Annotated in this window: 72 protein-coding genes and 1 pseudogene (1 of these 73 cut by a window edge); 71 read left to right on the top strand and 2 right to left on the bottom strand. The window is 38.4% G+C overall.

Annotated features, from left to right (window positions below):
• From T541_RS0109405 to T541_RS0109320, 17 genes are all read left to right on the top strand, one after another.
• Positions 1–40, top strand: partial view of a plasmid recombination protein gene (locus T541_RS0109405; protein ID WP_026652497.1) — the end only. 1,040 nt of this gene lie to the left of the window's left edge; 40 of the gene's 1,080 nt are visible here — the last part of the coding sequence; its start codon lies beyond the left edge, outside the window; its stop codon occupies positions 38–40.
• 113 nt (positions 41–153) lie between these two features.
• Positions 154–1,083 carry an acyltransferase family protein gene (locus T541_RS0109400; RefSeq protein WP_026652495.1) on the top strand — a complete coding sequence of 310 codons (930 nt, stop codon included), beginning with the start codon at positions 154–156 and terminating at the stop codon, positions 1,081–1,083.
• A 205-nt stretch (positions 1,084–1,288) separates the two neighbouring features.
• Entirely contained in the window at positions 1,289–2,659 is a 1,371-nt protein-coding gene (locus T541_RS0109395) for an ATP-binding protein (RefSeq protein ID WP_026652494.1), read from the top strand.
• Between the two features lie 27 nt (positions 2,660–2,686).
• A complete protein-coding gene (locus T541_RS0109390) occupies positions 2,687–3,190 on the top strand; it encodes a DUF6680 family protein (protein ID WP_026652493.1) in 504 nt (167 codons plus the stop codon).
• Positions 3,191–3,615: 425 nt separating this feature from the next.
• A complete protein-coding gene (locus T541_RS19305) occupies positions 3,616–3,987 on the top strand; it encodes a helix-turn-helix domain-containing protein (protein ID WP_029232844.1) in 372 nt (123 codons plus the stop codon).
• A complete protein-coding gene (locus tag T541_RS0109380) occupies positions 3,988–4,536 on the top strand; it encodes a hypothetical protein (RefSeq protein ID WP_026652490.1) in 549 nt (182 codons plus the stop codon).
• 315 nt (positions 4,537–4,851) lie between these two features.
• Complete coding sequence (locus tag T541_RS0109375; protein ID WP_026652489.1) at positions 4,852–5,337, top strand: EndoU domain-containing protein; 486 nt, start codon at positions 4,852–4,854, stop codon at positions 5,335–5,337.
• Positions 5,337–5,687 (top strand): hypothetical protein, encoded by a 351-nt coding sequence (locus tag T541_RS0109370; protein ID WP_026652487.1) that lies wholly within the window; start codon positions 5,337–5,339, stop codon positions 5,685–5,687. Before T541_RS0109375 ends, T541_RS0109370 begins: the two co-directional genes overlap by 1 nt.
• On the top strand, positions 5,668–6,342 hold the full coding sequence (locus tag T541_RS0109365) for a DUF4417 domain-containing protein (RefSeq protein WP_026652486.1): 675 nt from the start codon (positions 5,668–5,670) through the stop codon (positions 6,340–6,342). Before T541_RS0109370 ends, T541_RS0109365 begins: the two co-directional genes overlap by 20 nt.
• A 468-nt stretch (positions 6,343–6,810) precedes the next feature.
• A complete protein-coding gene (locus T541_RS19300; protein ID WP_034466650.1) occupies positions 6,811–7,224 on the top strand; it encodes a hypothetical protein in 414 nt (137 codons plus the stop codon).
• Positions 7,225–7,396: 172 nt separating this feature from the next.
• Positions 7,397–7,576 (top strand): hypothetical protein, encoded by a 180-nt coding sequence (locus tag T541_RS0109350; RefSeq protein WP_026652483.1) that lies wholly within the window; start codon positions 7,397–7,399, stop codon positions 7,574–7,576.
• Positions 7,577–7,832: 256 nt separating this feature from the next.
• A complete protein-coding gene (locus T541_RS21865) occupies positions 7,833–8,150 on the top strand; it encodes a helix-turn-helix domain-containing protein (RefSeq protein ID WP_026652482.1) in 318 nt (105 codons plus the stop codon).
• The gene (locus T541_RS0109340; RefSeq protein ID WP_026652481.1) at positions 8,143–8,742 is read left to right on the top strand and encodes a hypothetical protein; all 600 of its coding nucleotides are present in this window, start codon (positions 8,143–8,145) and stop codon (positions 8,740–8,742) included. Before T541_RS21865 ends, T541_RS0109340 begins: the two co-directional genes overlap by 8 nt.
• A gap of 145 nt (positions 8,743–8,887) precedes the next feature.
• The gene (locus tag T541_RS0109335; RefSeq protein WP_051538181.1) at positions 8,888–9,562 is read left to right on the top strand and encodes a DUF4417 domain-containing protein; all 675 of its coding nucleotides are present in this window, start codon (positions 8,888–8,890) and stop codon (positions 9,560–9,562) included.
• Positions 9,555–9,932, top strand: a complete 378-nt coding sequence (locus tag T541_RS0109330) for a hypothetical protein (RefSeq protein ID WP_026652479.1) — start codon at positions 9,555–9,557, stop codon at positions 9,930–9,932. Before T541_RS0109335 ends, T541_RS0109330 begins: the two co-directional genes overlap by 8 nt.
• On the top strand, positions 9,929–10,276 hold the full coding sequence (locus T541_RS0109325) for a hypothetical protein (RefSeq protein WP_026652477.1): 348 nt from the start codon (positions 9,929–9,931) through the stop codon (positions 10,274–10,276). Before T541_RS0109330 ends, T541_RS0109325 begins: the two co-directional genes overlap by 4 nt.
• Positions 10,277–10,287: 11 nt before the next feature.
• Positions 10,288–10,677 (top strand): hypothetical protein, encoded by a 390-nt coding sequence (locus T541_RS0109320; RefSeq protein ID WP_026652476.1) that lies wholly within the window; start codon positions 10,288–10,290, stop codon positions 10,675–10,677.
• A 505-nt stretch (positions 10,678–11,182) separates the two neighbouring features.
• Here T541_RS0109320 and T541_RS0109310 read toward each other — a convergent pair.
• Positions 11,183–11,527 carry a winged helix-turn-helix transcriptional regulator gene (locus T541_RS0109310; protein WP_026652473.1) on the bottom strand — a complete coding sequence of 115 codons (345 nt, stop codon included), beginning with the start codon at positions 11,525–11,527 and terminating at the stop codon, positions 11,183–11,185.
• Positions 11,528–11,676: 149 nt separating this feature from the next.
• Here T541_RS0109310 and trxA point away from each other — a divergent pair, with 149 nt between their 5' ends.
• The 17 genes and pseudogenes from trxA to T541_RS0109225 all read left to right on the top strand — a co-directional run bounded on the left by trxA (position 11,677) and on the right by T541_RS0109225 (position 20,735).
• The gene (gene trxA, locus T541_RS0109305) at positions 11,677–11,994 is read left to right on the top strand and encodes a thioredoxin (RefSeq protein ID WP_022780149.1); all 318 of its coding nucleotides are present in this window, start codon (positions 11,677–11,679) and stop codon (positions 11,992–11,994) included.
• 39 nt (positions 11,995–12,033) lie between these two features.
• The gene (locus tag T541_RS0109300; protein ID WP_026652472.1) at positions 12,034–12,234 is read left to right on the top strand and encodes a 4Fe-4S binding protein; all 201 of its coding nucleotides are present in this window, start codon (positions 12,034–12,036) and stop codon (positions 12,232–12,234) included.
• Positions 12,221–12,838 (top strand): 4Fe-4S binding protein, encoded by a 618-nt coding sequence (locus T541_RS0109295; RefSeq protein ID WP_026652471.1) that lies wholly within the window; start codon positions 12,221–12,223, stop codon positions 12,836–12,838. Before T541_RS0109300 ends, T541_RS0109295 begins: the two co-directional genes overlap by 14 nt.
• On the top strand, positions 12,816–13,205 hold the full coding sequence (locus T541_RS0109290) for a C-GCAxxG-C-C family protein (RefSeq protein WP_026652470.1): 390 nt from the start codon (positions 12,816–12,818) through the stop codon (positions 13,203–13,205). Before T541_RS0109295 ends, T541_RS0109290 begins: the two co-directional genes overlap by 23 nt.
• A gap of 550 nt (positions 13,206–13,755) precedes the next feature.
• Positions 13,756–13,965, top strand: a complete 210-nt coding sequence (locus tag T541_RS0109285; protein ID WP_026652467.1) for a helix-turn-helix domain-containing protein — start codon at positions 13,756–13,758, stop codon at positions 13,963–13,965.
• Positions 13,955–14,896 carry a RhuM family protein gene (gene rhuM / locus T541_RS0109280; protein WP_155839492.1) on the top strand — a complete coding sequence of 314 codons (942 nt, stop codon included), beginning with the start codon at positions 13,955–13,957 and terminating at the stop codon, positions 14,894–14,896. Before T541_RS0109285 ends, rhuM begins: the two co-directional genes overlap by 11 nt.
• A 196-nt stretch (positions 14,897–15,092) precedes the next feature.
• Positions 15,093–15,356 carry a CD3324 family protein gene (locus tag T541_RS0109275; protein WP_026652464.1) on the top strand — a complete coding sequence of 88 codons (264 nt, stop codon included), beginning with the start codon at positions 15,093–15,095 and terminating at the stop codon, positions 15,354–15,356.
• Positions 15,357–15,375: 19 nt separating this feature from the next.
• On the top strand, positions 15,376–15,927 hold the full coding sequence (locus T541_RS0109270) for a DUF2441 domain-containing protein (RefSeq protein WP_026652463.1): 552 nt from the start codon (positions 15,376–15,378) through the stop codon (positions 15,925–15,927).
• A gap of 80 nt (positions 15,928–16,007) precedes the next feature.
• Positions 16,008–16,481: an NUDIX hydrolase gene (locus T541_RS0109265; RefSeq protein ID WP_034466646.1), complete on the top strand. Its 474-nt coding sequence runs from the start codon at positions 16,008–16,010 to the stop codon at positions 16,479–16,481.
• 29 nt (positions 16,482–16,510) lie between these two features.
• A complete protein-coding gene (locus T541_RS0109260) occupies positions 16,511–17,065 on the top strand; it encodes a GNAT family N-acetyltransferase (protein ID WP_026652461.1) in 555 nt (184 codons plus the stop codon).
• Positions 17,066–17,336: 271 nt separating this feature from the next.
• Positions 17,337–18,146 carry a methyltransferase domain-containing protein gene (locus T541_RS0109255; protein ID WP_034466643.1) on the top strand — a complete coding sequence of 270 codons (810 nt, stop codon included), beginning with the start codon at positions 17,337–17,339 and terminating at the stop codon, positions 18,144–18,146.
• A gap of 442 nt (positions 18,147–18,588) precedes the next feature.
• Entirely contained in the window at positions 18,589–18,747 is a 159-nt protein-coding gene (locus T541_RS21740; protein WP_207640290.1) for a hypothetical protein, read from the top strand.
• Positions 18,744–19,229 (top strand): flavodoxin, encoded by a 486-nt coding sequence (locus tag T541_RS0109240; protein ID WP_026652457.1) that lies wholly within the window; start codon positions 18,744–18,746, stop codon positions 19,227–19,229. The genes T541_RS21740 and T541_RS0109240 overlap by 4 nt, the downstream gene beginning before the upstream one ends.
• A 78-nt stretch (positions 19,230–19,307) precedes the next feature.
• Positions 19,308–19,637: a putative quinol monooxygenase gene (locus T541_RS0109235; protein ID WP_026652456.1), complete on the top strand. Its 330-nt coding sequence runs from the start codon at positions 19,308–19,310 to the stop codon at positions 19,635–19,637.
• A 13-nt stretch (positions 19,638–19,650) separates the two neighbouring features.
• Positions 19,651–19,806: a hypothetical protein gene (locus T541_RS21385; protein WP_155839491.1), complete on the top strand. Its 156-nt coding sequence runs from the start codon at positions 19,651–19,653 to the stop codon at positions 19,804–19,806.
• Between the two features lie 46 nt (positions 19,807–19,852).
• Positions 19,853–20,170 (top strand): annotated as a pseudogene (locus T541_RS0109230) (carboxymuconolactone decarboxylase family protein); the annotation flags it as partial.
• 88 nt (positions 20,171–20,258) lie between these two features.
• A complete protein-coding gene (locus T541_RS0109225; RefSeq protein ID WP_026652454.1) occupies positions 20,259–20,735 on the top strand; it encodes a pyridoxamine 5'-phosphate oxidase family protein in 477 nt (158 codons plus the stop codon).
• A gap of 310 nt (positions 20,736–21,045) precedes the next feature.
• Here T541_RS0109225 and T541_RS0109220 read toward each other — a convergent pair whose 3' ends face one another.
• Positions 21,046–22,098, bottom strand: coding sequence for a LacI family DNA-binding transcriptional regulator (locus T541_RS0109220; RefSeq protein WP_026652452.1), 1,053 nt, complete (start codon positions 22,096–22,098; stop codon positions 21,046–21,048).
• A 239-nt stretch (positions 22,099–22,337) separates the two neighbouring features.
• Here T541_RS0109220 and T541_RS0109215 point away from each other — a divergent pair, with 239 nt between their 5' ends.
• From T541_RS0109215 to sfsA, 37 genes are all read left to right on the top strand, one after another.
• Positions 22,338–23,258: an ABC transporter permease gene (locus T541_RS0109215; protein ID WP_026652451.1), complete on the top strand. Its 921-nt coding sequence runs from the start codon at positions 22,338–22,340 to the stop codon at positions 23,256–23,258.
• A 13-nt stretch (positions 23,259–23,271) separates the two neighbouring features.
• Positions 23,272–24,186, top strand: a complete 915-nt coding sequence (locus T541_RS0109210) for a carbohydrate ABC transporter permease (protein ID WP_034466638.1) — start codon at positions 23,272–23,274, stop codon at positions 24,184–24,186.
• 58 nt (positions 24,187–24,244) lie between these two features.
• A complete protein-coding gene (locus T541_RS0109205; RefSeq protein ID WP_197025165.1) occupies positions 24,245–25,897 on the top strand; it encodes an ABC transporter substrate-binding protein in 1,653 nt (550 codons plus the stop codon).
• A gap of 501 nt (positions 25,898–26,398) precedes the next feature.
• Complete coding sequence (locus tag T541_RS21650) at positions 26,399–27,055, top strand: hypothetical protein (protein WP_197025164.1); 657 nt, start codon at positions 26,399–26,401, stop codon at positions 27,053–27,055.
• An 8-nt stretch (positions 27,056–27,063) separates the two neighbouring features.
• Complete coding sequence (locus tag T541_RS0109190) at positions 27,064–28,545, top strand: glycoside hydrolase family 32 protein (RefSeq protein WP_026652446.1); 1,482 nt, start codon at positions 27,064–27,066, stop codon at positions 28,543–28,545.
• Between the two features lie 3 nt (positions 28,546–28,548).
• Entirely contained in the window at positions 28,549–29,514 is a 966-nt protein-coding gene (locus T541_RS0109185; protein ID WP_026652445.1) for a carbohydrate kinase family protein, read from the top strand.
• A 199-nt stretch (positions 29,515–29,713) separates the two neighbouring features.
• A complete protein-coding gene (locus tag T541_RS0109180; protein WP_026652444.1) occupies positions 29,714–30,193 on the top strand; it encodes a hypothetical protein in 480 nt (159 codons plus the stop codon).
• Complete coding sequence (locus T541_RS19295; protein ID WP_022778132.1) at positions 30,186–30,422, top strand: helix-turn-helix transcriptional regulator; 237 nt, start codon at positions 30,186–30,188, stop codon at positions 30,420–30,422. The genes T541_RS0109180 and T541_RS19295 overlap by 8 nt, the downstream gene beginning before the upstream one ends.
• Positions 30,423–30,427: 5 nt before the next feature.
• Entirely contained in the window at positions 30,428–31,117 is a 690-nt protein-coding gene (locus tag T541_RS0109170) for a hypothetical protein (protein WP_026652443.1), read from the top strand.
• Between the two features lie 28 nt (positions 31,118–31,145).
• Complete coding sequence (locus T541_RS0109165) at positions 31,146–31,775, top strand: methylated-DNA--[protein]-cysteine S-methyltransferase (protein ID WP_022778134.1); 630 nt, start codon at positions 31,146–31,148, stop codon at positions 31,773–31,775.
• Positions 31,776–31,860: 85 nt separating this feature from the next.
• Positions 31,861–32,094 carry an Rrf2 family transcriptional regulator gene (locus T541_RS21120; protein WP_330375722.1) on the top strand — a complete coding sequence of 78 codons (234 nt, stop codon included), beginning with the start codon at positions 31,861–31,863 and terminating at the stop codon, positions 32,092–32,094.
• Positions 32,095–32,146: 52 nt separating this feature from the next.
• Entirely contained in the window at positions 32,147–32,959 is an 813-nt protein-coding gene (locus tag T541_RS0109155; RefSeq protein WP_026652442.1) for a protein-ADP-ribose hydrolase, read from the top strand.
• A complete protein-coding gene (locus T541_RS0109150) occupies positions 32,913–33,848 on the top strand; it encodes an SIR2 family NAD-dependent protein deacylase (protein WP_034466635.1) in 936 nt (311 codons plus the stop codon). Before T541_RS0109155 ends, T541_RS0109150 begins: the two co-directional genes overlap by 47 nt.
• Before the next feature lie 72 nt (positions 33,849–33,920).
• The gene (locus T541_RS0109145; protein ID WP_026652440.1) at positions 33,921–34,499 is read left to right on the top strand and encodes a TetR/AcrR family transcriptional regulator; all 579 of its coding nucleotides are present in this window, start codon (positions 33,921–33,923) and stop codon (positions 34,497–34,499) included.
• Between the two features lie 383 nt (positions 34,500–34,882).
• The gene (locus T541_RS0109130; RefSeq protein WP_026652439.1) at positions 34,883–35,242 is read left to right on the top strand and encodes a dihydropteridine reductase; all 360 of its coding nucleotides are present in this window, start codon (positions 34,883–34,885) and stop codon (positions 35,240–35,242) included.
• 152 nt (positions 35,243–35,394) lie between these two features.
• Positions 35,395–35,883: a hypothetical protein gene (locus tag T541_RS0109120; RefSeq protein WP_026652438.1), complete on the top strand. Its 489-nt coding sequence runs from the start codon at positions 35,395–35,397 to the stop codon at positions 35,881–35,883.
• Between the two features lie 63 nt (positions 35,884–35,946).
• The gene (locus T541_RS0109115) at positions 35,947–37,113 is read left to right on the top strand and encodes a class I SAM-dependent methyltransferase (protein ID WP_026652437.1); all 1,167 of its coding nucleotides are present in this window, start codon (positions 35,947–35,949) and stop codon (positions 37,111–37,113) included.
• Positions 37,110–37,739, top strand: coding sequence for a histidine phosphatase family protein (locus tag T541_RS20705; RefSeq protein WP_051538180.1), 630 nt, complete (start codon positions 37,110–37,112; stop codon positions 37,737–37,739). Before T541_RS0109115 ends, T541_RS20705 begins: the two co-directional genes overlap by 4 nt.
• A gap of 159 nt (positions 37,740–37,898) precedes the next feature.
• Positions 37,899–38,240, top strand: a complete 342-nt coding sequence (locus tag T541_RS0109105; protein ID WP_155839490.1) for a hypothetical protein — start codon at positions 37,899–37,901, stop codon at positions 38,238–38,240.
• 11 nt (positions 38,241–38,251) lie between these two features.
• Positions 38,252–40,411: a zinc ribbon domain-containing protein gene (locus T541_RS0109100; protein WP_026652435.1), complete on the top strand. Its 2,160-nt coding sequence runs from the start codon at positions 38,252–38,254 to the stop codon at positions 40,409–40,411.
• A gap of 14 nt (positions 40,412–40,425) precedes the next feature.
• Positions 40,426–41,523, top strand: a complete 1,098-nt coding sequence (locus T541_RS0109095; RefSeq protein WP_026652434.1) for a hypothetical protein — start codon at positions 40,426–40,428, stop codon at positions 41,521–41,523.
• Entirely contained in the window at positions 41,492–42,241 is a 750-nt protein-coding gene (locus T541_RS0109090; protein WP_081779924.1) for a DUF1461 domain-containing protein, read from the top strand. The genes T541_RS0109095 and T541_RS0109090 overlap by 32 nt, the downstream gene beginning before the upstream one ends.
• A gap of 82 nt (positions 42,242–42,323) precedes the next feature.
• Positions 42,324–42,992, top strand: coding sequence for a hypothetical protein (locus T541_RS0109080; protein ID WP_242840769.1), 669 nt, complete (start codon positions 42,324–42,326; stop codon positions 42,990–42,992).
• An 837-nt stretch (positions 42,993–43,829) separates the two neighbouring features.
• Positions 43,830–44,570, top strand: coding sequence for a sugar transferase (locus T541_RS0109075; protein WP_081779923.1), 741 nt, complete (start codon positions 43,830–43,832; stop codon positions 44,568–44,570).
• A 214-nt stretch (positions 44,571–44,784) separates the two neighbouring features.
• Positions 44,785–45,858: a glycosyltransferase gene (locus tag T541_RS0109070; RefSeq protein WP_026652428.1), complete on the top strand. Its 1,074-nt coding sequence runs from the start codon at positions 44,785–44,787 to the stop codon at positions 45,856–45,858.
• A 10-nt stretch (positions 45,859–45,868) separates the two neighbouring features.
• Positions 45,869–46,717 (top strand): glycosyltransferase, encoded by an 849-nt coding sequence (locus T541_RS0109065; protein WP_197025163.1) that lies wholly within the window; start codon positions 45,869–45,871, stop codon positions 46,715–46,717.
• 82 nt (positions 46,718–46,799) lie between these two features.
• Positions 46,800–47,765: a glycosyltransferase family 2 protein gene (locus tag T541_RS19285; RefSeq protein WP_197025162.1), complete on the top strand. Its 966-nt coding sequence runs from the start codon at positions 46,800–46,802 to the stop codon at positions 47,763–47,765.
• Positions 47,755–48,900: a glycosyltransferase family 4 protein gene (locus T541_RS0109055; RefSeq protein ID WP_081779922.1), complete on the top strand. Its 1,146-nt coding sequence runs from the start codon at positions 47,755–47,757 to the stop codon at positions 48,898–48,900. The genes T541_RS19285 and T541_RS0109055 overlap by 11 nt, the downstream gene beginning before the upstream one ends.
• A 1-nt stretch (position 48,901) precedes the next feature.
• Entirely contained in the window at positions 48,902–50,185 is a 1,284-nt protein-coding gene (locus T541_RS0109050) for an O-antigen polymerase (protein WP_026652424.1), read from the top strand.
• A 20-nt stretch (positions 50,186–50,205) separates the two neighbouring features.
• Positions 50,206–51,084, top strand: a complete 879-nt coding sequence (locus tag T541_RS19280) for an ATP-grasp fold amidoligase family protein (protein WP_051538178.1) — start codon at positions 50,206–50,208, stop codon at positions 51,082–51,084.
• Positions 51,081–52,496: a flippase gene (locus T541_RS0109040; RefSeq protein ID WP_026652423.1), complete on the top strand. Its 1,416-nt coding sequence runs from the start codon at positions 51,081–51,083 to the stop codon at positions 52,494–52,496. The genes T541_RS19280 and T541_RS0109040 overlap by 4 nt, the downstream gene beginning before the upstream one ends.
• A 201-nt stretch (positions 52,497–52,697) precedes the next feature.
• Positions 52,698–52,877, top strand: a complete 180-nt coding sequence (locus tag T541_RS0109035; protein WP_026652422.1) for a hypothetical protein — start codon at positions 52,698–52,700, stop codon at positions 52,875–52,877.
• A gap of 115 nt (positions 52,878–52,992) precedes the next feature.
• Entirely contained in the window at positions 52,993–53,940 is a 948-nt protein-coding gene (locus tag T541_RS0109030) for a UDP-glucuronic acid decarboxylase family protein (RefSeq protein ID WP_026652421.1), read from the top strand.
• Positions 53,941–54,049: 109 nt separating this feature from the next.
• Entirely contained in the window at positions 54,050–54,328 is a 279-nt protein-coding gene (locus T541_RS0109025) for a hypothetical protein (protein ID WP_026652420.1), read from the top strand.
• 56 nt (positions 54,329–54,384) lie between these two features.
• Positions 54,385–54,522: a hypothetical protein gene (locus T541_RS21380; protein ID WP_155839489.1), complete on the top strand. Its 138-nt coding sequence runs from the start codon at positions 54,385–54,387 to the stop codon at positions 54,520–54,522.
• Between the two features lie 80 nt (positions 54,523–54,602).
• Positions 54,603–55,904, top strand: coding sequence for a phosphoenolpyruvate mutase (gene aepX, locus T541_RS19275; protein WP_330375720.1), 1,302 nt, complete (start codon positions 54,603–54,605; stop codon positions 55,902–55,904).
• Positions 55,905–55,911: 7 nt separating this feature from the next.
• A complete protein-coding gene (gene sfsA, locus T541_RS0109010; protein WP_026652418.1) occupies positions 55,912–56,577 on the top strand; it encodes a DNA/RNA nuclease SfsA in 666 nt (221 codons plus the stop codon).
• The last annotated feature ends 421 nt before the right edge of the window (positions 56,578–56,998 follow it).

Below are 56,998 nucleotides of genomic sequence, written 5' to 3'. Positions count from 1 at the left end.
TCCAAAAACACACAGAACAGATCTTGGGATGGAGAGATAAATCTCCCGAAGATAGAGCAGGGGCGTGAAAACGCCCTTGTTTTCTGTATATAAGAATTGATAGTATAGGACTCATGAAATATAATTAGTGTTCGAAAGGAGTTTTCTATAAACATGAATGATGGGATGGAAATATTAAGTAGAGAAAAATCGACCATATTAAGAGGCATTGCAATAACGATGGTTGTTTTGTGCCATGTGGTCAATCATTACAATAGGTATTTCACACCGTTGGGGGGAATAGGAGTAGCAGTGTTCCTTGTTATTTCTGGATATGGGCTGAATGAATCCTATAAGAAAAATGGATTAAAAGATTTTTGGAAGAAAAGAGTGCTATCTGTTTTCTTGGCAAACGCAATTGTAGAGATGGTTACGATTCCACTTAGAGGAAATATTAGTATTGTTGGTATGATAAAGGATTTATTATTGATAAGTCCACAAAATCCTAATGGATGGTACCTTAATTATTTATTGTTATGGTATGTGACGTTTTGGCTCATAAAGAAGATAAATGCTAAGAAAGAGCATATTTTGTTCATATCTGTAGCATTAGGTTATGGAGTGTTATTTTTCTTTACAAGTTCGATTAGATTTGAGCAAACACTTACTTTTGTTGCGGGAATATATCTTAGTCAGTTTATTTCAACGAAAAAAGAGAGAGCATTTTATAAAGTTGTAGTTTTAGTAATTATTTCTTTAGGAGCGCTTTTTATAAAACAGCTACCGATTATAAGGAACTCTTTATATGTAGATTATCTTATGGAGAGCTTGGATTTAATAACAAAGACATCAGCGGCTTGGTTAATCATTGAATATGTACTAAATTTATCTAAAACAAAAATGATTCCTTTCATTGCTGTTGGAAAAATGTCATATGAAATATATTTGTGCCATAGCTATGCACTTTCTGTTTTTAATACAGATTATTCACAGCCATTGATAATAGGTTTATTTATAGTCATTACTGTGATATCAACAGTTATTCTGTATTATATCAATGATGTTTTGCTTAAACCAGCAATTTCAAAGATGATTATAAAATAGTGTAGAATATGCGTATTCGATATGGGAATAACCATTTATGACTTATTACACCTCAGGCCAACTGCCATGGGGTGTTTTTGTTAGGTTTTTTATGTTGTTAGGTATTTGGTTAGTAAAGCGCAATAATGATATTGACAATTGCGCTTTACGATTGAAGTTAAAGCGCAATTATGATATTGTAAAATAAAAAACTAAGGACAGGTATATGCGAGACATAGATAAGATAATTGAAGATGATGAAAACCAGGTGATTGAATGGAAAGAGTCATGGCAGGATAAGTATTTGGAATGGATTTGTGGCTATGCCAATGCTCAGGGTGGGACGTTATATATAGGAGTTGATGATAACGGGAACGTTATTGGCCTAGATTCAAAAGTTCAAAAGAAACTATTAGAGGATATTCCCAATAAGATTACTGCTGCTTTTGGGATTACTTGTGATGTGAATCTTAAGTCAAAAGATAAAAAGAAATATATTCAGGTAGAGGTAAAGAAATCAAGATTACCGTTGAACCTTCATGGCAGATATTATTATCGAACAGGAAGTGTAAAAAAGGAGATTACTGGATTCGAACTTACAGAATTTATTATAAAAAGCACAGGAACATCATATGATGCTATGATTTCTGATATACCTCGTGATAAGTTGACATTTGAAGCATTTAAGAAAAGATATCTAAATGTAATGCCCGGTAATCATGATTTTGATGAAGACCTTATTAGTTTTAGATTGATGCAGGAAGATGGGCAAATGACAAATGCTGGTGTTTTATTTGCTGATCAATGGAATATTCAGCATTCAAGAATTTTTTGTACTAGATGGAATGGACTAGATAAAGCTGGATCTGTTCAAGATGCTTTAGATGACCAGGAAATTACTGGTAGTGTATTATCTCTATTTGATAATGCAATGGATTTCGTGAGAAAAAATTCAAAAAAAGGATGGAGAAAGGACAAAGATCAAAGGATAGAATTGCCGGATTATCCTGAACGAGCTGTAGAAGAAGGGTTAGTTAATGCGCTTATTCATAGAAGCTACCTACAGACAGGAGCACATAGCCAGATTGATATTTATGATGATCGAATGGTTATTACCAACCCTGGGGGAATGTATGATGGTTCGGAAGTGCAATTACTTGACTTGAGACATGTCCCTTCTAAGCTTAGAAATCCAATACTGGCGGATGTATTTGGACGCTTACGTTTAATGGAGAGAAGAGGAAGCGGGTTTAAGAAGATTCTTGATGCATATGAATCTGAAGAAAGGTATACAGATAGTTTAAAACCTGAGTTTTATACTGATGGTTACAATTTCTTTCTTACTTTATGGAATTTGAATTATGCTTATGATAAAGCGCAAAATAAAGCGCAAGTTAAAGCGCAAAGTGGTGCTTTATCAGATAGGGACTATTTATTACTCCTGCTTCAGGAGAATCCAACCATAACACAAACGGAGTTGGCTGACGTTATGGGAAAGTCACGAAGATCAATACAGATGCTAATGAAGCAACTGATAGAAGATGATGTTATTGAAAGATTAGGATCTAAGAAGCAGGGAACATGGATTTTAAAATGATAAATACTTTGAAATGAGGAGTGGCATATGCGAACAATAGACATAATTAATATAATTGCAATAATAGTTTCCCCGGTTGTTGCAGTAGTTGTTGGCCAGATTTTACAAGACAGGAGAAAGAAGCGCTCTGATAAGATGGAGATTTTTAAAACACTAATGATAAGTAGAGGCTTGGGCTGGTCTACAGAAAGTGTTAAGGCATTGAACATTATTGAGGTTGTTTTTAGTGATGATCAATCTGTATTAAATCAGTGGAAGATTTATTATGATAGATTGTGTGTAGAGAATCCAAATGAAATGGAGCTTTCAAAGATTAAAACGGAAGGGGATAAACTCCTTGATGTTATGGCGAAATCATTGGGATATAAAGAAAAAGTCACCTGGGAGACTATACAGAAACCATATATTCCCAAAGGGTTATCGGATAATATTATTCAACAGCAGCAATACCAAAGTGCACAGTTAGATATAATGAACGCTGCTAGTATATATTTTCAGCAGATGAAAAATGAAAATGAAAGTCAAAAATAGGAGAGGACAAAATGAGATTGAGGTATTGTGGTATAAAGTGAAAATATTTAACTATGTAAATTTCAGAAATTAGTTCTTGTGAACAGATAATTATGACAACGTACGGTGTATTTAGAAGGTAGATTTGTTGCCACCGGCCGCATACAGTAGTCCTGAGCTTTCTACCGTACGCAGCAGGTAAACAGCAACTCGCCTTACAAATGACCAAAACAAGGCACTTAAGGCAGTGAAAAAGTTCTCAAAGAGATAATCGTTTCACAACGTATTACGTCTTTGGACAATCATATACGACTTATTACACCTCAGGACAATTGTCCTGGGGTGTTTTTATAATCTGTAGTTAACCTAAAAATGGTTAAATATATTGCTTGAATTTAATATAATTCAGTGATACGATAATTGATATAAAGAAAGGAGCTTGTATCATGTCATATACAAAATATGGTGAATTTGTACGTGTGTTAAGAATCAAGCATCATGAAGTAATGGGCGATATGGCTGAAATACTTGGAGCTTCATTGCCGTTTATTTCAGCAGTAGAAAATGGAAGGAAAAATGTACCTGCTGAGTGGGTAGCAAAATTGGTTGAACACTATCATCTCTCATCAAAAGAAAGAGCAGAATTAGAAGAGGCTATAGAAGAATCAAGGGCGCAATATAAAATTGATTCAAAAAAGGCAGGGAATGCACAGAGAAAAGCAGTGTTAGCATTTGCTAGAGCATTTGACGAGATGGATGATGATACGGCAATTAAAATACTGGAATTATTAAGCAAAAAGGAGGATACATCAAAGTAAATGGATTACGAAACAAAACCAACTAGTAGAAAAGATTTACGAAGATTTGCAGTGTATTTTAGAGAATTGTTTGATGTTCCTCTTTCAGGACCATTTCCTGTCTTGGAGGCACTTGATAAGTTAAGAGATGTTTTTGAGGACTGTGATTATGAGATTGTTGAAGATAAGAAACTTGCTCCACAAACAATGGCAAGATGTACTCCAAATGATAAAGGCGGATTTACAATCGAGATAAAAGAGACAGTGTACTGGGGAGCATACAAAAAAGGTATTGGAGCGTTTCTTGGCTTTATATGTCACGAAATTTGCCATGTTTTCTTATTTGAAATAGGATTTACACCTCTTTATAACAGAAGCTTTGAGGATAATGAAGTACCTGCATATTGCAGTGTTGAATGGCAGGCCAAGGCATTATGCGCGGAGGTTATGATACCATATGAAGAAAGTAAGGGAATGAAGCCTAAGCAAATTGTAGATAAGTACCATGTTTCACAAGCTTTTGCTGCAAATAGGAGAAAATTGGATAGAGCTGATAAGAAAAAACATTGATAAATGAAAAAGCTTAATACATCATGTTTTTCATTCAGAGAAAGGAGGCGAAAATGATAAGAGGCTTTACGTAGATAAAGAAAAAACGCATAACTGTTGGCGCAGTTATACGTTCTCTCGAAGAAAGACTCAGTAGAATCTTTCATAATCGGTATATACTATTCTACTTCAATCTTTCTTAGAGAGCAATAAAAATGTAACTGAAAATTCTTTATTGTTTGGTCAAGTATGATTCTTGACAGAAAGATGAGGAGAAAATGGAAAAAGTAATTGTTTTAGTTCCTTGTCTGTCGACTATGACAGGAGGGAACGGCTATGGGTACAACTAAATCAGGAAGAACCTTAAATACGCATGGAGCAAGAGGACAAGCTAGTCAGTATGCAGTGGTTCATTCTAATGAAGGAGATTATACAAAGGCATCAAAAAATAATAAGATAAGGCTTAAGCGTGGTGGGCACGGACTAGCTGGAATGAATGAACTTGATAAGTATGGAATAGAATATCATGTTGTAAAGACGTATCCAAATGGAGTTCGCGTTGGATATATTCCGAATCATAAAGAAAAAATGAAACAGTCTGGAATGAATCAATCCTGGTTTCCTAAATCTTGGACAAGCAAAGATATAAAGCATGCTGGCGAACATGTAGTTAATCTCAAAGCAAATCGTCATGTTCAAGATGGAAAGCGAATTTATGGAATGTGGAAGGGTGTTAGAGTTGGTGTGATAAAGACTCATGGACAGATAGGGACGATATTTCCTGATGCAAAGCAACCGACCAAGAAAGGAAGCAAAAAGTGATGGATGTTATCAAGTTTAGAGAGATTATAAAACAGCGAGAAGAGACAGATGATGAATGGGATTATGGCGTAGAACAATGTTGGAAGCAAGAAGTAGAGCTTCTTACTAAAGATATTCCTTCAACAATTGAGTTTTTAAAAAATGATTGTACAGCCGAAGAGTATTCTTGGATAAGCGAGGTATTAGATGATATTGTGGAATTGGTGCCTAGCCAAGAACTCGTTCAGTGTTATAAAAATCTTATGACAAAGTTCCCTGAGGAATGCTCCAAATACAACATTGCTGGAAGCATTGAGAGTGCTGAAGCAATTCTTAGATGGGAGGCAGAACATGGGAAAGGCGGTAACTAATCTAGTTGATGAAGGATTTAGAGTCTCTTTGGTTGAAACTGCATTTTTCGACGGAAAGTATGAAATTCCACATATCGATGCACCAAGCAAAATCATTATACCTAAGGGTATGGTTCCGTTCTCGTTAAGAGAACGGAGCCAGGATAAAAGCGATTTTGTTTGCTTTTATGAGCATGATATCAACTTTCGTGAGATTCTAACGAACACTGAAGAATATGTCGATGATCTAAAAAGGTTTCCAGGAATTATTACGCCAGATTGTTCGCTTTATATTGATGCTCCATTATGTGTCCAGATTGCAGATATTTACTTGAATAGGGCAGTAGGATACTATTTAAGCCAACAAGGAATATATGTTGTTCCTAACATTCGGTGGGGAGATGAAAGAACTTATAAAGCGGATTTTCTCGGAGAAAAGGTTGCGTTTAAGGGTGTAGATAAGCATAGTATTGTTTCTATTGGAACATATGGCCAAATCAGATCAGCTGAATCCAAAAGGTATTTTAGAGAAGGTCTAGAAGAAATGCTGAGGGAACTTGAGCCAGAAGTTGTTCTTGTTTATGGATTTATGCCTGATAAGATATTTTGTGGACTTTATGATAAGACGAGGTTCATACAATACCATGATTGGACTACACGTATGAAACAAAAATGATTATCATAAGGGTGAGTTGCCACCAGCCGCATATAGTAGCCCTGAGCCTTCTACCGTACGCAGCAGGTAAACAGCAACTCGCCATACAAATGCCTAAAATACGGCACTTTCACTTCATTAATAGTTCTCAAAGAGATAATAAAAACTTGTCTTTTAAGACCTTGGAAGATAATTCCAAGGTCTTTTTTATTGCTTATTCACAAGTTTTTTTAGTAAAATTCAAAAGTTATCTTTAGGACAAATAAACTTATCTTGTGAATTGAATAATGCACAAATATGGAACAAATATGGAACAAACGGCAATCGGAAAAGGTTGTGTCTTGTGCAAGACTTTGTTATAATAGCCGTAAAGCACCGAAAATAAAGGCTTTTCAAGGCTTCAAGGGTGCAACGGATAAAATGAAGTAAGAATCATTATCAAGGGTGTTATCAAGTTTTCCAATTTGATAACAACGAAGGGTGCAAGATATGACAAGGACGGAATACAAGAACCAACACGCAAAGGAACACTATGAAAGAATCAATTTCACCTTCCAAAAGGGATTGAAGGACACAATCAAGAAGGCAGCTTCAGAAATGAACGTGTCTGTGAATGAATATCTTTCGTTGCTTGTCTTGGACGATATGGTTTCCGGTTCTTCCAGGATAGCAAAGAAACGTCAGGGATTTTCAGACGAACAAAGGGCAATGCTTGATTCGTGGCAAGTCGGCAAAAAATACCAAGATATGATTGAAGACTTCAACTTCACGAAGGGTGAAGGATATTTCATTCGATTGAAGAAGGGATTCATCAACGATGTGACCGGATCCAGGATTATTCTTTGTGAGAAAATGCACGACATGAGAATGACAATCAATAAATCCCATAAGATTGAAGCGTGACGGCTTCATTTTGGACGGTTTATCCGGTCAAGGGTGCAATTTATCGTCTGAAGGGATAAACGGCTAAAAAGGGCAAATATGAAGGCATGGAATCTTGAGATGCCCATAGCCCGGAGAGTTCATGCGTGAACTCTCTTTTTTAAATTATTGTATTGATTTACGAGGTAAGTCTATGTGTGATGTAAAAAAATATAGTGATATCTACAAAGAAATAGCCAAATTAAATCCTAAGGACACTTTACAGCTTGTTCTTGAAAGTGAAACTGAAGAAGAAAGAGATTTCTATGAGATGGTAGGAGATTTTTTACTACAAAGAAGGCAAAAAGAAGTTGTTGAAAGGAATCTTTTTTAAGTAGATGAAAAAGTTTACTATAGTTGCGGGAGTTAATGGTGACAGAAAATTTACATTTACAAAGTTAGAACACATTTTGAATATGTGATTTATAGCACCTCAGGACAAATTGTCCTGGGGTGTTTTTGTATTTATAAATATTAAAAATGATTGGTGATCACTATTTAATTGCAATACTGCAATTGAATATGTTGACATTGAAATTTAAACGGATTATCATACTATATATAGAGGTTTTACTGAAAGGAGATACAAGATGGGGTGGAAAGAAAAAGTGACAGAGTTGATGCGACAAAGGAATATTACTCAAAAGCAATTATCTAAGCTGAGCGGTATAACAGAAAGTTCAATATCTAGATATCTACATAGCGATCAGAGACCTCGTATGGATATTGTTGTTAATATAGCAAAGGCACTAAGAGTAGAGACTGAGTATTTCCTTGATGACACTGAAAAAGGTGAGAGCGCATATTCATCTATAGCAACAGCTATTGCCAGAAAGGGAAATGAACTTACACCAGAAGAAAAGAATCAATTGATTTCATTGATTCTAGGAGCAAATAAGAATGTATAGAAAAGGAATCATATATGATGAGATTAAAAAGGTCATCATTAGTATTTATTTAGATTATGATTTTAAAATATTTCCTATAGATCCTCATGAAGTATGTAGAAAGATGGGAGTGGCGGTGATCCCATATTCTTGTTTTGGACGAGAACAAAGGCGCTTATTAAAGAAGCAATCTGAGTATGGTTTCTTTGTTCCAGCCACATCCAAGAATGTGGCTACAATATACTACAATGATTTTTATGGCTCACTTGGTGCACAGTTATTAACAATACTTCATGAGTTAAAACATTACATATACGAAGATGCTGATGATTTAGATGATGATCTTGCTGATTTTTTTGCTAGATATTTTATGTGCCCCATTCCGTATTTGCTATTAAAAAATATTGATACACCAAATGAAGTAGTATCATTTTGTGGTGTAAGCTATGAGGCAGCTTGTAATGTTTGTGCTAATTTAGTAAATCGAAAGAAAAAATATGGTTATAGATTGTTTGATTATGAAATACCTTTAATTGAACATTTGGAACCAGTTCTTTTGGAAGTATATCAGAAGGAGGGTGATGCTTATGATTTAAGACGAGAAGAAATGTAATTTAACTGTTGGCGCAGGAAAAAAGCATTTTCTTATATGGACTGTTAATTGAATATGGAACTGGATGTGATGATGTGTTAAACATACCAAATCGTATATGTTATGCATATCACATCCCAAACAATGTTAAACGGAGGGTATGAAAATGCATATCAAAAGTTTAAAAGACATATTTGTAATAATTGATGAGCTATACTTGTATCTCGAGGGGGAAGAGATTACTTTTGACAAAGATGGCTTTCCAATATTCACTAATGAGATGTTTCTTAGAGACTGGCCAGACTTAGTAATCCCTTTTTCTCAGAGAAAAAACAAAAGAGTCGTTAATAGAAAAAAGACTGTATTATGCTTTTTTGACAAGGATCATCATTTATATCCAAGGCTGAGCAAGCTACTGAAAGAGATTGACGAATACAAAATGTATATGGGTGTCATAGGGCTGGATGTTACTTTTACGGATGATATGGACGAAGAGTGGCAGAGAGCAATGATTTTATTAAATCAACTCTTTTTGGCAGTTTTGGCTGTTAATGGGATTAGCATTGTTCTGAACACGAGGACTGCAGGATTAGATGCTACTTGTGTATGGCAAAATGTTCCGCAAGGAGTGATGGCCGCGTCAGGTTTTCTGGGTTGCGATCCATTATGTTCAGAGGATGATTTTTCATATCTGGAAAAAATCTTTATGCTTTTGCCGGAAAAGCTAATAATATATGGCAAACATGACGAAAAAGCTGAAAAACAGCTGGATACCATGGGCATTGATTATAGGGTTTACACTGACTTTCATAGATTGTGTAAGGAGGTGCACCATGGCTGATAGTAAAGCGAGATATTCACAGGCTGCAAAACATTATGCTCGAATACTGATTCATAGTTCAATGCTTGATGCTATAAGGTACTATAGGAGCAAAGTACGTGAATCAAAATTCAACGAGAATTGGAAAAAGCATATGGTTAATCTCAATGATGTGGTTAATCAGTATACTCCAGGAGTAAAAGGAAAACCTAAGGGCGTTAAATACCAGTTTGAAAACAACAAGTACATTGTAAAAGTGGACATGCCGTCTGGATATCTAAGGATATACGACAAAAGTGCTAAGATGTATACAAAAATTGACGGAACCCCAAGTACAGACTTTGGATTAACACATTTCAAAATAATGAAAAGAAAGGAGATGCCAAGATGAGATTATATCTAGCTAAATCATTAGAAGGGCTTAGTATGTACGGACCAATATATGATCTTGGTAGCGGTGTGCCAGATAAAGTTGAAGATTATGTAATGGAATTTGATGAGCATGACTGGCTGATGGATAATTTAGTTGAAAAAATAAATGCTACTTGTGACACATTACTTGATGATGGTGACGTTGACTATATACCTGCAGAGAAATGTGAGAAGCTTATCTCATTGCTCGAGGATCTTCCGGATCAATTTGTGCCTCAAAAGTATATAAAAGTGGTTTCGGTGTTGAAAGATTTCGCGATTCGTGCACTCAAGTATAATACCGGCATTGCCATAGAAATGTAGGAGGTACAGGCATGAAGACGTCATATAAATTGTATGGTACCTTTTGGGATAACAAAGATGTTTCGAGTAAAAAACTCATGATAAATATCCCTGGAGAACACGCAAGCTCAGAAAGCTGTTTGACATTATCAGAGGTGTTAGGCAATGAACAGCCAATAGAAAGCGTTAGCTTCGAAGGAAAAAGTGTTGTTCTATTATTGGATTATATGCCAGCTAATGAGTCCGTGATAGTATGGAATTTTTACCTTAAGAGACTGCTTCAAATCGTAGAATACTATAAGGTTGAGACTATTAATTGTAAAGATCAGCGGCAGGCATCGCGATTGAGAAATGCTATTGATAATTATATAAAAAAGAAAACACCGAATAGACTGTTGGCGCAATCAAACGGTGTTCTCTAGATGATATGTTAAACATACCAAATCGTTCCATTATTGTATCATCGGATTTGTAATTATTCAATAGCGATTATAGAATTGCCACCAGCCGCATACAGTAGCCCTGAGCTTTCTACCGTACGCAGCAGGTAAACAGCAACTCGTCCTAGAAATGCCACAAACACAGCGCTTAGGATATTGAAAAAGTTCTCAAAGAGATGAGAATATCTGCTATGGCAGATTTCAGAACCCCAGATTTTATCTGGGGTTTCTTTTTGTGCATTTTTTAAAAAAGCCATTTTATGACTTTTAATAGTCACAAAGTAGTCATATGGTACGGCATGATGAAAGACGGCACAGATTATAACATCTACACTACGATACTTTTCAACGCGAACTATACGATTAAGGATTTTATCGGATATGTAAAAAACGGTGAAAAGTCATTCGAGCCGTATATGGTGTTTTTTACAGGTGATATGCTCTATAAATATTCACTGTATGCAAGAGCTGAAACTTATAGCTAAAACTATAGATTGTCCTCGCCCCATTTTTTCAGTTCAAGGAGAATGGGGATGAGGCTTTTTGTTTTCTCAGTAAGATTGTATTCTACTCTTACGGGCATCTCGTCATACTGCTTTCTCTCCACAAGTCCGTCAGACTCAAGCTCTTTTAATGAGTTGGCAAGCATAGTATTGGTGATGCCATGTATTGAACGGCGTAATTCTCCATATCGCACTATTTCATTTTTATCGATGACGCACAGGATCATGATTTTCCACTTGCCGCCAACGGTATCAATAACTCTTTTTAATCCACAATCTTTCCCTGCGATATCTTCACATAATGGTTCTTTTGTCTCTATTTTCCTCATAGTATACTTTTCCTTACTAGATAAATAAAAACTGCGTACTTGATATAAAAACTATACCACATATAATAAAAGCATCAGTTGAGAAAAACAAGTAGTTATTTACACATTTCAAAGAAAGGCGCTGCATTGCTGGCGGTATGGTGATTATTATGGAATACAGATTTACAAAAGAAAACTTTGAAACAGAAGTAATGAATAGTGATGTTCCGGTTCTTGTTGATTTTTATGCAGACTGGTGTGGCCCATGTAAAATGATGGGACCTGTAGTTGAAGAGCTTGCCAGAGAGTATGATGGTAAATTCAAGGTTGGCAAGATAAATGTTGATCAGGAGCCGCAGCTTGCACAGAAGTATGGAGTAATGAGTATACCTTACTTTGCGTTTATCAAGAAGGGGAGTCTGTATGATGATGAAATGGGTGCTGTTCCGAAGGAACGACTTGTAAGGAAAATGGAAGCAATGATTTAAGGCAGTACTCGGCAAGATGAAAAAGGAGAAGATTTACAAATGAAAAAAGCAGCTAATGATATAAAAAGATGTGTTGCCTGCGGTGTCTGCGTGTTGCAGTGCCCTAGAGAGGCAATAGATATCTATAAAGGCTGCCATGCTGTAGTAGATGTCATGAAGTGCGTTGGGTGTGGCATTTGCGAAAGAGCATGTCCTGTAGGCTCGATCAAGGTAGCGGAGGTGCAGGATGGCATCAAATAAAACTAAACACTGGTATGATTATCTGTGGATATGGACAATTATTTATTTTGCACTGGGGTTCTTTAATATTCTGTTTGCGTGGCTTGGGATGATTGATTTTATATTACCGCTGATTTTTGCGATAGCAGGTGGAAATAAGCTGTTTTGTAACAGATTTTGCGGAAGAGGCCAGCTTTTCTGGGTACTTGGGAAAAACTGCAAGTGCTCCAGGAGTAAACCAGCGCCCGGATGGATATCTTCTAAATGGTTCAGATATGGATTCCTGGCATTCTTCATGACGATGTTTGGAACAATGGTTTTTCAGACTTATCTTGTATTTGCCGGGACAAATACTCTTCGAAAGGCTATAAAGCTCTTTTGGACATTCAAAGTTACATGGAAATGGGCGTATGATGGAAGCGTGTTCCCCGACTGGGTAGCACAGTTTGGATTTGGGTTTTATAGCCTGATGCTTACATCAACTCTTATTGGGCTGATTATTATGGCTTTGTACAAAGAAAGAACCTGGTGTTCATTCTGTCCAATGGGGACAATGACTCAGGGAATATGCAAGATAAAGGCAAGGAAAGGTGTGGAAAATCATGACGTTAGAAGAGAGAGCTGAGAGAGCAGTTGAATTAAAGAATTCAGGAAAGTATAACTGTGCCCAGGCTGTGACAGTAGTTTTATCCGATCAGACTGAACTTGCAGAGGAACAGCTAAAGCAGATATCAGCAGGATTCTGCGCAGGAATGGGCAATATGGAAGCAACCTGCGGCGCACTAATTGGAGCAGGCATGGTGGCAGGACTTAAGACAGAAGGAAAAGGGACTCTTGGGATTACAAGGCAGATCCAGGAAGAATTTGCAACAAGATGCGGGGCCTTAAAATGCAAGGATTTAAAGACAATGACGGATGGTAAACCCTTATGCCCATGCGAGGAATGCGTTAGAAATGCTGTTATGATTTATGGTGAGATTATGGGATTGTAATTGAGCCAAGCTGTTTTAATTTGAATACAGATAGTAGCAATATATTTGAAGATATTCTTACAAAAGACAGACAAAGATTTAATGAGTAGAAAGTAAAATCAGAGTATTATTTTTGATCGTGGTTATTAAAGTTGCCACCAGCCGCATACAGTAGTCCTGAGCATTCCGAGTCTGTCGGCATGGCGTATATATAGCGCGACAGCGCGACATGAGCAAGACACGAAGTGTCTGCGAATGGCATCTCGTAATACGACGCCTGTCGCGACTGAGATGGAGCGAAGCGGAATCGAAGTGACTCGTTGTTTGCCTCAGAAACTCAGTGTTTCTGGGGTTTTTCTTTTATCAATAATTGTATTAAGCCTCGGTGAAACGCAGAAAAATTTGTAAGTAAGCAGCGAGTAAACAGCAGATAAACAGCAAAATCAAATCTGAATAGGAATATTGTGGGTTTTTTGTTGCCTAAAAAAGATATACTTTTTGAAAAGCACGCATTGAGATACTGGTCATAGTGTGATATATTACATTAATCGCATTGCGTGGAGGTGCAATTATGGATATAGCGGAGAGAATTAAGCAATTAAGAGAGAGTACAGGAGAAACAAGGAAAGAGTTTTCAACTCACACAGGTATTCCGGTGCGCACATTAGAGGATTGGGAAGCGGGACGCAGAACTCCTCCGGAGTATATTCCGAGGCTGATCGCATATCAGCTTGAATTTGAAAAAATAATGGGGAATAGGGGAGAAGTTGATGGAAAATAATGAGATAGTATTATTTGAATCAAAAGATAAAAAAGTTGTTTTGTCAGTACCTATGGATGGGGATACAGTCTGGCTTACTCAAGATCAGATGGCAGAGCTATTTGATACGGCCAGATCAACTATAACTTATCATGTTTCGAATGTTTTTAAAGAAGGCGAAGTGGATAAAAATACTTCCGTCGAAATTTTCGACGGAAGTACTAATAAAGCATCAAGACCACCAAAGTACTATAATCTGGATGTAATTATTTCCGTTGGTTACCGAGTTAAATCTCAGCGCGGTACTGAATTTAGACAATGGGCTAGTAATGTACTGAAACAGTACATTATCAATGGCTATGCAATAAACGAGCGCAGGCTTCAAGCACTTCAAAAAACTGTTGAAATACAAACAAAGATGATAGCAGGGACACTTGATATTGAGCAACAGGATGTACTCAGGGCTGTAAATCTATACACACAGGCGCTTATGCTTTTGGATCAATATGATCACCAATCTCTTGAGAAGCCTGAAGGTTCAAGACCAATATACAGGATCACCTATAGTGATTGCAGAGAGATGGTCAATCATATGGAGGATACTTTCAAATCCGATGTATTTGGAGTAGAGAAAGAAGTTGGTAAGGTGGAAGGTATTTTGGCAGCAGTCTATCAGGATGTATTTGGAGGGGAAGTATATCCTTCATTAGAGGAAAAGGCAGCCAATCTTCTTTATTTCATGATAAAGGATCATCCTTTTGAGGATGGCTGTAAGAGAATTGCAGCATCATTGTTCTTGGAGTTTTTGAGCAGAAATAACGCGCTTTTTAGGGATGGACAGAAGATAATAAGTGATGGGGCAATTGTAGCTATAACCCTCATGATTGCTGAATCCAATCCTGATGAAAAAGACATTATGACAGCTATGGTAATGAATTTACTAAGGATTTAAAAGAATTATTTTTTTCTCATCTTTTGTTAGAAACAAAGTTGAGATTGTTATAAGAGGATGGTAGATGTTATCATCAATATATTGATACTTGAAAGGAGAAGGCATATGAGGAAATATGTAATCGCTCAGTAATCTGAGCTTAAAATAAAAAAGAACAATTAAGCTCAGAAGAATCCTTAAAAGAACAGGAGGATTTATGAGCTATATCAAAGCAGAAACGATTCTGCCCCAAGATCTTATCGAGGTTATTCAGCAATATGTAAGCGGTAAAAATATTTATATTCCTTGCAAAGAAAAACAGGACTGGGGAAGCCAGACTCATTCGAAACAATATTATGCAGCAAGAAATCGGAATATATACAAAGAGTATAAAAATGGATTTACTGTGACTGACTTATCCAAGAAATATTCTTTATCGGAAAAATCAGTTTACAGAGTACTGAAAAGCCAGAATAGATAACATATTGGGGAGAATACAAATGGAAAAACAATTTTTATATCATGTAATATCAGATATACCCAAGAAAGCAGGGGAGCATATTGTATTGGATGAAAGTCATCCTAATGGCGTTCATAAGAGAGTATATGACCATATCAAAATAGTTGAAGACATATACAATAATCCGGATAAATACAAGGATACAGAACTTGATCATCCGGTAATGGTTGCTCTTCGAGAACTTGCACTTGAGAAAGTTAGAAAGCAAAAGTATCCGCAGTATCCTTCGAGAATGACATCAATCTATGTTTCAAGATCATTCAAAGAAGCAGAACAATGGGGAGATTATTTTGCCAAACTTGGTCGCCCGACATATGGAATTGCAAAGGTCAAGGTTAATGGCAATACCTATGAAGGAGATGCATATAAGTGCTTTGACGGATGCGTTTCTGAAGAAGAAAATCTTAAAATGGCTGAAGTATACTGGCGCAATGGAGAAAACGACGATGGCCACCGAGAAATTCTAGAGATTCTTGCGGATGGTGATATTGAAGTTATTGAGATTGTAAAAGAAATTAACGCTAATATTTGATAAGTCCATGACTTAGGGAGTTCACATGAACTCCCTTTTTGGCATTAAATTATGACGAATATATTCTATGAGGCAGAATTATGAATAATGTTATTGCTAAAAACAGGAGCGGCTGGATTCTTCATGAATTTATAGATATTTCAGAAGCTCAAATATCAGAATATCCCAATGTTACAGGTGCATATGCTATAGTCAAAGTCGGTGACGAGTATTTGATTGGATATAATGATTGGCGAAAACAGTGGGAATTTCCGGCTGGAGGTATCGAGGAAGGTGAAACAGCCAGGCAAGCAGCCTATAGAGAATTGTTTGAGGAAACACATCAGAGCGATATGGATTTGGAGTTTAGAGGATTATTCAAAGTTACAGACTCACACGGAATTCAGAAATATCAAGCTGTTTTCTTTGGAAAAAAAGAATACTTGGAGCCCTTTGCTTATTCTGAGGGCGATGAGATGACAAAGATACGTCTATGGGATCTGAAGGAAGATATCGGATATGTAGATGAGTTGGATGTAGCTATAGTAAAGACAATTGAGAGCCAGAATAGATAGAAGAATATTCTTTAGATGGAGACGATAACATGAAAAAGACAGGAACACGCACACTAGAAACATCAAGACTTATACTTAGGAGGTTTACCATTGAGGATGCTGATGATATGTACAATAACTGGGCATCAGATTCCGAAGTTACGGAATTTCTCACCTGGTCTCCACATCCAAATGTAGATTCTACAAGGCAGCTTTTAGAAGACTGGATCAGTAAATATGAAGATGGTGCATATTTTAACTGGGTAATTGAACTTAAGGAAAACGGGCAGGCTATAGGAAATATTTCAGTAGTTGAACTTAATGAAAAGTTAGAAGCCGCAGAAATAGGATATTGTATGAGCAAAAACTACTGGGGACAAGAAATAATGCCTGAAGCGTTGAAGGTAGTTTTAGATTACTTGTTTGATGTTGTCAAATTTAACCGTGTTGCAGCTTGCCACGATGCTAATAATCCTAAATCCGGCAGGGTAATGGACAAAGCTGGAATGAAGCTAGAAGGAACTTTGCGTGCGACAGGAAAGAATAATAAAGGAATTCTATATGATAAAGTGTGGCATTCAATGATTAAAAGTGATAGATGTTAGAATAAAATATTCTTAAAATTGGAGAACTTAATAAATGATCATATTGATAACCGGTGCATAATACTAATAGACGATGATTATGAGAAAGTATTAGAATCAATAGTCTACAATTATTAGAACCAATATCGTTTGTATAGATCCTAAAGGCACAAGCGCAGGCGCATTTATCATCATTTCAACTACTGGTAGAAAAAACTATACTAATTAAACAGATAAGTTATAGGAAAATCAGATTGCCAGAAGTACTATGTATTCATGGAGGTGAGAACCAATGAATATAGGCAATGTTATTATGGTCAAAAGAAAAGAACTCGGATTAACGCAGCAAGTGCTGGCTGATAAACTTGGCGTATCTTTTCAGGCAGTATCAAAATGGGAGAAAGGAACAAGCTACCCGGATATAGATCTACTCCCCTTGTTGGCAGCAGAACTAAACACATCATCAGATGCACTGCTGGGCTATGAATATAAGACCCATGGCTATTATGATGACAGGTACAAAGAGAACGAGTACTTTTGGGGCGTACAGCCCAATGAAACATGTCTGGATATCATTAAGATGATGCCACCTGTTAAGCCACTGAAAGTTCTGGATATTGGATGTGGTGAGGGAAAAGATGCTGTGTTTTTTGCAAGGAATGGCTATCAGGTAACAGCATTTGATCTGTCAAAAGATGGTATCGAGAAGGGAAAACGTCTGGCAGAAAAATGCGGCACGCATGTAGACTTCTTCCAGGCTGATCTAAATGATTACAGGCTCTCTGAAAATTACGATATTATCTTTAGCAGCGGCGTTTTTGACTATATGAAACCGGAGCTTCGAACCAGCATAACAGAGCATTTGAAAGAACATACCAATGCAAACGGACTGAATGCGATCAAAGTATTTGTAGACAAGCCATTCATTGAAGTCAGCGATAAAAAGAAAAAATCATTTCGTTATACATGGAAGTCAGGCGAGATTTTTACATACTATCATGATTGGGTAATATCTCAAATGAACGAGAGAATCTATGATTGCAATAGCGGCGGAGTGCCTCATAAACACTGTATTGACATTATGATCGCTCAAAATCCGTAATGAGTAAAAAATCAAAATTATTCACAACAAAAAAGACAACATTTATTAAAGGTATTAGTAAAAAGAGAATGTAATGTTGCCACCAGCCGCATACAGTAGCCCTGAGCTTCCTTGCGTACGCAGCAGGTAAACAGCAACTCGTCCTAGAAATGCCACAAACACAGCACTTAGGACATTGAAAAAGTTCTCAAAGAGATAATCGATCTGCTATTGCAGATTTCAAAAGACTCGGTACAATGTACCAGGTCTTTTTTTGTGTGCCGAAAGCTTTCAAAACATTCAAAGAATGGTGGGATAAAACCAAGAAGCCTGAGGTAGCTGAAAAGGCTAGGACAAGTCTCTTACAAAAGCTTAGAGAGAACCAGGCAATCGTAGATCAGAGGAAGGAAAAGCAAGGTCCGAATCTCAAAAGAAATAATCTCAGTCCGGAGAGATGAATACTATGATAGCAGTAGGCAGGGGCGTGAAAACGCCATTGTTTTATGTGGGTACATTGGATAGAATGAGAAATAGTGATTATAAATTCAATCATACCAAAGAAGTAATGATTATATTCCATTTATATGACAATGAGAATTTCAAAAAAGGAGGATGCCTATGAAATCTTTGATCATTTATTTCAGCAGAGCTGATGAGAATTACGCAGTCGGTTACATTGATAAAGGTAATACCGAGATTGTTGCAGAATATGTTCAAGAATTAACCGGGGCAGATATGTTTAAGGTTGAGCCGGAAATTCCATATGCGAAGGATTATAAAACTTGCATCGAAGAAGCAAAAAAACGTATCGGAAACGCTCCTATCAGGGAGAAACTGGGGGATATTTCGGATTATGATACCGTTTTTGTAATGAGTCCGATTTACTGGGGGACATATGCGCCTGAAGTTGAGACGGCGCTCGAAGGATTGGATTTTAGCAATAAGAAGGTCCGTGTAATCTGTACTCATGAAGGATCCGGCCTTTCAGGGATGCCTGCTGATGTAAAGAAGATGTGCAAGGGAGCAGACGTTGAAACAACAGGTCTGGCAATCAAGGGTTCGCAGGCTAAAGAATCAAAAGATAAAGTGAAAGCGTGGCTGTAGGAATATTTTTCAGTCCAGGGGATAATTGATTACCTGAAGCATATGAAACCGGTAAAAATCTGTGATTGGAGGTCTATGATGAGCATTACAGTTAATTTACGTTATAAAGGAACAGATGGTGCTGCAAAAAGATTTGCAGAGGAAATGACAAAAAGCGGAACGGTTGAAAAAATACGAAGTGAGGCAGGAAATCTTAAGTATGAGTATTATCAGTCTTTGGATGACCCTGAGACAATTCTTCTGATAGATAGTTGGGAGGATCAGGAGTCTATTGATGTCCATCATGCTTCACCTATGATGCAGACTATCATGGAGCTTCGCGAAAAATATGATCTTCATATGACTGTAGAAAGGTATGTCTCTGACAACAGTATGCCGGATAAGGATAAAGATTTCATAAGAAAATAAGAAAGGGTGCCTGATGAAGAAAATAATTTCAATGCTACTTATCTCAGCATTCTGCACCTCGGGAAGCAGTAGTATTGAGAAGAGCAGCTCCAATATTTCAGAAAAAACGGGACAGGAAACTGGCTATCCGGCAACAGATTTAGCGGAAGTGCTACAGATGATGAGATAAAGAACTGGTTAACAGGATTAGAGCTTGAATAGAAGGAGTGAGGAATATGAGCGAAAAGATTGTACAGACAGCTGGAAGAGAACAGCTTGGAGAATTTGCACCGGATTTTGCGCATTTTAATGATGATGTTTTATTTGGAGAGAACTGGAATAATCAGGACATTGATGTAAAGACAAGGAGTATCATTACAGTTGTGGCACTAATGTCTCAGGGAATCACAGACAGCAGTCTGAAATATCATATCATGAATGCTAAAAATCATGGCGTTACTCAAAAAGAGATGGCTGCTGTTATCACGCATGTGGCTTTCTATGCCGGATGGCCAAAGGCATGGGCTGTGTTTAATCTGGCAAAAGAAGTATATCCGATATAATGAATCGGTGGCAGAAGAGGATTATCTGAAAATCCAGTAAGTATGGATTAAAATTATTAGCAAAGGATTGAGGTGTACTATGTTTAGAAAGATGAGAAGATTTAAGCAACAGATTACAGATGAACAGTGCATTGAGGTGCTGAAAAATTCAAAGAGAGGAGTACTGTCCCTGATTGGCGAGGATGGTTATCCGTATGGCTTACCGATTAACCAGTGGTATTGTGAAGAGGATGGGAAAATCTATTTTCATGGGGCTAAGGAAGGTCACAAGATTGATGCAATTAAGGCTTGTGATAAAGTCAGCTTTTGCACCTGGGATGAAGGCTATCGGAAAGACGACGATTGGGCTTTAAATATTAACAGCGTAATTGTATTTGGCAGAATCAAGCTGGTTGAGGATGAGGATACTGCAATAAAAATCTGTACCAATCTCACTAAAAAGTTCACGGATGATGAAGAGTATTTACAAAAGGAATTGAAAAATGCTCTGCCGAGAGTACAGTGCCTTGAACTCATTCCTGAGCATATGACAGGGAAGCTGGTTAATGAATCATAAATAATAGAGTGGAGTAATCATCAATGCTGATGTAAGGCGTGTAGACCATATGGTTTATGCGTCTTTTTCTTTTATCTATAATTGTATTCAGCCTCGGTGAAACGCAGAAAATTTTGTTCTGTAATAGGAAATTGCTTCCTATTACATAAAAATCGCTCCGCTAAGGATGCGCACTACTGTGTATGACATTTCACTAGGCTCGAAAAAACCTCGCCAAGTGATCTGCACATCGCGCGATTGGAATTATGTTGACCTTGTCAACCGCGCTCGGCGCGAGAATGTCGCGAGCGACATTCTATTTTACATTTTATTACATCTGTGTTGATTCTCTGTAAATAAGATCAGTCTCTGTATAGGTTATCCTGTAATTGAGATCAGGCTGCTCAATCCTTGAGATTACAAGGTTGGCAGCTGAATAACCGATTATCTGGCTGTGTATGTGGCTGGTTGAGAGAGAAGGAGACATGATCTTGGACTCGGGGGAATCATCAAAACCGAATATCTTGATATCACGTGGACATTCTATTCCCATTCTCTTGAGGCCGGATATCAGATCGAGAGCTACAAAATCGTTGGCACAAATAAAGAGTTCGGGCATTTCTTGAATCTTCGTAAGAGCTTCGAATAAGTATTCTCTATATTCTAATCCGTGAGGATGAACCTCTGTAAGACAATATTTTTCGTCAAAGTTCAGATTATTGATATACATTGCCTCCCTAAAGGCTATGAATCGCTCGTAGAAAGAACGGCAATGTGTGACCTGGCCTACAAATCCTATCTTGGTAATTCCCTTTTTGCTCATGTCATTAACGACTGTATATATATTGGAAAAATTATCCATGAGCAGAACATCTGCGCTTAATGGTCTCCAGTAGCTTGCAACGGGAGCATCTATCATGAGAACAGGTAATCCTAGGCTGCACAACATTTCACAATAGGAGTGATCAAACATTTCGATGCATACAATAGCCTTGGTGTTATCCGGTCTGAATGAGAGAGGAAGAGCCCTTGACTCTATATTCTGATGATCAACCCGGTGCATTGTCAGGCTATAGCCAAGCAGAGAAATTTCATATTGAAATTTATCAAGCATGGTAGAAGCAAAGTGAGAATTATTAAGAAAACTGCCTGAAAAGAGGGCAATCTCTCCTGAAGCCTTGGGTTGGGAACTGAAAGGATTTGTAATGTCTGAAATGGAATTGGCATAAGAAAATTGCTTGTATCCCATTTCGATAGCCTTCTCTAAAACCTTCTGTCTGGTAGCTTCAGCTAAAACTCCGGTGTTATTTATAGCCTTGGATACGGTATTTCTGGATACTCCAAGAGCATCTGCTATATCCTGTAAGGTGACTTTTGCTGGCATAGTGTAGTCTCCACTTTCTAAATAAAAGATGAATGTGTCAAAAGATGGGTGTGCCCCAGATAGTAGGTATTTATGACTTTTTGACACCTATATCATTATAAAATGTAAAAATTAAAGTGTCAAATGTAAATATCTATTGTGCAAATGTAAAATAATTATGTTGACAGATGAAAATGTGGGTGCTATATTTTACATATGCAAATGAGAATTATGCAAATGTAAAACTTGGGAGGGGCTACATGAACACAAAGGTAAAAGATAATTCGATGCATAACACCCTGGTATATGTTAAACAGCATTGGCAACTATATGTGTTCTTTCTGGGGCCAGCACTGTTACTGACAATAGTGTTCAGGTACATTCCGATGGGAGGCATTCTGATTGCTTTCCAGAAATACAACCCATTTAAAGGAATATTGGGGAGTGAATGGGTAGGACTTAAGTATTTCGAACAGTTCTTATCATCACCCGATTTTATGCAATATCTTGCAAATACACTTAAACTGAGTATTTTTGGTCTGTTATGGGGATTTCCAATGCCGATAATACTGGCGCTTCTACTTAACAGGATTGCCAGTAGCAAGATTAAACAGAAGATACAGCTTGTTTTGTACATGCCTAATTTCATTTCAGTCATAGTACTTTGTGGTATGGTACGAATCCTCTTATCAGTAACTGGTCCGCTTAATATGCTTTTTGGAACAAGCATTAACTTCCTTACAATTCCAGCAGCATTTAGACCAATCTACATCATAAGTGGTATCTGGCAGGGAGCAGGTTGGGCATCAATCATGTATACAGCAGCTCTTTCAAATGCCAGCAAGGAACTCAAAGAGGCAGCACAGATTGATGGAGCCAATATCTGGCAACAGATCAAGGCAGTAGAGTGGCCGGCTATCAAGGATATGGTAGTTATCCAGTTCATCCTTCAGGCAGGAAACATTATGAGTATCGGCTTTGAAAAGGCCTATGCACTTCAGTCAGATATGAACCTTGCTTCATCTGAGATCATAGCTACTTATGTTTACAAAAAAGGTCTTTTGAATGGTGATTACAGTTATTCAACAGCGGTTGGATTATTTAATACGATCATAAATGTAATTCTTCTCATAGTGGTTAATAAGGTTGTTGAGAAGCTTAACGACGGTCAGGGACTATAAGGGGGGGAGCGAAATGCAACAGACAGTAAATATTAAAAAAAGCGAATTTGCCAGAGCTTCCATTGGAGATAAAGCATTTCTTTTGGTTGGTTATATTCTCCTTGCAGCCTTTGTAATGGCTATCATAGGCCCTATAGTTTATATTATTGTAGCTTCCTTCATGGATCCTATAACACTTCAGAACAAGGGAATAGTATTTGATTCCAGCAAATGGACTCTTACAGCTTATGAGAGAGTTATGACCAATTCTCAGATATGGATTGGATTTAGAAATGCAATTATATATTCCGTATTATTTGCGGTTATTTCTGTATTTATAACACTTTTGTGTGCGTATCCAATGTCAAGAGATGATTTTAAAGGCAAGAAGTTTTTTAACGCAATCTTTATTATCACAATGTTCTTTGGCGGAGGACTGATTCCTACATACCTTCTTATCAGTAACATGGGACTTCTTGATACCATGTGGGCTGTAATTCTTCCGGGATCATTTAGCGTATGGAACATGATCATCGCAAGAACTTACTACAAAGGTATTCCAAGCGAACTTAGAGAAGCTGCTGATGTGGACGGAGCTAATGAATTGGTGTTCTTCTTCAGAATACTTCTTCCTGTGTGCACACCACTTATAGCAGTGCTGATATTGTGGCAGTTTGTAGGAATGTGGAACAGCTACTTTGATGCAATGATCTATCTGAATTCAGCAGATAAGCAGCCTCTTCAGCTGGTGCTTAGGGCTATCCTCATCCAGAATGAACCAGATCCGGGAATGATAGCAGATATGCAGAGTACAGCTCAGAGAGCACAGCTTGCAGAACTTCTTAAATATGCAACCATCATTATTTCAAGCTTACCGCTTATAGTAATGTATCCATTCTTCCAGAAGTATTTTGATTCAGGAATCATGGTTGGTTCAGTTAAAGGTTAATTCGATTTTGAACCTGAAAAGGTTTAAATATAGCAAAAAATGTATAAAGGAGAGGAAAATGAAAAAGAAAACAAGTAAGTTACTAGGGGCAGCACTTGTAGTTGCATTATCCACAAGTGTACTTGCAGGTTGTGGCAAGAACGGTGCAAACAGCGGCGCAGCTGAAGTTTCAGCAGACAACATCAGCTTTCCATTAGAGCAGACAGTTACTATCACAGGTACAATCAGCTATCCATCAGGAACTGAGTCAGAACCTAACAACAGAACTATCTTCAAGAGACTTGAGGAGAAGACTAACGTACATGTTGATTGGACAGCAATCTCTAACGATCAGTGGGGAGACAAGATCCAGCTTAACATGGCTAACAAGAACACTCTTACAGATTTCGTATTCAATGCAGGATTCAGCAACTCTGACCTTATCAGATATGCAGATCAGGGTGTAATCATCCCAGTTGAAGAGTACATTGATAACTATATGCCTAACCTTAAGGCAGTATTTGATAAGTATCCTGAATACCGTACAATGTGTGAGGATTCAGAGGGACATATCTGGGCACTTCCTTGGATTGAGCAGCTTGGTTCAAACAAGACAGCTATTCAGACAGTAGGTAACAACTTTACTTACATCAACACAAAGTGGCTTAACTTCCTTGGCCTTGAAAAGCCAACAACAGTAGATGAGTTCGAAGAAGTCCTTAAGGCATTTAAGGATCACGCATCTGAGTTACAGGCTGAGTTTGGTATTGAGGGTGACATCATTCCTATGTCATGCATCATGAACGATCAGGATCCTAGTCTTCTTATCAACGGATTTGGTGAGGGTTATGGTGACAATGATATCGGACAGCACATCGCTGTAACTGATGACAAGAAGGTTATTTGTACTGCAACACAGGAAGGCTTCAAGTCTGGTATGCAGTGGCTTCATAAGCTCTATGAAGAAGGCCTCATCGATCCTGAGTGCTTCACACAGGACTGGTCAACATATGTAGCTAAGGGTAAGTCTCACAGATATGGCGTATGCTTCACATGGGATGTAGCTAACATTGATAACCTTGAAGACTTCGAGCCTCTTGCAGCTCTTCAGGCAGATACTAAGAACGTTACACCTCTTAACGGTTCATTCACATCAGGTTTTGATCGTGGTAGATGCGTAGTAACTTCTAAGTGTGAAAACCCTTCATTCGTATGTGCTTGGCTTGATCTTATGTATGATCCATTCCAGTCACCACAGAACAACTGGGGAACATACGGCGAAGATGATGAGTTTGATATCTTCGAGCTTGGAACAAACGCAAACGGTGAGCAGATGCTTAAGCATGCACCTCTTGGCGATGCTTCTCCTGTAGAAGTTCGTGAGGCTGAGTGTGTTGGCGGACCTCTTGCAATCCTTGATGAGTACTATGGTGTTTATGTAACATGTCCTGATGATGCTCAGTATCGTCTTGATTGGATTAAGGAATATTACACAGACGATATGCATTGCCAGTATGTATATCCTAACGTATTCATGACAGCTGATGATACAGAGAAGCTTACAACAATTCAGACAGATCTTATAAGCTATATCAACTCAAGCAGAAGTAACTTCGTTATGAACGGTCTTACAGATGCTGAGTGGGATGAGTATCTCAAGCAGGTTAATGCATATGGTCTTGATGAGTATATCTCTATCTACCAGAAGTATCTTGATGAGTTCTATAAATAATTCATATTACCGGAAAGGCAGGGAGGAGATTTTCTCCTCCCTTTTTTAAAAAATGAAAAGAAAAGTTGCCATAATTGCAGCACTTCTTGCATGTATGCTCACAGGATGTGCTGATAGCCAAAATGCAGATACTCTTTTTCCAAGGGCTGAGGACAGTTATGTTGGAGATGTAATGGCTCTTTCAGAAGAAAATGGAGTATATCTGAATTATTTATATGAAACAGATCATAACGGTGTGGGCTATCATCCCATTCATCGTTTTTATACCAAGGATTTTTTAAGCTTTGAGGATAAAGGAGAAGTTCTTCCTTTTGCAGAGGATTCAGAAATACAGGATCTTGCAGTAGGAACCGGTTCTTTTATCAGGGATGAACAGGGAAACTATCACTGTTTCTACACAGGACATAATGATTACTACGACACATATGGACTAGATAAAGAATGTGTGTTACATGCTACAAGTAAAGATAAAAGTATTATCTGGTATTTAGTTGGAATCACGTGGTCTATTACAGAGTTTCGGATAATTTCTTTGGACCATGGGAAAAAGAGGAGATTGATACTTTCGATGGGGATGGCTTCTATGCAGCCAAGTCTTGTGAATACAAGGGTAAGAGGTATCTTATAGGCTTTCTGGACCGCAAAAAAAGAGAAAAAGACAGCCTGAAGTATACATGGGCAGGAAGTGTCCTGGTATATGAACTTAGACAATTATCAGACGGCAGACTTGGGGTATGCATGCCTGATCAATATAATGAATATTTCACAAAAGAACTGTTAAATGCCACTTCTGTAAATAATGCGCTGGATCTAGGGAAGGTGCCGGAAACTTGTCACCTCTCTTTTGACCTTGATATGGAAGAAGCCGGCAGAATGGACCTGGTGTTTAGTAATCCTGAGAGCGGAGAAGAATACAAGCTTAGCATCGACAATCAGGATGATAATATATCTTTTAATGCTTTTCCTAACAATCAGCCAATCAGGCTGGAAAGCGGAACCAAATATCATATAGATGTTGTGGTTGAAAAAGATATTGTAGTTATTTATGCAGATGGAATAAAAGCTCTGTCAAACAGAATTTATGCAGCTGTGGGAGCGGATTGGGAAATTGAGCTTACAGATGCTTTGGCAGAAAATGTAATGATTTACGGTAAGTGAGGATAGAAATGAGTGATAAGTTAAACAAGGCACGTGAATATGAAGAGAAAAAGGAAAAGATGATTGCCCCTGAAATGAGGCCTCTTTTTCATCTGACACCAAGATGTGGATGGATGAATGATCCTAACGGTTTTAGCCTTTATAAGGGTGAATACCATCTCTTTTACCAGTATTATCCATATGAGACAATATGGGGACCTATGCACTGGGGACATGCGGTTAGTAAGGATCTGATCACATGGGAATATTATCCTGCTGCTATAGCTCCTGATATGGAATATGACAAGAACGGTTGCTTTTCAGGTAGTGCCATTGAAATGGAAGATGGCAGACAACTTCTGGTGTACACAGGAGTTCAGAAAATGGAAGATGAAGATGGCAACATCAGAGAGGTTCAGACCCAGTGTGTAGCTTTTGGTGACGGCAGGGATTATGAGAAGTATGCCAATAATCCTGTAATTGACAGCACTATGCTTCCTGAGGGCGCCGGCAAATATGACTTCAGAGACCCTAAGGTATGGCGTGAAAATGGCAAATATTACATAGTAGTTGGCAATAAAACTGAGGATATCGATGGACAGATATTACAGTTTGTAAGTGATGACGGTATTAACTGGTCCTATGATAAGACTGTTATCAAGAACAACCACAGATTCGGTGTAATGTGGGAGTGCCCTGATTACTTTAATCACGATGGCAAACAGGTCCTTCTCACAAGCCCGCAGGATATGCTCCCTGAAGAGCTTGAGTTCCACAACGGAAACGGAACTTTGTGTGTGATAGGAAGTATCGATGAAAATGGAGAATTCTGCGAAGAAAACTGTCAGGCTGTTGACTATGGTATTGATTTTTATGCGCCACAGACAATCAAGACTCCTGATGGACGAAGAGTCATGATCGGCTGGATGCAGAACTGGGATACTTGCGGAATCAGGCGCGATGACTTCCCATGGTTTGGCCAGATGAGTATTCCAAGGGAAATAACTATTAAGGATAACAGACTTATTCAGTGGCCTGCCAGAGAGATAGAGAATTATTACGGCAAAAGAATCAGCAGACAGAATGTACTTATTTCTGATAGTGCTTCACTTTCAAGTATTGAGGGCAGATGCGTAGATATGACAGTAAGAGTCAGATCTACACAGGCAGAACTTTCATATAAAAAATTTGAAATTCGTTTTGCTGATAATGGCAAGGCTTATTCAACGATTGAATATGATCCTGTTGACAATATTGTTAAGATAGACAGAAAGCATTCAGGAAGCAGAAGAGCCATTGTTCATCAGAGAAGATGTAAGGTTGCAGGAAATAAGGGTGAGATTTCACTTAGACTTGTTCTTGACAGATACAGCATGGAGCTCTTCATCAATAATGGACAGCAGGTAATGTCTATGGTAATCCTTACAGATGTCAGAGCTGAAGGTATCAGTTTTAAGGCAGTTGGAGAACTTCTTATGGATGTTACTATGTATGAGCTTGAGAGGAAATAACTTATGAAAAAAGATGTAGTTGCGCTTGGGGAGTTGCTTATTGATTTTACAGGAAGCGGAGACAGCAACCAGGGAAATCCTTTATTTGAGGCTAATCCAGGCGGAGCACCCTGTAATGTGCTGTCTATGCTTCAGAATTTAGGCAACAGCACAGCTTTTATCGGCAAGGTTGGAAGCGACTTTTTCGGAAGGATGTTAAAAGAGAGAATTGAAAAGCAGGGTATAGACTCTACCGGACTTGTCTTTGACGAGGAGGTAAATACTACCCTTGCATTTGTAAATAAACTTCCAAATGGAGACAGAGATTTTTCTTTTTACAGAAAACCCGGAGCAGACATGATGCTGACAGCAGAAGATGTTGAGAAGAATGCTGATCTTATCAGGAATGCAGATGTATTTCATCTTGGAACACTGTCAATGACAGACGAACCTGCAAAAGAGGCAACTGTCAGAGCTGTTACAATAGCTAAAGAGAGCGGAGCAGTCATATCTTTTGATCCAAATTACAGAGAACCTTTATGGAAGAACGTAGATGATGCAATAGATGCTATGAAATATGGCTTTGAAAACTGTGATATCCTGAAAATTTCAGATAATGAGATTGAGCTTTTTACAGGCCTTAAGGATATAGAGGCAGGAGCAAGGAAAATAAAGAGAGACTTTGGTATTCCAATCGTGTTTGCCACACTTGGACCTGAAGGAAGTATAGCTCTTTACAAAGATATGGTGATCAAAAAAGACGGGTACAGAAATCCTGCTACTATAGAGACTACAGGAGCAGGCGATACCTTCTGTGCCTGTGCCATAGATTACATCCACAGAAACGGACTTGATAATCTGACAAAAGACGGATTATTTGAATGCCTGTCGTTTGCAAACGCTGCGGCATCTATTATAACCACCAGAAAAGGTGCACTTTCTGTAATGCCAACCCAAGAAGAAATAACAGCTTTTCTAACAAACAAGTAATGATAAGAACAAAGAATATGAGACTCGGTGCATTGTACCGAGTCTTTTTTTGCGTGTTGAAAGTGGGCAAGGAATATTACAAGAGAAGAGATGGACTAAATAAATTCAAAAAGGTACTATATATTTCTTTTCGTGTATATGATAACGTCATAATAGGAACACCTATAACGAATAAATAAAGCTTAAAAGGAGTATGCTTATGAAAAAGAATATCCGTACCGTTTTATTTGGAGAGCTTGTACTTTTCATCGTTGTATTTCTTATCAGTACCCTCGGAACCAGCTTTGGTTTTTCTGCTGTCGCATGGTTTCTTGATGTGCCTTCGCTGATTCTTGTTTTACTTATTCTGATTCCCGGGCTCATTATCATGGGTGAGTGGAAAGATTTTTTGAATTCATTCTCAGTAGGGATAAAAGATTACAGACTTCTTGAATTAAAAAATATTATAGAAGCCGTAGGCGCTGCCCAGAAGCTTACTGTATTTGGAGCTCTTTTTGCCATCATAACTTCAGCAATAATTCTTATGGGTCATTTATCTGAGCCGGAAACGTTTGGACCAAGCCTTGCTGTCTGCTTCCTTTCAGGTTTTTATGCAGTAATAATCGAGTTTTTTCTTCTGCCGCTTAAGTTAAATGCCGAGCGTAAGATGAATGAAGAGATGGACATGGAAGATGAATGATCCCGGAATTACAAAGGAGCAGTATCTTAATATAGCTCGTAAATTCGGATTTACGAAAAGAGAGCTTGAACTCGGATACCTTAAAGTGTCGGGGTTTTCAAATCATAGAATTGCTTATATGCTCGGAATTTCTGAGCAGACGGTAAAAAATCATTTCACTCACATTTATGAAAAGGCGTGGGTTCCCGGAAGAAAGGAATTCCAAGAGCTGTTTACACAGGATGGATAGTGATTATGAAGAGATCAGTTAAAAGAGCTATCATAATAATTTTAATTGCAAACGTCATTCTGATAGTTGCTGCTATTTGCGGGAGAATACTGAGCAGATTCGTTTATGAAGACCATCTTGATGAGCCTTTGATCACAGTTGATGATACCGAGATTACCTTAAGAGAATTTGGATATTACATATATGAAGTAGAAGAGTTTGTGCAGAACCAGGCTCTTTTGTATGATCCTGAGAATCCAAAGCACTGGTGGAATACCCACTTTTCAGCCGGCATGGATTCTCAGTTTGTCTGTGATTACGCCAAGAAGGTGGCAGTTAACACTTGTATATCAGATGAGATTTATTATAAAAGAGCTCTTTCTGAAGGAGTTGTATTAAGTAGCGCGGAAGAAAAACAAGCAATGGTCGAAGCAAAGATGATCTTAAGCAGCATGACCGGGAATCAGCTTGCAAGAACAGGGTTGGATGAAAGCATCCTCACTAATATGCGGATAAAACATGCTCTTGCAGTAAAATATGCCAAATTTCTTGTAAATACCTGTGATTTAACAGGATATTCCGAAGACCCAGAAAAGCTTCTAAACTGGGATGGCGTGTATTATCAAGAAAAGATTCTACCGGAACATACAGTAAAGACTAATGATAAGGTTCTGGATAAATTAACGTTGGGAAAAATAACAGTGAATTATGAGTAATTCTATTTGAATGTGTTAGAATTATTTCATGAAAACAAGAGAAGAAGCATTAAAATACGGATTATCTTTTCCGGATACTTATCAGGAAGCGCCCTTCCACGATCCTAACTGGCAGCTGGTGCGATATAAGTATAATAAAAAAGCATTCCTGTGGACTTATGAACGAGAGGGCTTTATAAATCTCAATGTGAAGGTTGATCCCGAGACGGCTTTTTTCTGGAGAAAGGCTTACAGCTCAGTTATTCCCGGATACCATCAGAATAAGGAGCATTGGAATACAATCATCCTCGATGGAAGTATCCCGGATAAAGACATAAAGCTCATGATTGCCGAGAGCTACGACCTGATAGCAGACTCTCCGACTAAGAGGATTTATGATGCTGTAGCCAGAATCCCAAAGGGATGTGTTGCAACTTATGCGCAGGTTGCAGAAGAAGCTGGGGATAGAAAGATGGCAAGAGCTGTAGGAAATGCTCTTCACAAAAACCCTGACCCCAGCACAATTCCCTGTCATCGTGTAGTAAACTCAAAAGGCGAACTTGCCGGCAACTATGCATTTGGCGGAGCCTGGAAGCAGGGAGAAATCCTGCTCTCTGAAGGAGTCGAAGTCAAAGATGGAGTTGTTGATTTACATAAATATCAATGGCGCAATAAATAATAAAGCCCCTGACCTTGAGGGGCTCTTTTATAAGAGAAAGAGCTCGACAACTTCAATTTTGCAGAGCGATTAAATATCAGTTTAAATTAAAGATATAACTTTTTATGATGTGTATCAGGCAATTGAGCCTTTGGAGGATGGAGATTTATTCAGATTTCATGAATCACCAAATCCAGAGTGCCCTGTTGGTAGGAATATCCATTCGCTTTTGGATGATAAATTGAAAAACATCCAGGAAGCGATGGAATCAGAGATGAAAAAATACACTCTTAATGATTTAAGATCCGGAATGCAGGAACTGTTGGCAAAAGAAGCGTAAACGTGAGACTCTGAGGTATTTTCTTCAGAGTTTTTTTAGAAGGATGTGTAATATGGAAACTAAGGCTAAAAAATCAACACAGGAAGAACGTCTTGATTATCTTGTAGAAGAGTTCAAGGCAGATTCTGATGAATATAAGGAATTACAGACTCCAAATAGTACGGAAGATAAAAGACGAATCTTAAGGTCACTTATGAACATCCGTATGCCAAAAGAATTATCTTCTGAGGTCATGAAAGTACAGGATGAATATCTGACAGAAAGAGCAGCTGAAAAGGGTGTGGTGAATCTATCAGACATCCCGGTTATCAGGGATGGACTTTCTATCTGGCAAGGAGATATCACAAGGCTTTCGGTGGATGCTATTGTTAATGCTGCTAATTCGCAGATGCTGGGCTGTTTTGTTCCGATGCATACCTGCATAGATAACTGTATCCATACTTTTGCAGGAGTGCAATTAAGAGCTGAGTGCAACAGGCAGATGAATGAACTTCGAATCAGATACGGAAGAGACTATGAACAGCCGACCGCCGTTCCAATGCTTACAGATGCGTATAATCTTCCAGCTAGGAAAGTTATTCATATAGTAGGACCAATTGTCCAGTACAAACTTACTCCTGAATTGGAAAAGGATTTGGAGAACTGCTATAGAAACACTTTGGATATGTGTGCTGAAAATGGCCTGAAGAGCGTTGCTTTTTGCTGTATTTCAACAGGGGTATTTCATTTTCCTAACGAGAGAGCTGCTGAGATTGCGGTTAAGACTGTATCAGAATGGCTCCGTGATAATCCTGGTAAGGTAGAAAGAGTGATATTCAATGTTTTCAAAGATGAGGATAAGGCCATTTATGAAAAAAATATATGATGAAGAGCAAATAAAAAGGCTTTTGCATGAAATCAAGGAAGCAGACGCTATTGTCATTGGCGCAGGTGCCGGACTATCTACATCTGCTGGATTGACGTATAGTGGAGAACGTTTTGAGAAATATTTCTATGATTTTGCCAAAAGATTTGGAATAAGAGATATGTATTTAGGTGGTTTCTATCCGTTTCCTAGTGAAGAAATCCGCTGGGCCTGGTGGGCAAGACATATTTATTTTAACAGATATATTGATGCTCCAAAGCCAGTGTATAAGAATCTTCTAAAGATGGTTTCCGATAAGGACTATTTTGTGATTACCACAAATGTAGATCACCAGTTTCAAAGAGCAGGTTTTGACAAGAAAAGACTGTTCTATACTCAGGGTGATTATGGTTTGTTTCAGAGCGTGAATCCTGATATTCAGAAAACCTTTGATAATGAAGAGTGGGTAATGAAAGCTATGGAAGCACAAGGGTTTGTAAGAGATGAACAGGGAGTATTTCAGGTACCGATTGGTGGTAAGTTACTAATGGAAATTCCTTCCGAGCTGATCCCCAAGTGTCCTGATGATGGCTCTGATATGACTATGAATTTGAGAGCTGATGATTCTTTTGTCGAGGATGAAGGATGGCATAGGGCATCTGCAGCATACTCTGATTTTATTCGTAGACATGAGAATCTTCATGTTCTTTACCTTGAGCTGGGAGTAGGAGCTAATACGCCTGTAATAATAAAGTATCCGTTCTGGCAGATGACGATGGCAAATGAAAAAGCGGTATATGCCTGCTTAAATTATGGCGAAAGCTATTGCCCGGAGGAAATTGCAGATAGAAGTATATGCATTGATGGTGATATAGGAGAAGTATTTGAGACGCAGTCAGGGATGCGTTAAGATCAGGCCTTTAACTTCCAGGATTGTGATATCATTTTAGTATGAGTCTAATGGTGTTAGGAGTGCTTTGCTATGAACAAGAATGAGAGCAAGTATTTTAAGTCAGCGGAAAAAATGCATACAGCGTTACTGACACTTCTTGACAGTAAAGATTTTGAATTTATTTCTGTTAAGGAGATATGTGAAACCGCTGGCGTTAACAGATCCACCTTTTATCTTCACTATGATAATGTAAATGATCTTCTGCATGAAACGGTGGAAGCTGTATATAAAGATTTCTTTGGGCGCTTTGGTGCTGAGGGGCCGGGGGCACTTGATATTGATGAAAAAAATGAGGATGAGCTATTTCTTGTAACCCCCAAGTATCTAATGCCATATCTGGATTTTGTGGAAGAGAACCGCAAGCTCTTTTACCTGATGTATGAAAAGAATGAGATGATGGGCGCTGAAAAGACCTATGAAACCTGGTTTGAAACAATATTCGGCCCGATTCTTACAAGGTTTGGAGTTCCCCAAAAAGAACAGCCACTTATCATGGTTTTTTATCTTAAGGGCATTATCGGAGTTGTCACTGAGTGGGTTAGAGGCGGATGCACCGAGTCAAAAGATGAGATCATAAGCGTCATACAGAAGTGTATCATCAAGCCATAACGAAGTAAAAACACTATATCGGATTTACAAATCAACACTTTTTACAAAACGTGTCGGGACCTGTACTCCTGAAATCAACACATTTTGCAAAAAGTGTTGTTCTTTTTGTGTGCTCATTTTCCTATAATGACTTCAAGCTCAAAGCAAAGAGCGAAAAACAAATTGAGAATGAGAAAGGAAAAGATAAATGAGCAAAACAAATAAGATGTATCTGGTAACAGGAGCAGCAGGATTTCTTGGAAGCACAGTCAGAAAGTCATGGATGTAAATGTCGGTGGAACAGAAAACATCATAGAGAAGAGACCATACGTGACGAGATCAGATGGCTCAAAGAAACAGGAAAGATCGCATAAAAAGACATTGAAGAAAAGGAGAAAAATACAATGAACAATTTAGATAAGGTTTATGCAGAAAGCGTTGCAAAGGATTACATGCCAAAGGAAACCAATAAAGTAAGGCAGCTTAAAAAGCTCGATGAAAGAGCAAAGCTTCCGGCATTTATATCAGCCATGACGCTTGGAATTATTGGGACTTTGATCTTTGGCACAGGGATGTGCTTTGGACTTAGCGTCTTTGGAACAGGAGTAATTTTCATGGTAATTGGGGTGCTTCTTGGAATAGTAGGTGCTGCAGTCTGCATCATCAACTATCCTTTATACAATAAACTCCTTAAAAAGGGTAAGGAAAAATATGCCTTTGAGATTCTGGAACTTGCCAAAGAGATAACAGGAGAAGCACAATGAAGCATACCAGTGCTACTTTCGGATGGGGAACAATAAAAGAGGGATATTATTTCTTTATAACCACACAAATGCGACATCGGACCAAATATAATGTATAATTATCTTGTAGGCATAAATCGCAATTGGCTGTTTTTAATGGAGAAAAACAAAATATGGAAGAGAATATGAAGAAAATCGGTGGCGAGATGGCCGTACGAATGGGGATTACCATGAGCTTTTTCCTGTCAATCACAGGACCTTTATCATCTGGACATTTTACATTTCCTGGCTTTATAATGAACTTTGTTGTCAGCGCCATCATAAGTATGGCCATAGGTCTTTTTGTCCCGTTGAGCAAGGTATCTAAGGGCATTACCAAAGCATTCAAACTGCAACCGGGAACACTTCCAGAAAGACTTCTTAGCAGCCTTATCTATAACATAATCTACACACCAATCATGACTGTTGTTATGGTGTTCCTTGCTTACAATTCAGCAATGGAACAGTCTGGAGGCCATTTACAGCTGACATTTGGTCAGATGCTGGTAAGACCGTTTATTTGTTGCTTTATCGTGGGCTACATTCTGATCTTCGTATTCATGCCTATCTTTATGAAGCAGCTTATGAAGAAATATAGCGTGCCAAGCGGAGAAGAGCAGTGATTATTGCTATTTCCTCAGATCATAGCTCTTTTGCTAAAAGAAATATGAAATAGAAAGAAATACATGAGTACTATATCAGATACAATTCAAAATATATTAGAAGAGGAGAGCTGTAGCAGGATCATCATCAGCAAGCCCTCCAAGAAAACCAACGAATTCAGAAAGATTGACATCCAGAATAAGGAAAAGAGCTTTCAGATTGCCAAATACACGCAGAAACAGGTCTTTCACGAGAATGTAGCCGGGAAGGACCTGCCACAGCGAGTTGAAGAGCTTACCATAAACGAAGGCTTCAGACAGATCAATCTTTTCACAACGGACCACGAGTTCATAGCTCTTTTGTCTAAAAAGGGTGATATGAACCTCAAGAAGCGCACCCTCAAGTGCGACGAGAAGCAGTGCGTGGCCACAACTCACAATAGAGAAAAGAACTACATAATCTCAGAAGGGCAGCAGGCTCCGCCACTGGTAGACATGGGTGTGTTTACTAAGGATGGCAGAGTCGTTAAGTCCATGTATGACAAATTCAGGCAGATCAACAGATTCCTGGAGATCCTTGATGATGAGATAAAAGAGCTAAAGACTGATTCTCTCAACATCATCGACTTCGGATGTGGTAAATCCTACCTGACCTTTGTGGTGTACTATTATTTGACTCAGATTCGCCATATTAAGGCCAATATCATCGGACTCGACCTGAAAGCCGATGTCATTAAGAAATGCAATCAGGCGGCCGAAAAATACGGTTATGACACACTTCATTTCGAGCTGGGCGATATCAACGGTTATAAGGCACCCTTTGATGTCGATATGGTGATCACGCTCCACGCCTGCGATACAGCCACAGACTATGCACTTTATAACGCAATTAACTGGAATGCCAAGATGATCTTCTCCGTTCCGTGCTGTCAGCATGAGCTCAACAAGAAGATTCACTCAGAGGAGCTAGCTCTTTTAACCAAATATGGCATTATCAAGGAACGATTTGCAGCCCTTGCCACAGATGCCATAAGGGGAAATCTCCTTGAATACTCAGGTTATAAGACACAGCTTCTTGAATTTATAGATTTTGCCCACACTCCCAAGAATATCCTGATCAGAGCGGTGAAGAAGCCTGTAACAGCCAAGGGAACAAGGGAGAAAGCCCTTGCAGAGGTGGAAAGACTGATGAAGGAGTTTGGTACAGACCAGACCCTGTACAATCTCCTGATGGAGGATAAAGAGAATTGAGAGTTTTTTTGATAAGACATGGGCAGACAGATATGAATGTCCAGAGAAGACTGCAGGGAAGCAGTGATACAGAACTTAATGACGTGGGAAGGCAGCAGGCCATTGAAACCAGAGCTATGCTTGAGGCAAAAGAGCTGATTCCTACGCATGTTATATCAAGTCCACTGGGAAGAGCCATTGAGACAGCCCACCTGATATCAGGAATTCCAGTGGAAGAGGTGGAAATAGCCCAGGATCTCATAGAGATGAGCTTTGGAGACTACGAACTTAAGCTCCTTCAGGACGTGGATCCAACCTTTGCGGACAGGTTTTTTGGAAGTCCTGAGACCTATGTTCCTCCAAAGGGCGGCGAAGAATATGACCACGCTCTTATGAGAATTGACAGATTTTTTAATAGTTTTAAAAAGAGAATTCAGAATAACGAATTTAAAGACCAGGATAAGGTCTTTTTAGTATCCCATGGCGCCACAGGCCATGGCATTTTTGAGTACCTGTCTAAAAACCCACGCAAGGACTACTGGAAGCAGGATTTTAACAACTGCGCAGTAGCTGAATTATTCCTTGGTCTGGATGGTACAAAAAGTGGTTACGAAATAGTTTCAGAAGGTTTTCAAAAAAATTGGTAAAACCCTTGATTTTTGCCCCGCTTCACTATATCATTGTACAAGTGAAAAAAATAACAAAGCGGGGTGATTATCATTAAAAACATACTCAAACAGAAAACACTTTACATCGGGTTCGCGGCCCTCATCCTAAGTATTGCGATCGCAGTACTCAATTCAGTAGTGATCAATCCTAATGTTGCAGCTATCGAAACAGTTGAAAAGGCTGTTAACAGTGGAAATTACAAAAAGCTTAAAAAGGTGATCTCTAAAAAGCAGCTCGAAGAGGCTGGCTACGAAGACGTTGACCAGGTTCTTGACCTTATGACAGCAGCTTCTGCCCTTGGTATTGTCGACGGCGAAGTTACACTTCTTCAGGGATACAGAACACCAGCTGATTCAGACAACAATTCAACTATCTTTGTAATGGAAGTTTACAAGGATGGCAAGGATTACAGCGTCGATAGCGACGAAGTAGAGCTCTATGTCGACAAGGGCAAAGAGTATCTTAGCATCAATAATTAAAGGGGAGCACCATGAAAAAATTCAGAGTATTTTTAGTTACAGTAATGCTGTGTGCATTCGCTATGATTGCAACAGCCTGCGGTTCTGGCTCATCAGTTGATACAGTACTTGATATCAACTCTGACTTATCAGGAAAAAGAACTATGACAATCGCTATCAACGGAAGCACATTTGATAGCTACTTTAACGGATCAATCGACGATCTTTCTGAGCTTATTAAGAACACATGCCCAGAAGAGCTTACATGGTCATTTGATTCAAGCACAGGTAACAACGTATATACTTTTGCACTTGAATTCTCAAATCCAGAGGATTACAAGGCTAAGGTTGAGAAGATTTTAGGATATGAGGTAACTCTTTCTATTGAATCTCCTAACAGCGTATGGGCTAACGGAGCTTACGTAGAGGAGAACTTTACTTCTCAGGATCTTTTACAGTGGCTTAGTGATGCAGTTGTAGCAGCTGGCTATGTTGACAGCTCAAATGCAAGCAGCATCTTCAGCACAGGTAATACATCCGTTAACTTCAACGGAATTTCTAAGGATACAAGCTCATCTATCTACCTTAACGAGATCGAGTATATCCAGCTTAACAACATCACAATCCTTACAGACGTTGCTGATATCGATAAGTTCACAACAGAGGTTCGTATCGATGTTCCTCAGGCATCTATGAATGCTAAGGGCGACGAGATCAAGGCATTTATGGACGAGGCTACTCCTTCAGGAGCAGAGCTTAAAGAAGATACATCTTCAGGAACAGGCACAATCTTCGTTATCACATGCCCTGAGACAGACATTCCAGGAATGGAAGCTCAGCTTAACGGCGTATTCGGCGAAGGCAATGTTTCATTTGAAAATGACAAGATCGAGGCTGATTCAACACCATTCATTATCGGTCTTCAGCAGATCGCACACATCAACTTCTCTAACTTTGTAGCAGGTGATGGACAGTCAGTTACATACAGATATGATCTTAGAATCCCTGAGAACTATGAGCATGATATGTCATGGTCTGAGGATGTAGATCACGAAGGATACTTCACACTTCAGTCTGGTTATGCATCAGGCGAGACAGTTTCAATCTATATTGATTTTGCTAAGACATTCGTTATTTCTAAGATTGATGTTACTTCATCAGTAGGATTCATGGGCAAGCTTTCTAAGACTACAGTATTCACAGTTAATACTGAGGTTGAAGAGGAAGATGTTAACAAGATCGTTGCAAGATTCCAGGAAGAGGCTGCTTATGCTTCAGAGTACCTTGATAACGTAAAGGCTGAGAGATCAGCTAAGGGCGACGCTGAAGAAGCAGAGGCTGATACTCAGGCTGCTGAGACAGAGGATGCAGGAGAGGCTGCATCAGAGACTTCAGAGGAGGCTTCTGAGGATGCATCAGATGCTGCTTCAAGTGAAGAGAGCACAGAGGCAGAGACAGAGGAAGTTAAGAACGACATCGGAATCAAGATCACAGCTGATACTAAGGATGGACATACAGTTATCACTATTGTTCAGAAGGGTAATGCAGAAGAGCTTGAGATCGGTGGAAGATACCTCTTTGGTTATGACAACACACTTAACTATGCTAACGAAAAGGGCTTTGCTAAGATCAGCAAGAAGTGCGGTGTTGAGGATGTTATGAACTACTCAACAGTAGCACCTAAGGTTTCTGATGATTTCATCCTTAACTACAAGCTTAAAGTAAGCGGTGTAGGTTCTGTTATCGATACAAACGCTCCTGAGACTCAGACAGTTTCTAAGAAGGGTCACAAGTTAGAGGTTAAGTACGATACAACATCTGTTAAGGTAACATGGTATGGTACATACATTGATATCTTTGCAGTACTTTTCTGGCTTCTTATTGTTGCAGCCATCGTACTTGTAGTTATCTCTATTCTTAAGTCTGGTATCATCGGAATTAAGAAGGCGGCTCCAGTAGCTGGTGGACAGCAGATGGCTCAGCCTATGCAGCAGCCACAGGCACAGCCAGTTCAGCAGGCAGCACCAGTTGCACAGCCAGCACCAGTAGCAGAGGCTAAGACAGAAGAAATTAAGACTACCGAGACAACTCAGAACACAGAGAAGAAGATCACTCCTAAGTTCTGTCCAGGATGCGGTAAAGAATTAGAAGAAAATGCAGTGTTCTGCACAAGCTGCGGAACAAAGCTTTAAGGAGGATTTAAGGTATGGCATTTTGTAAGTTTTGTGGGTCAAAATTAGAAGACGGACAGTTATGTAATTGCGAAGGCGCTGTAGCAGAGAGAGCTGCAGCTGCTAACGCTCAGGCAGCAGCACCAGTTGCACCAGCAGCTCCAGTAGAGCAGCCGACTCCAGCACCTGCACCAGCAGCTCAGCCAGTTCAGGCAGCAGCTCCAGCTCCTGCACCAGTAGCACAGCCAGTACAGCAGGCAGCTCCAGTTCAGCAGCCAGTACAGCAGGCAGCTCCAGTTCAGCAGCCACAGGCTCAGGCAGTACAGCAGCCACAGGCTCAGGCAGTACAGCAGCCACAGGCTCAGGCAGTACAGCAGCCAGTACAGCAGGCTCCTAACATGCAGTACCAGGGACAGCCACAGGGCCAGTTCCAGGGTCAGTATCAGCAGGTTCAGCCAGCTGTAACAGTTGACACAGAGAAGATCAAGGCAGAGGCTAGAAACTCATTTGCTAACATCCTTACAGTATTCAAGGCACCTATCACAGGCGGTGCTGCTTACATGAGCGGTAAGAACTACATTGGATCAGCAGTACTTCTCTTTATCCAGGTTCTTGTTACAAGCTTTTTCGCTCTTTTCTATGGAATTGGATTTAACTCAGCAATTGATAAGCTCTCTGATCAGGCAGGATATCTTAGCTACATCCTTCCATTTGATGATTTCAAGATGTCTTTAGTTACAGCATTTTTCCTGACATTCCTTTTTGTAATCATCACTATGGCAGTTATCGGTGGTGCATTCTTCACAGGCGCTTTGATACTCAAGCTTGATTTCAAGATTACTAATGTCCTTGATCTTTTAGGATACAGAGCAATCTTCACAATTCCTGCAACAATCATTTCACTTCTTTTCTCTATCATTAGCGCAGGATTTGGACTTATCTTCTTCTATGCAATCGGACTTATCATTTTAGGCTTCGTAGTTGCTGCACTTATGGAGAGATATGCTTACAAGAAGGATGCAATCCTTTACATGTCACTCATCGTTCTTGTAATTTTAGTGATTGTATTCACACTTGTATATTCAAAGGTAAGCTTACTCTATGTTCCAGAGATCAAAGAGATTATTGGATAATTGCACAGCACAGTTTACGATCATATTTTTTACGGTTAATCTGCTTATATGCCTTTTTCTCACTGGGAATGTGTATTTTAACACTGACTTTCTGATGAAAAGGTATATCGCAGATTACCATGTAGATGAAGCTCTTCATATTTCAAATGAAGAGCTTTATTTAGCTACTGACACCACAATCGATATGATCAAAGGTAAGAGCACAGATTATGAATTTAAGGTGGTTGTAAAGGGCATAGAAGACAGCTTCCTTAATAGCAAAGAGATAAGACATGTAAAAGAACTAGCCGATGCCTATAAGTCATTTAAGGCCAGATTCTTTAGGATAATCATCTTTGATATTCTTATTCTTGGCTCAGTATTAGTTATGAGAAAAAGATGTGACCTTGTAAAGGACATGGCGAAGGGCTTCCTTTTGGCACAAGCTCTTTTTGCCGCTATTCTTGGTGCCCTTGGCATCTGGTTTGCATCTGACCCGCTTCATGCCATCAATAAAACTCACAAGCTCTTTTTCGAAGGGGACAACTGGGTCCTGAATCCAGTCACAGACAGACTCATTTACTTGTGCCCGGAGCAGCTGATCATTTACTGCGTTAAGCACCTGTGCACAGTTATGGCAATTTACATTCTTGTAGGATGTGCCTTGGCTATCGGAACTCTGGTAATTAAGGCCAAAAAGAAATTCTTAACGGGCTTTATGGGACCACAGGTGATATAATTGAGAAAGGCTGTTTCAAGGCTGTCATGGATGAAGAAAGAGACAGGCTTAAGAATTTTAACGACGGAGAGAATTAAGCTTTATGAGTAATGGATCACTGGATTTCCTTGATATGATAAAGAACCAGAGTGCTGGCGGCGCCGCGAAGGCGATTGAGCCAGTGATTAGCAGAGAGATAAGTACTGATGGTCACGCAGAGCTCATCGCAGTCATTGATACCGAGACCAACTGGCTCGATCAGGTTATGTCCATAGGCGTGGCGATTGCTGATTCCAAGACCTTTAAATGTCTGGACAAAAGATATTACATCTTTGAGCCAGAGGTCTATGTGGGCGGAATCTATAGTAATGTACTTCATGTCAAGAATGTTCAGGGAATCTCATGTAGTAGGCAGCAGGCTCTTTCTGATATTAGACAGTTCTTTTTACAGAAAAAGATCAGCAAGATATTTGCGTATAATGCCAAGTTTGACTACAACCACCTTGAGGAGCTTAGCTCTTTTGACTGGTTCGATATCATGCGAATTGCCGCCTACAAACAGTTTAATAAAGCTATTCCAGACTCCCAGCCTTGCTGCAAAACCGGTAGACTTAAGTCTAACTACGGCGTAGAGCCTATCATGCGCATGCTGTCTGGCAACAACAGATACTACGAAGTCCACAACGCCGTGCTTGATGCGGTGGATGAGCTCAAGATTGTTGAGCTTCTGGGCCATGATATCGAGACTTACCAGTGCGGGAAGATATCTTAAGTGCAGGAAACGTGTGGAGAATACGTTTTGATAAAATGAGAACTCCAGTGAATCTAACGGGTGAGATTAGGTTTATTGGAGTTTTATAATTAACTCGGAGTTTGAAATAGGGGCGTGTGTGCGCAAAATAGGATGCGGCTTACCAATATACAGTCAAATTCTTATGAAATTCTTAAGATTTGCGATAGATATTCTTAAGATTGGGCCGAACCTATTTACAACCAAATCTCAATCATGTAAACTCTGTTTCAGTAAGAAATGAGGAACCAACAAACCTTCATTCTTAAGCTTATTCAAAGCATTCAATCTTGTGACAGCGTGTCTGATGCGCTGCTACTTAATCTTCAGGATTGAAATCTTTCAAACGCTTAACCTATGAGAAGTGTCTCTATGGCGATATGCACATAGACTACTGCTTTTTTGCAAGAAAATGTATATTACGAATACAGGGATATTATGCCCTTTTTGAGCGGTAGTACGTCTGTGCCTTCTTAAAGTGTGCTTATTTTTAGATTTCGGTGCATGCTTTCTCTGCTTCTCATAGGTGAGGTGGATTGTCTGGGATTTCGATCGGTGGGATGTACAAAATCTACGCTTTTTTCTATGACAAATTACTATATATAGTTTATAATTATATTATGCAATTTAGTTTGGGGAAACAGGTTGCTATATAACCAGAAATGGAGGGGATTGAGAAAGGTTTCAGGGGTGAAGCGTAGTTACTGACTGATATTAAAACTTTATAAAGTCAAAAATATACTAAAAAATGCATAAAATCTGCCGATATATTAATAAATGCACGATATTCTGTGATAAAATTAGCATGTGAGGTGAAAAATGCAGGCTGAATACAACGATATTGTTGCAGTGAATGGCGAGAATATAGCATTAGAGCATAATTCAGACTTAAATCACGTAGCAGATCGCTCACCAGAAACAGACCAGGAAGCCATTTCCATCAACGTCAAAACCAAAATCATATACAGTGTGATTAAGAGAGCCTTTGACATAGTCTCATCTATTATTGGACTAGTTCTTTTAGCGCCTCTGTTTTTGGTCGTTGCTATATTGATAAAAAAAGAAGATGGCGGACCGGTGTTCTTCATTCAGGAGCGCACAGGCCATAATAATAAGCCATTCAAAATGTATAAATTCAGAACCATGTGTGAGAATGCCTCTGAGATGCATAAGTTCCTCTTAGAGCAGAACGAGCTTGATGGCCCGGCCTTCAAGATGAAGGACGATCCACGAATCACACGCATAGGTAAGACCCTAAGAAAGACAAGTATAGACGAATTACCGCAGCTTCTAAACGTGCTTAAGGGAGAGATGTCCATCGTAGGACCAAGACCTCTTCCAGTATATGAAACGGACCAGATGACTCAGCAGCAGATGACAAGACATCTTGTTAAGCCTGGACTTACTTGCTACTGGCAGGTTATGGGCCGCACCGAGATTCCATTCGAAGAGTGGATGGAGCTTGATCAGAAGTATCTGGAAAAGAGAAGTGTAGCTACTGATATAGGTCTTATTATCATGACTTTTAGAGCGCTAAGTGCAGGGGATGGCGCGTATTAGAATAGTATTGATGGGGGCACAAATTTGAATATTGCTTATGCTTCAGACGACAATTTTGTAGATGTAATGCTAGTTTCTATTATGTCATTCAATGACCATAATTCTGATGCAACAATATACATCCTTGATTGTGGGATAAGCGAGTCTAACAGGCAAAAGATACTAGAACTGTGTTCCGAAAAGAATACAGTTCTTTTTTGTTGAGGAGCAAGAAATGGCTAAAAAAAGAATACTAATGGTTTGTGAGGCATATACAGGCGGGGTCTTTTCTTATGTCACACAACTTTGCAATGATATGTGTGATGAGTTTGATGTCAGCTTAGCTTTTTCAGTAAATGCTGTTAAGAAGCGTAGACCCGCTACTCCTTCAAATTTTAGGCAATTGTTGGATGCTAGAGTTGGATTATACGAAGTTAAAGATTTTGGGAATCTAAAAAAGATATGGAATACAATTAGACGTCTCAGAGAAATTGCTCAAGAAGTACAGCCAGATATAATACATCTTCATTCGTCTATAGCAGGAGGAATAGGCCGGATTGCATTTGATGGGAAGAAGAGCAAGCTCGTATATACTCCACATGGATACTCTTTTGTATTAATGGGAAATGGGCTGAAGAGCAAAATAATGTTTTGTGCGGAATGGATACTTGGAAAGAAAAATGCAATAACGTTAGTATGTACTCCAAGCGAAGAACTTGTGGCAAAAAAAATAACCAACAGAACTTTATTCATCGAAACAGGCGTGAATGTTGAAGAATTGGACGATGCATTAAAAAATATAGAGCCAGTTAAGAATAGCAAATTCACAGTGTATACTTTGGGGCGAATATGTTCACAGAAGCGGCCTGCTTTGTTTAATCGCATTGCTGAACTTGTTCCTGAAGCTGATTTTGTATGGGTAGGAAGTGGAGAACTTGAAAAAGAATTAGCTGCTCCAAATCTTAAGGTGACAGGTTGGATGCCAAGACATGATGCTTTATCTATTGGAAAAGGGGCTGATGCATATGTCCTTTGCTCGTACGGAGAAGCTGTAGCTATGAGCCTGGTTGAAAATATGTTTATGGGTAAGCTTTGCCTTGTAAGTGATGTTATGGGAAATAAGGATGTTATAAAAGATGGTAGAAATGGGTACCTATGTGCTCGTGAGGAAGAATATGCGAAGAGAATAAAAGAAGCAATGCATGAATTCCCCAAACAACTTGGCGAACAAGCAAAGATGGATGTAATGAACGTATATAACACAAAGGTCATGAAAGAGAAGTTTATAAATTTTTATAATGGTATTTAAAGAGTTGCTTATGGGAAATGTATTTGTTGTTGGGATAGTTTCTATTTACAATCCGATACCAGAATACAAAAAGAATATTGTAAAGCTGGCTAATATGGTGGATTTACTGATAATTATGGACGACTCGGATGTATCTACCATTTCTATTTGGGATTCAATTATATCTGATCATATACGTTATATTTGGAATTCTGGAAACTTAGGGCTTTGTAAGAGCGTAAATATAGGAATCGAACATGCGATTAAGGAAAATGCTGATTGGATAGTTTTTATGGACCAAGATAGCGAACCACAGAATAACATTATTTCTATTTACAAATCATATATTGAAAATAATAATACATCGGAAGTGGCTATGTTGACGCCTCAATATAACTATGATAGACATCCAAGAACTGCGAAAAGTGGTTATAGAGAAGTAACGTTGACTAATCTTTCGGGGAGTATGGTGAGTGTTGATGTATTGAGGATAGTCGGGAAATTTGATGAAAAGTTTTTGATAGATGGTCTTGATCATGAGTGGTGTTTAAGAGCCAAAAAAAAAGGATATAAAATTTTTGAGTGCTCACAGGCTGTTTTAAATCATAATCCAGCTAGAACAAAGTATATTTCATTTCTAGGAAAAAATATCATTGGATTTGGTGTGAGCACAGAAGAAAGGCATTACTACCAAATTAAATCATGCTTACAAATAATATCTAAATATAAAGATGCTTTGAGCTTTAAAATATTAATAGTAAAGATTATAAAGTCAATCTTTCTATATGGGAATACCAATAAATATTTGATGGCTACTAGGAAAGCTTTTCATGATTATAGAAGAGGCTATTATGGAAAGTATAATACACGACTAATATAACTTACATATGGCCAGTGAGTAGAAAACTAGATGTTTATTTGGTCATCGAACGGAAAAATGATGTGTGAGAGGTAATATGTTTATGATAAGCATAATTATCCCAATCTATAATGCAGAGAATTATCTTAAGAGGTGTCTGGATTCGGTTGTTTCACAAACATATAAAGACTTAGAGATAATTCTTATAGATGATGGATCCACAGATAAGTCTGCACAAATATGTGATGAGTACTGTCATAGTGATAAGAGAGTGGTGGTTATTCATAAGAAAAATGAAGGAGTTGTTAAAGCAAGAAATACTGGATTAACTATAGCTCACGGAGATTTTATAGGTTTTATAGATAGCGACGATTATATAGTTCAAGACATGTATCAATATATGATTAAAATATACGATTCGACTGGGGCAGATATCGTATGCTGTGGTGTCTCAAGAAGATATAGAGGGTCAGGTAAAGAATATAACACAAGATATTTTGAAGGTGTAAGACTTTATGATAAAGAGGAGGCTTTATATAAGTTTCAGCTAAATGATGACATCGGAGTTGCTGCATGGAATAAAATTTTTAAAAAAGAAATAATAGCAAAAATTGAATTTGAAAATTACAAAAGGATGGATGATGCTAGATTTGTGTGTAGAGCTATCCAAAATTCTAAGTCGGTAGCTTATGGGGCACAAATTAAATATATATATGAAATCCGTGGTAATTCCTTGACTCAATCGGGCTTCAATGAAAATGCCTATGATATTTTAAAAGTAGCTGATGTAAATTTTAAAAGCATAAGCGCTATGGGATTAGTTAAATACGACTATTTCATCGGACAGATAATTTGGTATATTGTTTTTTCTAATGAGATGATTAAAGGAAACTATGTAGATTATTTGGTGATTAGAAAAATAAAAAAAATGATACGCGATAATTGGGGCATAATTAAAAGAAATAATGATCTCAAACTGGTCAGAAAAATTCAGCTTTTTATGGTTGGTAATTGTTTTTTTATGTATTCAATCCTTTATAGAATGCATTGTAAGGTAAATGGCAAATAAAATGAGAGTATTATTTTTTTCATCTGATAATTCTTATTCAAGTGGAGCCTTTGCTTCTATGGCTAAGTTAGCTTTTCATATCCAAGAGAGCGGTAATCGGGTTAAGGTTATATTGCCATGTCACGGAGACGGCGAAAAGCTATTAAGCGAGTTTGGGGTTAACTATTCCATAGTAAAAATGAATTCTTGGATTGTTCCGCGTAATCCTTTGAGGCTATTAGCATATATGAAATGCTTGATTGGAATTGCGCAAAATCATTTTTGGAACATAAAATATGTAATTCGAGAAATAGATTTATTTAAACCTTCTGCAGTTTATATGAATGGTACATGGGGGTATCTTGGAGCATATGTGGGAATAAAGCTAGGAATTCCAGTTGTGTGGCACATTAGGGAATTTTTAGAAGAAGATCAAAATAGGAAAATATTTTTAAAAAAAATTGGATATAAGTTAATGTCTCAGTCTTCGAAAATAATATGTATTTCCGAAGCTTTGAAAAAAAAGTATGTCAATAAAATTGATAATAAAAAGATAGTTGTTATTTATAACGGGATAGATATTGATTATTACTTAAACGAAGATCATAAACTTTTTATTTCTTCTAAAGTAAAAGGAATAATAATAGGAGGTATAAATCGTAGTAAAGGACAATATAAAGCGATAAGAAAAATTATGAAGGAAAAGCGAGATGATTTTGAATTAAATATTGTTGGTGGCTTATCTGGAATAAATAAGTTAATCTGGCCTGTTTTTTCTAAGCTTTTTTGCGATTCAAGAATTCATTATTGGGGCAGACAATATGATGTTAGGAAGTTTATTTCTGATTCTGACATCTGTATTGTTCCATCTAGAAGTGAAGCATGGGGGAGAGTTACTGTAGAGGCTATGCTCGGAGGATGTGTTGTTGTAGGCTCTAATACGGGAGCAACACCAGAAATACTAAAAGATGGTGAAACAGGGTATTTGTTTGATTATAAGAAGTTTGACCTGATGTCAGTAATGAATGGAATACTAGGCGACAAAGATCAGGTGAGAATAGTTGCTCAAAAAGGTCAATTAAATGCTAGAGAAAAGTATAGCTCCGTAAGAAATGCTGAATCAGTAATTAAAATATTGGAATCTTTGAGTGAATAATATGTTTGGTATTTGTATTATAACTATTTTTGTGTTGATAATTGTAAACTATATATTTCGTAAGAACATGTTTAATGAAGTTACATTTATTTTGCTGTTTTGGTTGGTAAGTGTAATCACTAATAAATTTGGCAATATAGTTTATTATGAAATTAGTAATAAAACTTATTTGGTGATAATGATTGGATTATCAACGTTTACCGCAGGGAACTTGTGGCAAACTGTTTATTGTTCACGGCATAAAAAGGGAGATGAAAAAGGGCAATCTATAATCAATTGGCAAGTTTTATATGTTTTTCTTGTTATACATTTTTTGTCTTCGCTGAATTTTTTACTTTCTGTATTTGAGTTTCTATCTAAAGAGTATTCTTTTTTGCAGATTAGAGAAATATATCAAGGATATATTGAAGGAGTCAGTTTTACAAATAATTATTTTGAAAAAATCACACTTCATTGGATAGCACAACCACTATCGATTCTGTTAATGATTATTACTTTGGTATTACTAATCAATAATGATTATTCGCATAAAAAGTTTATTTTGTTAGTCATAATAGATGAGCTTTTGTACTTTTTTTATACTCAAAGTAGAACGTCGGTTTTTTATATTGTTGTTTGTTTGGTTGTGCTATATGCGAACAATAGAAGATTTATTTCAGCACTACAAAGAAAAAGAATACGAAGTGTAGTAGCTTTTATAATTTTGGGCATTACTATATGGACTATAGTAAAATTCTCAGATTCAAAAAATTGGAATGGTTTAAAGACATATGAACTATACTTGGGCGGAGGAGTGTCTTTGCTGGATTATGGCATAATAAAGATTGATTCTAAAGGATTTTACTCCAAAGGAGTTAATTTCTTTTATGGGGTTTATACGATTTTTTACCATATTTATTATTTACTACCAGTTACAAAAAGTGATTTTAATAGAAATATTGTTACAATACATGCATTTAAGGAGAATTTCGTAAGAATCGGTCCCAAAGTATGGTTTAATGCATATTATTCTTTTTTCTATGATTTTTATATTGATGGTGGGGTATTAGCTGTAGCTATTGAATGTTTATTATACGGGGTTATAAGTTCTAAGAACATAATAGAAATGAGGCTGAATAAATATGATGTAGAAAAACAGTGCAAAGGGTTGCTCATGTGCATAGTTGTGTTCATGGGAGTTGTTAGGTGGCAGTTTGTATCGCCGGTTTTTGTTTTTGTATATGTGTACATGTTCTTGATATTTCACTTTAAATTGAAAATCCGCAATGTGAAAGTAAATGTATAAGAATAAGGTGTTAGGTAACGGTGAAAAATATTAGCTATATAATAAAATCTCATATGCCTCATTCCCTATATTCTCTTTATATAAAAATAGTGTATAAGAGAAAAATTGGAAAAAAGTGTAATCTTCGGAATCCGCAGGCGTATACAGAAAAAATACAATGGTCTAAGCTTTATAGGACAAATGATTTAATCACTCAGCTTTCAGATAAAATAGCTGTTAGAAAATGGGTCAAATCAAGGATTGGAAGCGAGTATCTAATCCCGTGCATTGGTGGCATATATAAGAGTGCGGATGAGATAGATTTTGATTCATTACCCGATAGCTTTGTAATAAAGGCTAATCATGGAAGTGGTTTTATAATAATAGTAAATAATAAATGTGAAGCTGATTTTGATTATATTAGAAAAAAAATAAAAGGATGGATGAAGACTAATTATGCTTTTGTTTCTATGGAAACGCAATATAAAAGTATTAGACCGTTAATATACATAGAAAAGAATTTACTCTCTGGGAGCAGAGAAGATCTTCCGGATTACAAATTCTTCTGTTTTAACGGAAAGGTCTTTTGTTCATACACGATGATCGATTACGCAATGAATCATTCTAGCGGGAAAATAGGCTTTTTTGATAGGGATTATGTGTTAATGCCATATCATAGGAAGGATTATGAACCAATAACAGAGCAGCTTAAAAAACCTAAAAACTATGAATTGATGGTCGAAATAGCAGAAAAACTTTCTCGAGGGTTTTCACATGTTAGAGTGGATTTATATAATGTTGATGGAAAAATATACTTTGGAGAAATGACATTTACTAATGCAAGTGGATTGTGCCAATTTGAGCCTGAAAAATTCGATAGAATTTTGGGAGAACAGTGGGATTTAGATTCTGGTATATGAAGACAAAGAAGAGCGTAAAATCCAACTATATATTTAATGCCATTTATCAATTGTCGTGTATAATTGTGCCAATCGTCACGTTGCCTTATCTTTCAAGAACATTGCATGCAGAGGGACTGGGTGAGTATTCTTTTGCTTATTCAGTAGCTTACTATTTTTATATTTTTATAAGACTTGGTCTTCATAATTATGGAAACAGAACAATAGCATATGTTAAGAATGATGAAGTAGCTTTAGCGAGAACTTTTAGTGACATATTTTCTTTTCAACTATTTTTAGGAGTTGTTGGTTCTGGGGGATATTTACTGTACTGTTTTTTTATTTCTTCCAACAGGATTACTTCGCTTATTTTTTCTTTGGTAGTAATGACTGGTGGGATAGATTTGACATGGGCATTGTACGGACTTGAAGAGTTTACGATCACATCTATAAGGGATGTGATTGTAAAGATAGCCACCGCGGTATTGATATTTATATTTGTCAAAGAAGCTTATGATGTTTGGAAATATGCACTTATTTTTAGTATAGGTTTTATGGTGAGTCAAGTTATATCATTACTAGTTGTGGTCAAACGGATACATTTTACTAGACCTGAATTATCTGGGGTTATTTCTCATATAAAACCAAATTTAATTCTTTTTCTACCTACAATTGCTGTGAGTATATATAAGACTATGGATAAGATAATGTTAGGATCTATATCTGGAGATACTGAATTAGGATATTATCATTCTTGCGAAAATATAATAATGGTTCCGCTTGCTCTTATTACAGCGCTTGGTACTGTGATGCTTCCGCGTGTATCAAACATGATTTCAAATAATGTTGAGGATAGTGAAACAAAGAATACATTTAACAAGTCTATTATGTTTGCAATGTTTGTTTCTACTTCAATATGTTTTGGAATAATGACTGTTGCAAAGGAATTTGTGCCTTTGTTTTTTGGTGATGGATTTGATAGATGTATTGATATTTTTATAGTGATTCTGCCAAGCTGTGTTTTTTTGGCATTTGCTAATGTAATAAGAACTCAATATCTTTTGCCAAGAAAAAAGGATGTTTTTTTTGTAGCCTCGTTATTTGCAGGAGCTTTTGTGAATTTAGTTTTGAATGTTTTGCTTATACCTAGGTATGCTTCTGTAGGTGCGGCAGTAGGTACTTTGGTAGCAGAAGTAACTGTATGTATTATCCAGGCAGCATATGTTTATAAGGAAGCAGATATAGAAAAAAATGTTCTTGATTCTCTACCATTTATCATGGCTGGAATACTGATGTTTGTGAGTGGATACAGCATTACTTTACATCTACATAACGAATTATTAGCATTGCTTTTAAAAATAATAATTAGTGGGATAATATACATGGTCGTTCTTATAGGGATCAAGCTTTTCACGAAGATTATAAAGTTTTAAGAAGTAAGGAATTATAGACTGCAAGAATCAGGAAATGATTGATGAACATTTTTGAGTAAATAGGAATTGCGAAATAAGAATCATTGCACGACAAACAAACGTTCGCTATAATAATAGACGGTGCTACCATTTTCGGTAGGCGGTTGGCTCTTTTTGCCGGATTATTGTCCGAGAACTCTCAAAGTGTTGGGAGGAATGCGTATGAGAAATCTTGACGGGAAGGGCTATGATGTTAGATACAGTCATCACGGTTGTGAGTACTGTAGTCACACTTATAAGCATAGGTGTGACTATATACAGTATTCACGTGACATTAAAGAAGTAATTCTTTGCATCAAAAAAGACCGCCAAAACTCTACCAAAGTTATCGGCCTTTTTTGATCATTAACTAAAGTTAAGAGCTAACCGTCTATCGGTAGCACTTTTATATATTCATAATAGCACATATCAGAGGTTTTACAAGAAGGAGTTTAGCCATCTTAGAGGGGGACCAACTATGGACCGTAAACGAATCTTAGTAACCGGTGGAGCAGGATTTCTAGGCTCACATCTATGTGAAAAACTTTTGGATCAGGGCAATGATGTCATTTGCGTTGATAACCTTTTTACGGGCAGTAAGGACAATATACGCCACCTTATGGATAATAATTACTTTGAATTCATAAGACATGACATTACTCAGCCTATTTATGTCGAGGTTGATCAGATCTACAATTTGGCATGCCCTGCCAGTCCAATCCATTACCAGCATGATCCTATCGCCACTGGTAAGACTTCTATTATGGGCGCCCTTAATACATTAGGACTTGCTAAAAGATGTAACGCTAGAATCCTCCAAGCTAGTACCAGCGAGGTTTATGGTGATCCTGAAGTTCACCCACAGCCAGAGACTTACAGAGGCTGCGTCAATCCAATAGGTCCACGTTCTTGTTATGATGAAGGCAAGAGAATGGCTGAGACTCTCTTTTTTGACTATCACAGACAACATGGTGTGGATATCAAAGTTATCCGCATATTCAATACCTACGGCCCTAGAATGAGCGCTAATGACGGACGTGTTATCTCTAATTTTATTGTTCAGGCTCTTAAGAGTGAAGACATCACAATCTATGGCGATGGAAAGCAGACCAGAAGTTTTTGCTACGTAGATGACCTCATTGATGGAATGATCAAGATGATGAACAGTAGGGACGATTTCCACGGCCCGGTTAATATCGGCAATCCAGGCGAATTTACTATGTTGGAACTTGCGGAGCTGGTTATTAAGCTTGCTGGCTCAGATTCCAAGATTGTCTACAAGCCTCTTCCACAAGATGATCCAATGCAAAGGCAGCCTGTCATTGACCTTGCCAAAAAAGAGCTGGACTGGGAACCAACTATTAAGCTCGAAGAGGGCCTGGCTAGAACTATCGAGTATTTTAGGATATTGCTGGGGATATATTGATTCCTTTGCCGAGACGATATAGCACTTAAAAAATGACAAAATAAGAATTCTTGAAAGCCGAACAAATGTACGCTATAATCTTCTTGTCTATAGACAAGGAGAGAGTAGTATGACAAGAGAAACATGGGTTCAGATTCCAGAGAACAGTAAGTTTGTAAATGTTGGTGTCGATTTTAACGGAGAAATAGATTTCTTCAAAATAATCATAATCGATGACCTGCATATATTTGGCTTTGTGGTAATTAATCCAGACGGTGATCAATCTATAGAGACTACCGTTGAGGATGGCGAAGTAGTTGAAGCAGGATTTAGCTACGATAATCGAGATTTTTCTATACAATTGTTGGCTTCGCACAAAGCGTATGAATTGATTTTTTCTGAAGTATAAATTTGCCTTTTGATTTTGGAGGAATTATTTTATAATTTTTCCAGGAGGTATTTTCCATGGGAGATAATAACGTGATGATTGATAATAAGGATATAAAGAAAAAGAAAGAACGTAAAAAAGTTAAGGTTACTATCGCATATTTTGATGGTAAGGAAAAAAGGAAAGAAACCAGAGAAATATACAGATATGTTTAATAAATATGGCTAATTCTGAGATGCTTCGGGATTAGCCATTTTTAACAAGGCTCCAAGAAATGAGGACAGGAGAGAACAACTTGAACACCAAATCAGTCTACATGTGCTTTAGCACCGACATAATCCACGGGGGACACATCTCCCTGATCAAAAAAGCCATGAACCTTGGCGACCTCATCATCGGCGTCATGACCGACGAGGCCGTGGCTTCATACAAGCGATATCCACTGGTCTCCTACGAAGACAGGAAGGCCATGTTCGAGTGCCTCGAAGGGGTAAAAGAGGTTGTTCCTCAGAATAGCCTCAGCTACCGCGAGAACCTTCTTAAATATAAACCCGACTACGTTGTCCACGGCGACGACTGGACTGAAGGCTTCCAACAGCCCATCAGGCAGGAAGTTCTGGACACTGTGGCAGAGTACGGCGGCGAACTTGTGGAATATCCTTACACCTACGGCGCCCAGTACAACGAACTTGAGAAAAGAGCTAGAGAAGACCTGGCCCTCCCTGATATGCGCAGGGGTAGGCTTAAGCGTGCCATCAACCTCAAAGGCCTTGTAACAGCCATGGAGGCTCACGACGGTCTCACTGGCCTTGTTGTGGAGAAATCCGCTGTTTATTCAAACGGTAGTGCCCATCAGTTTGATGCAATGTGGCTTTCAAGCCTCTGCGACTCCACAGCCAAGGGTAAGCCTGACATTGAGCTCGTGGACATGACCAGCAGATTCAGAACCATCGAGGATCTCATGGAAGTCACCACCAAGCCCATTATTTTCGACGGCGACACCGGCGGACGAATCGAGCACTTTACCTACACCGTCAGAAGCCTTGAGCGCATGGGCGTTTCCATGGTCATCATCGAGGACAAGATCGGCCCCAAGAAGAACAGTCTCTTTGGCACCGAAGTTGTCCAGACTCAGGACGATCCACAGAACTTTGCAGAGAAGATAAGAGCTGGTAAAAGAGCTCAAAAGACCCGCGACTTCATGATATGCGCCAGAATCGAGAGCCTCATCCTTGAAAAAGGCATGGAGGATGCCCTCAGCCGCGCATCTACCTATGTTGATGCAGGCGCAGACGCTATCATGATCCACAGCAGGAAAAGTGATCCAACAGAGATCTTCGAATTCATCGATAAATTCAGAGCCAGTGACACCACAACCCCACTTGTGGTGGTGCCAACAAGCTTTAACACAGTAACCGAGGAAGAATTTAAGGACCGCGGCGTCAACGTAGTAATCTACGCCAACCAGCTCATGCGCGCCACCGTTCCAGCAATCCAGAAGGTAGCAGACATGATCCTCACCAATCACCGCGCCAAGGAGTGCGACGATATCCTCATGCCATTTTCTGAGATCATCAGAATGATTCCGGAGGAATGACCGTTTCATGCAATATAGCAACATAACCAAGGCCAACTTCATATCCCGCCCCAACAGGTTTATAGCCAAGGTACAGCTGGAGGGAAAAGAACTAACGGTTCACGTCAAGAACACTGGCCGATGCAAGGAATTATTGATTCCCGGCTGTGAGGTGTACCTGGAAAAGGCCAGCAATCCTGAGCGCAAGACACCTTATGATCTTGTGGCGGTTAAGAAGGATGGCCGGATTATCAACATAGATTCCCAGGCTCCAAATGTGGTGGTAAAAGAGTACCTGACAAAACTGGGAGAGTATAGCTTCATAAAGCCTGAGTACAAGTACGGAGACTCCCGCATTGATTTCTACATGGAGAAGGGTTCTGAGAAGTACCTCATGGAAGTAAAGGGCTGCACTCTCTTTAGAGATGGCATAGGTTACTTCCCTGATGCACCCACAGAGCGCGGCGCTAAGCACCTTCGCGAACTGACTGGGGCAGTATCCCAGGGATATCATGCGGCAGTAGCCTTCGTGATCCAAGGTGAGGGCATCAGCGAGGTTCGCCCTAACACAGATACAGACCCGGATTTTGCCAAGGCCTTTGAGGAGGCCAGGGCAGCAGGAGTGGAAGTGGTCTTTTACTTGTGCAAGGTAACAGAAGATTCAATAGTAATTGAAAGAAGCAATTCTATTTGACGCGCGTCAAATACGAACAAAATGTTATATAACACTAGATTTTTTGATCTTCACAATCTCAACAAGAAAATCCTACTTGTAAACGTCAATGAAAAAGTTTACCACTCGCTAACGAATTAGTTTACCACCCCGCTAGCGAAAAACTTTACCATTTTATCCTTTTTCGCTGGTGAATAAGTTTACCAGCAGCGCTATCGAAAAAGTTTACCACCAACGCTACCGAAAAAGTTCATCACCAAGTCTCTTGTTATGGGGAACACCGCAATAGCAGCATTCCCCGGGTTACTTTAGTTATAAAACATAGTTTTCAAATGGCAGATCCTCATCAAGACGAGCCTTGTGGGCATGAGCTTTAAAGTATTCAAAGTCTTCTGTAAGTCCCTTCCATTCGATATAGTCACTAAGGTATTGCCTCTCATCA

It is taken from the genome of Butyrivibrio proteoclasticus P6B7, assembly GCF_000622085.1.
GTDB lineage: Bacteria > Bacillota > Clostridia > Lachnospirales > Lachnospiraceae > Butyrivibrio > Butyrivibrio proteoclasticus_A.
Note: the sequence above shows the minus strand (reverse complement) of the source record. Positions and strands in the feature narration are given on the sequence as shown.

Bases quoted from the DNA above. Each gene is read 5' to 3' on its own strand.
- T541_RS0109400 (WP_026652495.1), top strand. From the start codon at position 154: ATGAATGATGGGATGGAAATATTAAGTAGAGAAAAATCGACCATATTA.
- T541_RS0109395 (WP_026652494.1), top strand. From the start codon at position 1,289: ATGCGAGACATAGATAAGATAATTGAAGATGATGAAAACCAGGTGATT.
- T541_RS0109390 (WP_026652493.1), top strand. From the start codon at position 2,687: ATGCGAACAATAGACATAATTAATATAATTGCAATAATAGTTTCCCCG.
- T541_RS19305 (WP_029232844.1), top strand. From the start codon at position 3,616: ATGTCATATACAAAATATGGTGAATTTGTACGTGTGTTAAGAATCAAG.
- T541_RS0109380 (WP_026652490.1), top strand. From the start codon at position 3,988: ATGGATTACGAAACAAAACCAACTAGTAGAAAAGATTTACGAAGATTT.
- T541_RS0109375 (WP_026652489.1), top strand. From the start codon at position 4,852: ATGGGTACAACTAAATCAGGAAGAACCTTAAATACGCATGGAGCAAGA.
- T541_RS0109370 (WP_026652487.1), top strand. From the start codon at position 5,337: ATGGATGTTATCAAGTTTAGAGAGATTATAAAACAGCGAGAAGAGACA.
- T541_RS0109365 (WP_026652486.1), top strand. From the start codon at position 5,668: ATGGGAAAGGCGGTAACTAATCTAGTTGATGAAGGATTTAGAGTCTCT.
- T541_RS19300 (WP_034466650.1), top strand. From the start codon at position 6,811: ATGACAAGGACGGAATACAAGAACCAACACGCAAAGGAACACTATGAA.
- T541_RS0109350 (WP_026652483.1), top strand. From the start codon at position 7,397: ATGTGTGATGTAAAAAAATATAGTGATATCTACAAAGAAATAGCCAAA.
- T541_RS21865 (WP_026652482.1), top strand. From the start codon at position 7,833: ATGGGGTGGAAAGAAAAAGTGACAGAGTTGATGCGACAAAGGAATATT.
- T541_RS0109340 (WP_026652481.1), top strand. From the start codon at position 8,143: ATGTATAGAAAAGGAATCATATATGATGAGATTAAAAAGGTCATCATT.
- T541_RS0109335 (WP_051538181.1), top strand. From the start codon at position 8,888: ATGCATATCAAAAGTTTAAAAGACATATTTGTAATAATTGATGAGCTA.
- T541_RS0109330 (WP_026652479.1), top strand. From the start codon at position 9,555: ATGGCTGATAGTAAAGCGAGATATTCACAGGCTGCAAAACATTATGCT.
- T541_RS0109325 (WP_026652477.1), top strand. From the start codon at position 9,929: ATGAGATTATATCTAGCTAAATCATTAGAAGGGCTTAGTATGTACGGA.
- T541_RS0109320 (WP_026652476.1), top strand. From the start codon at position 10,288: ATGAAGACGTCATATAAATTGTATGGTACCTTTTGGGATAACAAAGAT.
- T541_RS0109310 (WP_026652473.1), bottom strand. From the start codon at position 11,527: ATGAGGAAAATAGAGACAAAAGAACCATTATGTGAAGATATCGCAGGG.
- trxA (WP_022780149.1), top strand. From the start codon at position 11,677: ATGGAATACAGATTTACAAAAGAAAACTTTGAAACAGAAGTAATGAAT.
- T541_RS0109300 (WP_026652472.1), top strand. From the start codon at position 12,034: ATGAAAAAAGCAGCTAATGATATAAAAAGATGTGTTGCCTGCGGTGTC.
- T541_RS0109295 (WP_026652471.1), top strand. From the start codon at position 12,221: ATGGCATCAAATAAAACTAAACACTGGTATGATTATCTGTGGATATGG.
- T541_RS0109290 (WP_026652470.1), top strand. From the start codon at position 12,816: ATGACGTTAGAAGAGAGAGCTGAGAGAGCAGTTGAATTAAAGAATTCA.
- T541_RS0109285 (WP_026652467.1), top strand. From the start codon at position 13,756: ATGGATATAGCGGAGAGAATTAAGCAATTAAGAGAGAGTACAGGAGAA.
- rhuM (WP_155839492.1), top strand. From the start codon at position 13,955: ATGGAAAATAATGAGATAGTATTATTTGAATCAAAAGATAAAAAAGTT.
- T541_RS0109275 (WP_026652464.1), top strand. From the start codon at position 15,093: ATGAGCTATATCAAAGCAGAAACGATTCTGCCCCAAGATCTTATCGAG.
- T541_RS0109270 (WP_026652463.1), top strand. From the start codon at position 15,376: ATGGAAAAACAATTTTTATATCATGTAATATCAGATATACCCAAGAAA.
- T541_RS0109265 (WP_034466646.1), top strand. From the start codon at position 16,008: ATGAATAATGTTATTGCTAAAAACAGGAGCGGCTGGATTCTTCATGAA.
- T541_RS0109260 (WP_026652461.1), top strand. From the start codon at position 16,511: ATGAAAAAGACAGGAACACGCACACTAGAAACATCAAGACTTATACTT.
- T541_RS0109255 (WP_034466643.1), top strand. From the start codon at position 17,337: ATGAATATAGGCAATGTTATTATGGTCAAAAGAAAAGAACTCGGATTA.
- T541_RS21740 (WP_207640290.1), top strand. From the start codon at position 18,589: ATGATAGCAGTAGGCAGGGGCGTGAAAACGCCATTGTTTTATGTGGGT.
- T541_RS0109240 (WP_026652457.1), top strand. From the start codon at position 18,744: ATGAAATCTTTGATCATTTATTTCAGCAGAGCTGATGAGAATTACGCA.
- T541_RS0109235 (WP_026652456.1), top strand. From the start codon at position 19,308: ATGAGCATTACAGTTAATTTACGTTATAAAGGAACAGATGGTGCTGCA.
- T541_RS21385 (WP_155839491.1), top strand. From the start codon at position 19,651: ATGAAGAAAATAATTTCAATGCTACTTATCTCAGCATTCTGCACCTCG.
- T541_RS0109225 (WP_026652454.1), top strand. From the start codon at position 20,259: ATGTTTAGAAAGATGAGAAGATTTAAGCAACAGATTACAGATGAACAG.
- T541_RS0109220 (WP_026652452.1), bottom strand. From the start codon at position 22,098: ATGCCAGCAAAAGTCACCTTACAGGATATAGCAGATGCTCTTGGAGTA.
- T541_RS0109215 (WP_026652451.1), top strand. From the start codon at position 22,338: ATGAACACAAAGGTAAAAGATAATTCGATGCATAACACCCTGGTATAT.
- T541_RS0109210 (WP_034466638.1), top strand. From the start codon at position 23,272: ATGCAACAGACAGTAAATATTAAAAAAAGCGAATTTGCCAGAGCTTCC.
- T541_RS0109205 (WP_197025165.1), top strand. From the start codon at position 24,245: ATGAAAAAGAAAACAAGTAAGTTACTAGGGGCAGCACTTGTAGTTGCA.
- T541_RS0109190 (WP_026652446.1), top strand. From the start codon at position 27,064: ATGAGTGATAAGTTAAACAAGGCACGTGAATATGAAGAGAAAAAGGAA.
- T541_RS0109185 (WP_026652445.1), top strand. From the start codon at position 28,549: ATGAAAAAAGATGTAGTTGCGCTTGGGGAGTTGCTTATTGATTTTACA.
- T541_RS0109180 (WP_026652444.1), top strand. From the start codon at position 29,714: ATGAAAAAGAATATCCGTACCGTTTTATTTGGAGAGCTTGTACTTTTC.
- T541_RS19295 (WP_022778132.1), top strand. From the start codon at position 30,186: ATGAATGATCCCGGAATTACAAAGGAGCAGTATCTTAATATAGCTCGT.
- T541_RS0109170 (WP_026652443.1), top strand. From the start codon at position 30,428: ATGAAGAGATCAGTTAAAAGAGCTATCATAATAATTTTAATTGCAAAC.
- T541_RS0109165 (WP_022778134.1), top strand. From the start codon at position 31,146: ATGAAAACAAGAGAAGAAGCATTAAAATACGGATTATCTTTTCCGGAT.
- T541_RS0109155 (WP_026652442.1), top strand. From the start codon at position 32,147: ATGGAAACTAAGGCTAAAAAATCAACACAGGAAGAACGTCTTGATTAT.
- T541_RS0109150 (WP_034466635.1), top strand. From the start codon at position 32,913: ATGTTTTCAAAGATGAGGATAAGGCCATTTATGAAAAAAATATATGAT.
- T541_RS0109145 (WP_026652440.1), top strand. From the start codon at position 33,921: ATGAACAAGAATGAGAGCAAGTATTTTAAGTCAGCGGAAAAAATGCAT.
- T541_RS0109130 (WP_026652439.1), top strand. From the start codon at position 34,883: ATGAACAATTTAGATAAGGTTTATGCAGAAAGCGTTGCAAAGGATTAC.
- T541_RS0109120 (WP_026652438.1), top strand. From the start codon at position 35,395: ATGGAAGAGAATATGAAGAAAATCGGTGGCGAGATGGCCGTACGAATG.
- T541_RS0109115 (WP_026652437.1), top strand. From the start codon at position 35,947: ATGAGTACTATATCAGATACAATTCAAAATATATTAGAAGAGGAGAGC.
- T541_RS0109100 (WP_026652435.1), top strand. From the start codon at position 38,252: ATGAAAAAATTCAGAGTATTTTTAGTTACAGTAATGCTGTGTGCATTC.
- T541_RS0109095 (WP_026652434.1), top strand. From the start codon at position 40,426: ATGGCATTTTGTAAGTTTTGTGGGTCAAAATTAGAAGACGGACAGTTA.
- T541_RS0109090 (WP_081779924.1), top strand. From the start codon at position 41,492: ATGTTCCAGAGATCAAAGAGATTATTGGATAATTGCACAGCACAGTTT.
- T541_RS0109080 (WP_242840769.1), top strand. From the start codon at position 42,324: ATGAGTAATGGATCACTGGATTTCCTTGATATGATAAAGAACCAGAGT.
- T541_RS0109075 (WP_081779923.1), top strand. From the start codon at position 43,830: ATGCAGGCTGAATACAACGATATTGTTGCAGTGAATGGCGAGAATATA.
- T541_RS0109070 (WP_026652428.1), top strand. From the start codon at position 44,785: ATGGCTAAAAAAAGAATACTAATGGTTTGTGAGGCATATACAGGCGGG.
- T541_RS0109065 (WP_197025163.1), top strand. From the start codon at position 45,869: ATGGGAAATGTATTTGTTGTTGGGATAGTTTCTATTTACAATCCGATA.
- T541_RS19285 (WP_197025162.1), top strand. From the start codon at position 46,800: ATGATAAGCATAATTATCCCAATCTATAATGCAGAGAATTATCTTAAG.
- T541_RS0109055 (WP_081779922.1), top strand. From the start codon at position 47,755: ATGGCAAATAAAATGAGAGTATTATTTTTTTCATCTGATAATTCTTAT.
- T541_RS0109050 (WP_026652424.1), top strand. From the start codon at position 48,902: ATGTTTGGTATTTGTATTATAACTATTTTTGTGTTGATAATTGTAAAC.
- T541_RS0109040 (WP_026652423.1), top strand. From the start codon at position 51,081: ATGAAGACAAAGAAGAGCGTAAAATCCAACTATATATTTAATGCCATT.
- T541_RS0109035 (WP_026652422.1), top strand. From the start codon at position 52,698: ATGAGAAATCTTGACGGGAAGGGCTATGATGTTAGATACAGTCATCAC.
- T541_RS0109030 (WP_026652421.1), top strand. From the start codon at position 52,993: ATGGACCGTAAACGAATCTTAGTAACCGGTGGAGCAGGATTTCTAGGC.
- T541_RS0109025 (WP_026652420.1), top strand. From the start codon at position 54,050: ATGACAAGAGAAACATGGGTTCAGATTCCAGAGAACAGTAAGTTTGTA.
- T541_RS21380 (WP_155839489.1), top strand. From the start codon at position 54,385: ATGGGAGATAATAACGTGATGATTGATAATAAGGATATAAAGAAAAAG.
- sfsA (WP_026652418.1), top strand. From the start codon at position 55,912: ATGCAATATAGCAACATAACCAAGGCCAACTTCATATCCCGCCCCAAC.